A 57671-nucleotide genomic window follows, 5' to 3' on the forward strand; every position below is an offset into this window, starting at 1 on the left:
CAGCGCACTGGCTGCCGCTCGACGATCCGCTTCAACTCGCGTACGTTCAGACATGGCTCGGCTTCGCCGCGCAATTGAGCGGCGTGATTTTTCCGATGCGTACGCACGTGCTGCACGGTGCGCCGCTTAACGACGATGCGGCGCGCCACAAAGCGAGAAAGCTGTTGCGCATCCTCGACGAGCGCTGCTGGTTCAATGAGGCAGGCGGTACGCCTTTTGTCTGCGCGACTGAAGCCCCTACGGTGGCGGATGTCGCCTGCTTCGTGCCGGTAGCGCTGCTCGACGAAGCCGGGATCGAATCGATCGACTATCCGGCGCTCCGGCGCTGGAGCACGCGCATCAAGCGCCTGGCGGGATTCACGACGATGGCCGGGGTCTACGCCGCGCTGTGAGAACAGTGCGGATGTAGGCCACCCATGCGTTCAATCCAGCACGCAGGAAATTGGCGTCTCTCGCGTCACTTGAAATAGCCGACGGCGAGATCGATGAATTCGCGGATCTTGCGCGGCACGAATTCGCGGCTTGGATAAACCAGCGAGACCGCCACGTCGCCATTGAGCACCGTGTATTCGCCGAGGATTTGCACGAGGGTGCCGGCGCGCAGTTCGTCGCTGACCATTTCGAGGGGAAGCAGCGCGATACCCATTGCGCCGAGCGTGGCCTGCTTCTGCATGATCATGCTGTTGACCGTGAACGACGCATCGAGCGTGATGCTTTCCTCGCTGCCATGGCTGCCGTTGTTGCTGTCGTCACCATCGCGCTTGTTGCTGAATACCCAGGTCTGCGGACTGGCGTCGAGCGATGCGGCGATCACCCGGTGCCGCGCGAGATCGGCCGGGGTCGCCGGATAACCGGCTTCGGCCAGATACGCGGCGGCCGCCACCGGCACCACGTGCGAATTGATGAGGCGGCGCGCCACCAGCGATTCCGAGCGGATCATGTGTTCGGTCACGATGCCCACGTCGAAACCGCCTTCGAGCAAATCGACGCGTTTTTCGGTGAGCGTGACACGCAGATTCACGTGCGGAAATTTTGCCTGGTACTCCGCAAAAAGCGGTGTGAGCCGGAACAGCGAAAAGCTGCCCAACGCCACGATCCGCAGATCGCCCGCCACTTCTTTCGACGTCGTGGTGGCACGCGATTCGACCTCTTCGAGTTCCGCCAGCACGACCCGGCAACCGTCGGCATAATCCGCGCCGGCTTCAGTCAGCACGACTTTGCGCGTGGTGCGCTGAAGCAGGCGGATACCAAGATGTTTTTCGAGGCTCGACACATGGCGCGTGATAACCGAGGTCGAGACACTGAGTTGCTCCGCGGCTTGCGCGAAACTGCCCGCGTCGGCAACCTTGACGAAAGCCTGCATGGCCTGAAACAGATTGATCATGTCGATGCGTAGTACGTGTGGGTTGAGACGCGATCGTCACGGCGCTGCTGCGATCAGCTTCAGCCCCGCAGGCAACGATTCGCCGAATACGCGGCCTTCGTCGGCGTCGTCGAGTTCCACGGTTTCGCTGACCATCGTGATCCATGCGCGCGGCGCATTGGCCGCTTCGAGCCTGCGCAACACCGTTTGGCGCAACGGCTCGGGCAGGTCGCGCGAACGGTCGCCGGTCATGCGGGAGAGCTGCACGGCGGCGAATGCCGCGGGGTCGACCTTCTTCCAGTCGAGCGCCAGAATCGCGTCCAGCCATTGTGCTGCGATGTCCGGTGGCACGACGCTATGCGCGCTGCCATAGAAGGGCCGCCGCGCACCGATGCGGCCGACTGCCCACCAGCTCTGGTGATTTTCCGTGGGCTTTTTTAAGCGCGTGAGCACCGATTCGCCGAGCTCGATCTTGCGTTCGACCGGAATCCGTTCGAGCGACGCGCTCAGCCTAAGCATGTCGGTGAAGCCGGTCTTCGACACGTCGAACGGCAACTTGTGGCGCGATTGCGCGGCTGTTTGCAGATAGGCCATCGCGTCGAGCACGCGCAGTTGCGCACTTTCGTCGAGGCCGCCCGCCGCGCGGCGCCATAGCGTCCACCACTCCGACCAGACCTGGCCTTCGTTGACGTACTGAATGCCGTCGTCGAACAGCGACCAGAGTTGTTCGACACGCCATTCGTCGAGCGGATAGCCGAAACCCGGCCGTACGCAATAGCCGGCCAGGTTCAACCACAAGCGCTCATGGTCTGCCGAGCGCCGTCGGCGGCGCGCGCGCTCCCATAGCGCACCAAACAGTTCGCGCAGCAGCGCGCTGTTCCAGGCTTCGCGCGGGCCTAGCAGTTGTTCGAGCTGCGAGCGCAGACGTTTGACTTCCTTGGGGTCGACCTTTTGCGCGCGGGAGCCGAAGCATCGGTCGATATGGTCGATCGCTTCGTCGAGCGCGGGGTGCCGGGCGTGTGCCGGGTCCGCCGGGAGGTTGACCTGGGCGTCTTCGCGGCGCAACTGGAATTCGAGCAGCCAGCGTTGCGCCGGATTGTCGAGTTCGATGCAGTGCACCTCGAGCGTGCCCACTTCGGTAAGCGAGGTGGCGATCTGTACCGCGGTTTCGCCACGCGCCGGATTCGCGCCGCGCGTTTGCACGATCGTCGCGATAGGGGGCAGTCGGACGAAATCGCCTTGCGCAAGATCGGTCAGTTCGCCGGGCCGATAGATCGTGTCCGCGCTTGACGAGGCCAGGTGAAAGCGCACCGGGTGCCCGAGACGTAGTGCGAATGTGCGGTCCTCGATGCGGATCTCGTGGCCTTCTTCGGTGCCGCGCGGCAGCAGGCAGATGCCGCGTTGCGCCGCTTCGGCGCCGGGCTCTCCGTCAGCGGTTTCGTCGAGCACGAGAAAGTAACTGCGCGCCGAGCCGCCGCCGATTTTCGGCGCTTGACCGCTGCGGGCAAGGGCATAGGCGACCGCGCCGCGTGCCACGGCGACATCGGGATTGTCGTTGTGCAGCACGTTGAGCGATTCGCCGCGCCATGTACCCAGGGTGCTGGCGAGTCGCTGCGTGAGCGCCTCGGCGCGAAACACGCCACCGTTCAGCAGCAGCGTGTCGGGGATCGGCAAGGACTCGTCCTGACCTTCACCGGCATCGACCGGATTAGCGACAGAACCCAGCGCCTTGCGCGACTGCGCTGCGAAACGGCTCAGAAACGCCGCGATATGACGCGTGACGGCTGGGTCGGTGGCGTAGGGTAGGCCGAATTCGACGATCGCGCCGCGCGGTCTGCCGGGCCGTTCGTGCGACGCCACCGCCGGAAAGAATCCGTCGACGATGATCTGCTCGACTTCCTCGCGCGTGACCTGCACCGTGCGCGCGCCGCCGATCAGCTTCGCGCCCGCGCCAAGCAAGGTGATCGAAGCGGACTCCGGCGCATGCGGCCCGAGCAGTTGTTCCTTCGCACCGCGGCAACGTTCGACCAGTTGCGACAGACTCGCCGCCGACAGACGCGTGCGCTCGGTGCCGGCCTCAGACAAACGCGCCTCGACCCGATGCGCGAGCGCGAGGTCCATGTTGTCGCCGCCGAGCATCAGATGGTTGCCCACGCCGATGCGCGTGAGTTCCGGCTCACTGTCGCGCATGCGCACTTCGATCAGCGTGAGGTCGGTGGTGCCGCCGCCGACGTCGCAGATCAACACGAGCTTTGTGTCAGCCAACTCGGCTGCAAGGCTTTCGCGATGATGAAACAGCCAGTCGTAGAACGCGGCCTGCGGTTCTTCCAGCAGCCTTAAGGTAGGTAGACCGGCGAGACGCGCGGCTTCTACCGTCAACGCGCGTGCGCCTTCGTCGAACGACGCGGGGACCGTCAGCACGACGTCCTGGGCTTCGAGCGGTGCGTCTGGAAAGCGCTGATTCCAGGCCGCCCGCACATGCGCCAGATAGCTTGCGCTGGCTTCGACCGGCGAGACCTTGCGGACATCGTCCGCGGCGCCCCACGGCAGAATCGGCGCGACTCGGTCCACCGACGCGTGCGACAGCCAGCTCTTCGCGCTTGCCACCAGCCGCCCCGGCACCTGGCCGCCGAGCGTGCGCGCGAGCCGGCCGATCACGACGGGCTGATCGGTCTGGCCGGGCGTGCCGGCGTCCGGGCCCGCCGCCGCGCGCCATGGCAACTGCAGATCACCCGCGCTCAGTTCGCCGGGCGCCGCGTGATACCGCACCGAAGGCAGCAGCGGCCGCGCGGCCACTTCGCCGAGACTGACCAACTGCTCGATCTCGAAGACGCGAATCTCCTGCGAACCCGCCGCGGGATTGCCCACTTCGGCGTAAGCCAGCACCGTGTTGCTGGTGCCGAGATCGATGCCGACGCTGTAGCGCTTCATCTCAGTCATGCATTGGCGCTGCCGCGCACGTCGAATTCGACCTTCCAACGCTCGTCGCTGCCGCGCGGCACGGCTTCGAGTTCGAGCGTGCCGGCTTCCGTCACGCGCGCATGCAGTTTCACCGGCACGACTTCACCGGCGGTGCGGCCGGCGGACGGCAGCGTCGCCTGGATTTCTTCCAGTTCCTGCAATTCCTCGGGACCCCAGAAGTCGAGCAGCGTGCCCACCTGATCCTGACGACGCACCGACGATCCGAAGAAGCGGAAGTGCACCGGTTCGCCGACCACCAGCCCGAATTCCTGCGCCGGCAATTCGGCCTCGGTGCCTTCCTCCATGCCGAACGGTGCGACGCACAGCGCCTGCACCGGCGGCTCGAGACCGGGGACGGCCGGCATCGCCGATTCGATCGCGATGTAGTACGCGCGCGCGGTGCCGCCGCGAATCCGCACGCCCTGGCCGCGCCGTACGTAGCCGTAATAGGCCGCGCCGCGCGCAACGGCGAGATCGAGATCGGCGCCTTCGAGCAGGCGCGCTGGCGGCGCACCTTCAGCGGCGAGCCAGCCATTGAGCGTGCCGATGATCCGTTCGACCAGCAGCGGCGACTTGAACACGCCGCCGTTAAAGAGCACGGCGGTGGGATGCAGGAAGCTCGCGCCTTCCGCAGTGGCGAGATCGCGCAAACCGTCGAGTTCGGCGAGCGCGCCCACCTGACGGCCAAGGAAGGCCGCCAGATGCCGCGTGATGCCCGCGTCCTGCGCATACGGCAGGCCGAGTTGCGTCAGACCGGCACGCGCGCGGCTCACCGGACGCGCCGCGCTCTCCACTTGCGGGAAGAAGCCTTCGAGAATCGTTTGGGTCAACTCCGCGCGCGTGAGCTCGGTGCGGATCGAACCGCCGATCAGCTTCGAGCCGCGGCTCGGTACGACGAGCGGCACGGTATCGGTCGACGGATCGCTGAGCAGCGTTTCCTTCGCCGAGCGGCACGCATAGGTGAGGGCGCGCAATTGCCATGCGTCGGCGGTGGTGCCTTGCGCCGCGAGCTTGCGGGCCACCACGTGGGCGAGCGCGAGGTCCATGTTGTCGCCGCCCAGCAGAATGTGTTCGCCGACCGCGACGCGATGCAGTTCGAGATTGCCTTCACGCTCGATCACCGCGATCAGCGAGAGGTCGGTCGTGCCGCCGCCCACGTCGACCACGAGAATGATGTCGCCGACCTTGACCTGTTTGCGCCACTGGCCGCCGCTCTTCTGGATCCAGCTATAGAGCGCGGCCTGCGGTTCTTCGAGCAGCGTCATGCGGCCGTAGCCGGCGGCCTCGGCGGCTTCGGCGGTCAATTCGCGCGCGGCCGGATCGAACGACGCGGGAATCGTCACAGTGATGTCCTGCTGGCTGAACGGCGCGTCCGGGTGCGCGTGATCCCATGCTTCGCGCAAGTGGGTCAGATAGCGCACCGAGCTTTCGAGCGGCGACACGCGCGCGACTTCAGGCGGCGCGTCGTTCGGCAGAATCGCCGCGCGACGGTCGACGCCCGGATGGCACAACCAGCTCTTGGCGCTCGACACGAGCCGGATCGGCGTGGCCGCGCCGCGGCTGCGGGCGAATTCGCCAACCGCGAATTCGCGCTGGCCGGTCCACGGCAGATACAGGTCGCCCGAAGCGAGTTCGTCCGGGTGCGGCAGGTAGAGAAACGAGGGCAGCAGATCGAGGTTGTCGATCGCGCCGGGACCGGTGAGCTGGGCGATCGGCAGCACGCCCTGGGCGGTCCTTTCGCCGTCGCTGGCGGTGGTGTCGACGTACGAGAGCGCGCAGTGCGTCGTGCCGAGGTCGATACCGATTGAGAAACGCGCGTCGCTCATAGCTCCACCTCGGCCGGTGCGATTACCTTGGCGTTATGGCTTTCGCTGAGCTTCGGCAGACGCACTTCGTCGACCCGCCAGCCACGGTGGCTGATGCTGCCGTTGAACGGCGCCTTGCCGACGACGTTGCCGGTCAGGCGAACCGACGTGGCGTCGAAACCTTCGGCCAGCGTCACGCGGCTGCCTTCGGCTTCGTCGCGTACCGGACGGATCGTGAAATGCTCGCGCAGCGTGGCGCGGCAGCCGTCGTGCACGAGGCGGGCGGCGGCGCCGATGTCGGCGTCGCTATAGTTCTTGATGTCCTCTTCGACGAAATCGATGAAGCGCGCGTCGCGTTGCAGCAGGCCGAGCAACTGGAGCGCGGCGTCCGGGCTCGCTTCCTTCAGCGTGGGTGCGGGTTGCGGCGCGGGGGCGGGTGCAGGTGCCGCGACGGGAGCAGGCGTGGTTGCAGGTGCGGCGCTCGCGGCGGCCCTGCCGCCACCATTACGCAGGCGCAATACCCCGGCGGCGAATTCGCCGTCGCCGAGGATGCTGAAAAACGTACTCACGGCAAGTGAAATCCTGCCGAGAAAAGAGGGGTTCGAATCGGTCATGAATGCTCCTGAGGGGGCTCTGTTAAAGGACGAGCTGTCCTGGCTGCGCCGCATGCGACGCGCCCGGCGCGCCGGCCTGGCTTGCTGGGCAGTCGTCATGCGTCATGGCGAGGGTCGGCGGCAGGCAAGCCGCCGAGGTCTGATTCATCCGGTTTTGCGGTGTTCTTGCGGTGCGTTTCGTCCGCGCAAACCCGTATTTTGCCTTGTCGCGCGCCCGAAGCGGGCAAAGCCGGCAATTCTAGCGCTCAATGGGTGGAGATTGGCGGATGGCGGAAAGCGCCAGACAGGAATGTCCGGCTACGCTTATCAGGCGGCGTGAGGGCCGAATTCGGCCACCACCTGGTCGATAAACGCACGCAATTTCGGAGTGGCGCGGCTGGCCGGAAACACCAGATGCATGGGTCGCGCGGGCGCTTTGTAGCCGTTCAGCAGGCGCACCAGCCGGCCCGCGGCGAGTTCGTCCCGCACCGCCACTTCGGGCGCGAGGATCACGCCGCCGCCCTGGAGGGCGGCGGCCAGCAGCGCTTTCACGTCGTTGGCCTGAAAGCGGCCGGAGATCGGCACCACGTGTTCGCCGTGCGCATCGGTAAAACGCCATTCGGTCTCGACCGGCAGGCTCGTGTAGACGAAGCTCAGGCATTCGTGTTCCGCCAGCGCTTGCGGGGTGGCCGGCTCGCCGCGCTCGGCCAGATAGCCGGGCGACGCGCAGGCCACTAACCGGTACGGCATCAGGGGTCGCGCGATCAGGGACGAATCCGCCAGCGTGCCGAGACGGATCGCGGCTTCAACGCCTTCGTCGACCAGATCGACGAAACGGTCGGTCAGCGCCAACTCGACCCGTACTTCGGGATGAACTTTCAGATAACGCGTGATCATCGGTGCGAGACAGCAGGTGCCGAAGGTCACCGGTGCGGTGATGCGCAAACGCCCGCGTGGCGAGGCCGACAGTTCCTGCGCGACCGATTCGGCCGCTTCGGCGTCCGCCAGCAGCGCCTTGCAGCGCTCGTAGAAAATCTGGCCGATTTCCGTGAGGCTCTGGCGGCGCGTGGTGCGGTTGAGCAAACGGGCGCCGACGCGTTCTTCGAGCGTGCTGACGTGCTTGCCGGCCATCTGCGAGGAGATGCCGAAGGCGAGCGCGGCCGCGGCGAACGAGCCGCTGTCGGCCGTTTTCACGAATACGGCCATGCTGGTCAAACGATCCATGATTCCCCACTCCTGATTTCGACAGCCGTCGAATTTCGCCTGTTTATCCGGATGAAGTTTTGAATCATAGTGCTTCTCACCGATGGGCGTGCGCTCAAAGGTGCGATCCTCAGATAGACATGGAGTGTGAAACATGAAGATAGGCATACTCGGCGCCGGCTTTATCGGCCGCGCAATGGCGGCGCTCGCCCAAAGCGCCGGTCACGAAGTGATGATCAGCAACTCCCGGGGTCCGCAGACGCTGACCAGCACGGCTGCGGCGCTTGGCTGTGCGCTCGGCACGGCGCAAGAGGCGGCGAAGTTCGGCGACGTGGTGATTGTCGCCGTGCCGTTCGGCAGCATTGGTGCGTTACCGGCTGCGGCGCTCGACGGCAAGATCGTGATCGACACGTGCAATCACTATCCCGACCGCGACGGCGCGATCGAGGCGCTCGCCAGCGGCTCGACGACCACTAGCCAGATGCTGGCCGCCAAACTGCCGGGCGCAAAGGTAGTCAAGGCGTTCAATGCGATTCTGGCGAAGGACCTCGAAACGGATGGCAAGCCCGCCGATGCACCGAATCGCCGGGCACTGCCGTTCGCTGGCGACGACGAGCAGGCCAAACACGTCGTGAGCGGGCTGCTCGATCAGTTCGGCTTCGATCCGGTCGATGCCGGAACGCTCGCCGATAGTTGGCGTTTCGAACGGGCGAAGCCGGTTTACTGCATTCCGCTGGATCGTGCGGGCATGGTTGAAGGATTGGCCGCGGCGAGACGGGATGTGGAGTTGGCGCATGGGTCGTGGCGGCACTGAGGGGGACTGCGGCGCCCCTCAGTCGATCGGCTGACGATCAGCCAGGAAAGTCAGTCGACGCCGACACCGCCGCCCACGTTTCCGTTTCCTGCGCCACGTAGGCATTCTTTTCAGCAATGGCCTTCAGCGTGTCGGTGCCAAGCGGCAGCCTCAATGGCGGGGTTGGTGCATCGACCAGTTCGATCATGGCCGCCGCGAGTTTCTCCGGGTTGCCTGGCTGCTTGTGGTTCAGGCTCGCGGCGCGACGGCGGACATTGCCCGAGGTCTCGTCATAGTCGGCGATGACATTCCCGGCGACCACAAGCGATGACGCGTCGAGGAAGTCGGTACGGAAATAACCAGGCTCCACGACCGTGGCGTGAATGCCGAGCGGCCTCAGTTCGGCGTGCAACGCCTCGGTCAAGCCTTCCACGGCAAACTTGGTCGAACAATACGCGCCGAACCCGGCGACGGACCGATAGCCGCCGATCGACGACATGTTGATGATCTGTCCTGAGCGCTGCGCGCGCATCACCGGCAAAACCGCGCGCGTGATATTCAGCAGGCCGAATACGTTGGTGTCGTACATGCGGCGCACGTCGGCGTCACTTGACTCCTCGATCGCACCCAGCAAACCGAATCCGGCATTGTTGACCAGCACGTCGATACGGCCGAATCGCTCCACCGCGGCTTGAACCGCAGCTAGCGCCTGAGCTTCGTTGGTCACGTCCAGCGCCACCGGCAGGAGCGCCGGCGAGTCACCAAGGCGTTCGGCGATCGCCGCGACATTGCGGCCGGTGGCAACCACTGCGTTGCCGTCGGCGAGAGCGGCCTGAGCGATCAGGGCGCCGAGGCCGCGCGATGCACCGGTAATAAACCAGACGCGCTTGAAGCCGCTGTTTGTTGAGCTGACCATGATGTTGCTCCTACGTTTCGAGTGAAAGTGAACGAATCATAGAAGCGGCGATTGACACAAACTAGCCATGGATTGGTAGACTGATAATCAACTTTTATTTGCTAATCCGAATGGCCATGAACGAAGTGCGCGCGATCACGATATTCGTCCGGGCCGCGGCGCTGGGAAGTCTGCGCAAGGCAGCCGTGGATCAGGGCATCTCGCCGCAGGCCGCGAGCCATGCGGTGATGCAACTGGAAAAGGAGTTGGGGGTCCGGCTGTTCCATCGAACCACCCGCAAGCTGAGCCTCACTGAGGAGGGGCAGGGCCTGCTGGACAGCGTCAAACCTGCGCTAGCCGTACTGTCGTCCGCACTCGACGACGCGCGGCGCTCGAAGGACGACATTGCCGGGCCACTGCGGGTCAGCGCGCCAAGGGCAATGGCGCATACCGTGCTGTGGCCATATTTCATGGAATTTGCCGAATTGCACCCGAATGTGGGGCTAGACGTGCAGTTCGACGACCTCTTCACCGATCTTGTCGGCGATCGCGCCGACGTCGGTTTTCGGGGCGGCTCGCCGCCCTCGGGCGGGACCATCGCGCGGCGGCTCCTGCCGATTCAACTGATTGTCTGTGCATCGCCCGCCTATATCGAGCGACATGGCGCGCCGCGGACCATCGACGAACTCGGGGCACACCGATGCACCGGCTATCGAAGGGCGAATACCGGCAAGCAGGCGCCGTGGGAATTCCTGATCGGCGACGAGATTGTCTATCGCGACATCGCGACGACCCTATGCGTCAACGACACGGACGCGGAGACGCAAGCCGTGCTGGCCGGACTTGCAATCGGTCAACTCGGCAGCTTTTCGGCCGCCGCGCCGATCAGGCGGGGCCAGCTTGTACCGTTGCTCGTCAGGCACGTCACCCAGCGTGAGGCTATCTACATCTACTATCGCCATCGAACCGAGCAGCCGCTGAGAGTCAGGACGTTCATCGACTTCATGGTCGAACGCCTCGCGGGAAACACGAATTTCTACCTCGAGCCAGCCGAGCTTCGCGCCGCGCGGTGAGCGGGTCTTCCGGTCGTCAAAATAGCGCTAGACACGAATGATGGTTTGCTCATGGCAGAAATACAGTCGTGCGTATTTCTTCGGTGCAAGCTCGCGTACCGCGACCTTTTTTTTGACGGTGAGGTGTCGTCGCATCATGTACGGCTTGCCGAGCGGCTGCGTACGAGCGGATGTTCGTTACGTCTTTGGCAACGTGGACGCTCCGCGGCGTTTGCGCGGCTTTGGTTCGACGCCGATACGCGGATCGCGCGCGAGCACCAGTGCCGTCATTTTGTCCACGACGGTTTCAAATGCCGGATCGTCTTGCGGGACATAAAGCCATTTGCCGAGCACCGGGTGTGGCCGTAGAGCAGGTACTTCCTCGATCAGCGCGGCTTGCCGCTCATGCGACGTGCAGACCAGCAAACCATTCCACGGCTTGTCGCGATCGGCGGCGATCAGACACAGCAGGCCGTCGATATAAGCGGCATCGCTGCCGAACATCCGCTTGCTGATGTAGGTTGGATCGCGCTCGAACGCGTCGAAGATCCAGAGGAGCGAGTTGCGGATGGAAGAGGGCATGGGCGCAAGATCCTGGACGATAAAAGCGTAGATGAGCTTACACAAATTCGCCGGGGCTGGCAGCGGGTGCCAAAGCACGGCGCTTTCCATGGTCTTTTCTCTCGCTCAGTTGTTCCTGATATTCCTGTTAGCCTGAAATCAGAACGGGTTCTTCGTGACGCTTCGTCGTGCCGCTCGCTAACCTGATGGCGGTCGAACGGCCGATACCCTGGCTCGCGCCTGTCACGATAGCTACCTTGCTGGACATTTCCCTTCTCCTTTAGCTCGCGGACGCGCCGTTTGAGCGGCGCATCCCATGAACGACCGCGATGCTGTCTTTGCCGGTCAGTGGACCAGAAATCCGGCTATTGCCGCCGCGATCTCCGCCGCGTGAGTCTCCAGCGCGAAGTGTCCGGTATCGAAGAAACGCACCTCGGCGTTCGGTATGTCGCGCTTGAATGCCTCGGCGCCGGGCGGCAGGAAAAACGGATCGTTTTTTCCCCACACGGCAAGGAAACGGGGCTGATGAGTGCGGAAATACTGCTGGAATGCCGGGTACAACGCGACATTGTTCCGGTAGTCTCCGAACAGATCGAGCTGGATCTCGTCGGCGCCCGGGCGGTTCAAATAGAACTCGTCGAGCGAGTAGCCGTCCGGCGACACGGAACTCGTGTCCGGTACGCCATGCGTGTATTGCCACTTGGTCGATTCGTGCGTCAGCATGCTGCGAAGAGCCTCGCGATTGGCGTGCGAAGGATCCTGCCAATATGCGCGGATCGGATTCCAGCCGTCGCTCAAACCTTCTTCGTACGCGTTGCCGTTCTGCGAGATGATCGCGGTAATCCGCTCAGGGTGCCGGAGCGCAAGCCGAAAGCCGGTGGGCGCGCCGTAGTCGAATACGTACATGGCAAAGCGATCGAAACCGATCTGCTCGGTGAAGCCTTCGATCACGTTGGCGATGTTGCCGAATGTGTAGGCAAAAGCGCTGCGTGCCGGCATGTCCGACTGGCCAAACCCTGGCAGATCGGGCGCGATGATATGGAAGCGCTCGGCAAGCAGGGGGATCAGGTCCCGAAACATGTGGCTCGAACTCGGAAAGCCATGCAGAAGTAACAGTTTCGGTGCGTTCGAACGACCCGCTTCGCGATAGAACACCTTGACGCCGTTGACGTCGGCATAACGATTGGCAATGGATGACATGGCTTAACTCCTGATTTGGGAAATGACGGGCGGCGAGAGCCTGTAGGTGCGATCGGTTTTAGGTATTCCTAACGAGCCTATAGGGAGGCCGAGGCGGCCTGGACCGCTTCGACGATGACGTCGGTAACGAGGTCAGGGGCCGTAACAATCGGTGTGTGATCGACCTCGTGTGAATGCACGCGCGCGTTCATGCGCTGTGCCATGAAATGTTGCGTGTCGGGATTGATCATCCGGTCCTGCCCGGCGCTCAGGAACCAGCTCGGCCGGTCCTTCCAGAGTGGACGCCCGAGCGTCTCGCCAATGCATGAAACCGAAATGGGACGTTGAACCGCGCTAAGCACGGCCAACTCCTGCACGCTCGCGTGCTGTGCGAACGCGGCTGCGAACGCTTCTTCCGGCAACCATATCTGGCCGTGCCGATCCGGCGCGAGTTTGGGTGCCAGCGGGTGCGCTTCACCACGATAGAACACGTCGCTCACCGTTTCGCCCTCGGCAGGCGCAAGGGCGGCGATATAGACGAGCGCCTTGACGTTGTCGGCGCGCGTCGCGCCGATCACCGCGCCGGCGTAGGCATGCCCCGCGACAACAACCGGACCGTCGATGCGCTCCAGCGTTCTATCGAGGGCCGCCACGTCCTCGTGCAAAGCACTGAGCGGTAAGGGGGCCGCTACCGCGTGTATGCCGTTTGCCTTCAGGCGTTCAATCACCTTGCTCCAGCTTGAGCCATCAGCCCACGCGCCGTGCACCAGCACCGCGCTCACATTGCCGATCGACATTTCTCGCTCCTTTGATGGATCTGGGTGCTGCCTGGTACGCATGCGCACCCGGTTGGTGTGCGTGCCGTGTAACCTGATAAATAGTTATTTAGAGGTTACAAACGAACGATGTAACTTGTCAAGTGCATTTTTAGTGGTTACGATGCGATCATCGTCACCTCACATCCGTCATGAGAAATGGACTACCGTCAGACTCCCGCGATACTGGTGGCCGACGCGCCGGGCCTCGATTTCCTGAACTCGATTGCTACGCCTGTCGATGAAGCCGTCGACTGGATCAGCGACGGCGAAGGCTTGCTTGCCTGGCTGGACCAGGCGGCGCTAGTGCCCCGCACTGTCCTCGAGGCGATGCGCAGCCAGTCGAGCGCGGCCGAACTCGATGCGCTGGCGGCGCGCGCGCGCGAACTGCGCGAATGGTTCAGGGGTTTTGTCCAGAAGCGGATGGGACGGCCGCTGGCTGCCAAAGATTTGCGTGAGATCGAGCCCTTGAATCAGTTGCTCGCGCAGGATCACCAGCACGGCGAAATCGTGACGAACGCATCGGACGGTGCGACGCGCTTTGAGTTGCGCGCGAGCCGCCGCTGGCAATCGCCCGAGTCGCTACTGATGCCGATCGCCGAGGTGTTGGCGAGGCTGGTATGCGAGGAGGATTTCACCTACGTGAAAGCGTGCGAAGGCCCCAGATGCACGTTGATGTTTGCGGATCACACGCGCGGTCACGCGCGTCGTTGGTGCAGCATGGCGATGTGCGGCAACCGTGCGAAGGTTGCGGCTCACCGCAAGCGGCTCAGGGAACAGGGCAGCGCTCAGGTGTAAGCTTCGGGGTCGGTGCGCGGTGCGCGCCAATTGCGAACCACGCACCCTGAATGGCCGACAAGTGGAACCGCAGATGAATAACAACAATCGCTGGCTGCTTGCTCTTGCTTCATCCGTGCTGGGTCCGCTGTGTCTATTGGCGGCGTGTACGTCAACGGATCTGCAAAATGAGAAGGGTCCGCCGCTGCCATCGGCGACCGACGTGGCCAGCCGCTGCCTCGCACGCGTGACGCAGAGCGGCGCGCCGACACCGGCGCTCGATCAGTTGACCGGATTGCAATGGCGCGGCTATGTGGGTTGCGCATTGGCCAGCAATCTGGTCGTCGATTCACGCAACGTTGCGGACAACCCGGAAGCGATTATTTCTATTCGCGTCAACGCGGACGGTTCGATCGATTCAATTGCGCCGATGCACTCCAGCGGCAATCCGGCGTGGGACGCGGCGGTACAACGCGCGATCGCGGCTGTCGCGCCGTTACCCGCGGCGCCGGCCACGCATACTTTTTCGAGAATCGACCTTCATTTCAGGCCTCAACCGCGCCCGCCCGGCATCGGCGGCAGCACGGGACTCACGGGCGAAAGCCATTGGTCGATACGTCATTGCACCACGGTAGACGGCGTCACCGCGTGCCGATAGCGCCGCTGCGCGTCGCGAAGGGCGGGGTGAAGTCAATCCCTGAATCTGACATCTTCATTTTCTGCGCGACGGCGGCAGAATAATCGGCTCAGCCCGATTAAATTCAAACTATTCCATTCGCATACTATGACGGAAAGCCCCCGCAAGTTTGCACGTTAATGCAAAGACCCCGGTACTATATGGTCCTGCGGAATCGGCCCGGGAGCCAGTGTGAGAGAAACCGGCTTGTAAGCCGGTGCGAGGCACGCCATATATTCCACGTAAAAGACATGAACAATTTTATTCGACCCCCCGTTTTCTATCCGGCATCCGTCGTTTTCGTGGACGACAGCGACAGCTACCTCGACGCGTTGCGCCGATTCTTTCCGGATATTTCCACCAATCTGTTTTTCACGCGGCCTCAAACCGCGCTCGCTTTCATCCGCAAACACGCCCGCGAGAATTCGCTGGCGTTTGCGCCGGCTTCAGCCGGTCTGACCGAGACCGGCCTCGAGCGGTTTGTCGAAAGCTCGGCGGAGCGGGACGTGCTGACCCGGGATGCGCGGTTTTCAGAGGTGGCCGCGGTGGTGGTCGATTACGATATGCCCGGACTGAGCGGAGTCGAATTCCTTTCGTCAATATCCAATTTGCGTTGCGCGAAAGTGCTCCTGACCGGTGTCGCTGACGAAACCGTTGCAGTAAAGGCTTTCAATGCCGGCATTGTGGATCTTTATCTGAGAAAAACAGATGCCGATTCAGCCAACAGGCTGGTCCATTTTCTAAAAGACGCCAGAAGCAGGCATTGTTCGGAGTCGGGTTGGCTGGGCTTGGGCGATAACGGCATGACCTATTGCGATCCGCGAACGAGGCAAGTGATCGACGCGGTGGTCGCCGCCGAAGGTATCGTCGAGTATTACTGGCGTCCGGAACAGAACGCGATCCTGATGTTCGACCGTGCGGGCAACCCGAGCGTTTTCCTCGCATGGGCAGAGAACGACTGGATCGGGCAGGCGGAGATCGTGGCGGACGAAAACGGGCCGGCGGATCTGCTCAAGCAGATGGCGATTCGCGAGTCGATGCCGGTTTTCTGGCCGAATCTGGCGTTTCGTCCCGGTGCGGCATTCAGGACGGTGAAGCCGCAAAACATCCCTGGCTGGGACGACGTTTTCTATTGCTGGACCAGAATAGATTCCACGGACCTGGATCTGGACACGCTGACATTTTCGCAATGGCGTAGTGGCCGCAATCTGCAGGCCCATCTATGAGGAATTAGCCAAACCGCATAGCCGCTTTGAAAATGCCGTAACAGACCAACGTTTCCCGACACATCGAGCCACATGTACGCCATTCCGACCGCCTTTGTGTCAGCGCTGTTCGTGGTGTTCGGCCTTTACGTACTCATCACTCAAGGGGTGACGCGTCTGTCGGCGCCGTTTCTTTTGATGTGCGCGACGACATTCGCATGGCAGGGGACCTGGACCCTGCTGTTCCAGACGCGGGACCCTCACATTGCAAGCGTGCTGGTTCGGGTCGGTTATCTCTTCATTCTCTTCCTGCCTACCACCTTCTATCACTTCGTGACGGAGGTGGCGGCAAGGCGTCGCGAGCGGCCGATATTGCTCGCATCTTACGGTTTGTGCCTCGTCTTCACTGTGCTGCTGCCTGGCGATGAAGTCGTCTCCGGCTACCGGCACTACTTCTTTGGCTACTACCCGAGCGCCGGGCCGCTGCATCCTTTGCACGTACTGCAGACCATATTGCTGGCCGGGCGCAGCGGACAGCTTCTGCTCGCGGCCCGCAAGCAGGCCGGCGCCGAAGCGCGCCGGCGCCTCGATCTCTGTTTGGCGAGCCTCTGTGTCTATTCATTTGCGGCAGTCGACTATGCGGTCAACTACGGCTATCCGTTCTATCCCCCGGGGGTATTGTTTGTTGCCCTCAGTCTGGGGCTTCTCGCGATCACGATCGTCCGCTATCACCTGATTCATCCCTATGCGATCGCCGCGACGATCGCGCACGAAATCGCCACGCCGCTGGCGACGATCGCGATGCATGCCGACGAGATCGCCAGCGTGTGGTCGCACGTTTTCAAAGGCTACCGGCTGGCGGTCACGCACGGGCTCTACGACGATCAGGAGGAGCATTCCGGGCAGACAGAACGCGTCAGCCAGCTCGCCACGGCGATCAGGCGGGAGGTCTCGGGCACCAGCGCGATGGTCGAAATGGCACTCGCTTCGTTCACGCTGGATCGTCTGGACCGCACGCGCTTTACGCCTCATTCGATGAAGCAATGTGTGGCGTCGGCGCTCGAGCGATATCCATTTCGTGGCGACGAACGTGCCCGCGTCAGCGTGGCGCCGATCGACGCAAGCTTATGCTTTTCGGGTTCGGACACGCTGGCGGTTTTTGTCCTGTTCAACCTGCTGAAAAACGCGCTGCACGCGATTCACGTGAGCGGCGAGGGCGAGATCGCGATCAGCGCGGTTCAGGAGCATGGTTTCTGCGTGCTGCGCTTTCGCGACACGGGGCCGGGCATCGCGCCCGACGTGCTGCCCCATATCTTCGACGCCTTCTTCTCCACCAAGCGGCATGGAAGCGGTGCGGGAATGGGGCTCGCATTCTGCCGCCGCGCTGCAGAGCTTCTGGGCGGCAGTATCGAATGCAGTTCGACGCGCGGTGCGCACACCACGTTCACCGTGCGCTTGCCGGTACCGGGCTCGCCGGCGGACCGCGCACTGAACAAACCGCCAGCGCGTTCTTTGCGCCGGCGGCAAAAGGTGAAAGAAAAGGTGAAGTCTAGCGTTGGAGGTTAGTGGTCAAGGTCAGGCGTGGAAGTTGGCGGTGAAAGATAGCGGTGAACTCCCACGACAAACCCGGCGAAAAAAATAAACGGCGAAAGTTAGTTGTTGAGATCAGGCGGCTAACGCCGTCCATGGCAGTTCATACTCCTTGACCCGTTCGACGATGCCCTGCGGGAAGCGCCTGATCTTGCGGTCCCGTCCGGCATACAGGATCTGCTGATAGCCCTGCGAAACCTCACGGCCATCCACGCAAAAGCGGAACAGCAGATAGGCCGAGCACTGCTTGACCTGCACCGTGTTCAGATAGCAATCCACGCGCTGGAAGGGGAACGTTTCATGAACGTATTCCTGGTGCGCGCGTTTGGTCACGAACATGCCGTCCGAGCCCAGCAGATCGTTGTGTATGCATTCATGAAACCACCGCTCGCGGCACACACCTTGCCACTCGAAGTAGCGTGAGAAATACGTATTCATGAACGCGTTCGAGTCTTTCAGGTAAATGTCGAACGTATGGTGGAAGGTCTTGAGCGAGGACGGGCTAATCGGGTCTTGCGAAAGAAGAGCGGATCCGCGTGTCAGGGCGGTAGGGATTGCGTCACGCATCAACATACGATTTTCCTTTTTGCAGGAATGGCTGCTTGCGGCAGCCACGCATGCCTCCCTATATGGCAGGCACATCCCATTCTCTTGGGGATAGGGGTGGCGTGGCTATTGGCTGGCAAACATGTCGCGGAGAAAAAGGCTGTCGTATGCGATTCGTCTATTGACCGGAGCGGCGCGCTGTTGCCGGCGACAGGAAAGCAGGGCTGACCGGGCAGAGCAACCAGCTCGATGCGTGCATCGTGGCTATGCCCGGCGCATTTTCCGTAATGCGTCAGCGGCGCATCAATTGGCGCCGCGTTGTATGGCCTCGCCCAGTTCGACGTTGGAATACGCCTTGCCACCGACGCCCCATGCGCCATGCCGCGGCTGTCCGCAAGGCCGCGCTCGACCTTGGTGCTCAGTCATCGTCGTGATGGGAGGCAGGAGCCGTTTGTCGTCGACACCCGTTCGGCGCGGTCGCTTCAGGGTATCGACGGGGCTTCAATGCAATGTCCGGACGGTGGTGAGAGCGGATCCTTGCCGCTCACACCCGCTCAAACCGGCTCAGGCATGGACATCAGAAGCGGTGACGCACGCCGACGCGGAATGCCAGCTGGTTGTCCGCACCCGGACCGGACGGGCCGAAGAAGCTCGTGCTGGAGCCGATCTGCGCCTGTACATCCTGCGTGCCGTTGCGGCCCGACGCGATCTGGTAGATACCCAGTCCATACACGTCCGTGCGCTTGCTCAGTGCGTAGTCGACGCTCAAGTCGGCCTGATTCCAGTGACCTGCCCGGGCGCCGCTCAGATGCATGTACGTGTAGCCCGCGCCCGCCGTCAGTGCCGGCGTGAATGCGTACTTCGCGCCTGCTTCGTACGCGGCAAAGGTGGTCGAGCCGCCCGTGATCGGCGTGAAATGCGTGTTCGTGTACAACGCCCACATCGTCGCCGCGCCGATCGAGTAACGGCCGCCGACGCCGAACGTGCGAAGATCGCGGATGGTGCCCGTCGTGACGTTGGCCATCGACGTCGAGGATTGCGTCGTAGTTGCCTGGCTCGGGTAACGGATGTCCGTGTACGCCGCGCCCGCGGCGAACGGGCCGTTCGCGTAGTTCGCGCCGAAGCTGTATGCACGCGACGAACCTGCGACCGGTGCCGCGGCCGTGCCGGTTGCCGGTGCGCCTGCGAATGCGCCAGCCTGGTTCGAGAAGCCGTACAACGCGCCGAACGTGAAGCCCGAGAAGTTCGCGCTGCTGAACTTGACCGCGTTGTTGATCCGGCTCGAGGTCAGCTGGTCGACGTCGTTGATGTGGTAAGCGTAGTTACCCGCGACGGTCTGGCCGCCGGTGGAGTAGTTGCCGCCCAGATAATCCGTCGAAAACGAATACTGGCGACCGAACGTCAGCGAGCCGACGCCGTTCTGCGACAGGCCGACAAACGCCTGGCGGCCGAACATCGAATTGCCCTGGCCTGCAGCACCCGTGCCGCTGTTAAAGCCGTTTTCCAACACGAACAGTGCCTTCAGGCCGCCACCGAGGTCTTCGGTGCCGCGCAGGCCCCAACGGCTGCCCGATGCCACGCCGTCGTCGTATTTGACGAGGTTGTCATGGCTCGTGCCGGCGCGGGCGTTGTTCACGTAGCTGATACCGGCATCGATCAGGCCATACAGCGTGACGCTGCTTTGTGCATGAGCGGTAAGCGAGATGCTTCCGAGGACAGCGGTGGCGAGGAGAGTCTTCTTCATTTTTTCCTTCTTCTTTTAAGGTGTCCATGCCGCGTGTTTCCGAGAGCACGGCGTGGACCCAGGTTGGCAAGCGATGCGGACCGAGCGCCCACGACAAAGCCGCGCGAGGCCGCGCAGGAATGAGGTCAATGTCGGGAGGGTGCGATCGAACGGGCGCGCAGCAAAAACCTCGTTACGCGAGGTCGTCACCGGCAGGTGACGGAAGCGCCGGAGCATCGGCGAATCCATCCGGCGTGTGGCGTCTTTGAGTGAAGCGAAACGTCGATCCCGTTGTGTTTGACGGAATATATCGAGCCGTCATCTATCCGTAAACAGTTTAGAAGCAGTTTAAAAGAAAGTTGTCGCCTTTATGACACATACAGGGGACCCGGTACCGGCGGGCAACCCGCGACGTCAGTTGCCGGAGCAGGGCGCACGCTGCTTTTCACCTGGCTCCCGTCAGCATCAGAATGTAGGCGATCGTCGATACCACGATGACGCACACGCCGATCAGAACCTTCGTCTGATTGAACTCGACGAGACCGAATACGCAAATGGCGATGCCGAAAACCGCCATCAATGTGCCGATGGCCGCAAGCGCGACGCACACCTTGCTTGCCGTCGTTTCCTCCGGCTCTTCATGCGCTTCCAGGTGTTCAGATTTCATGTGGAATCCTTGCGCGAGACGAACGCGCGGCCTCCAGCCAACGATCACCGGCGGGAGAGATTCTTCAGGCAATCTGGCGCCCCATGTGCCGGTAGATTCATTGTAGAAAGTCTGGTTTACACATCAATGCGCGGCGCGGACACGAGTCTGGCGTTCGAGGCCCGCTCAGAGCGCGGCGCCTGGCAACGCGCATGGCGCCGACGTCGCCGCCGACGGCACCGGCACCGGCACCGGCACCGTCGCCGGGCGGCGTCTTTGCCCACTCCTGCGGCAATCCGGCGAGGTCGCCGATCACACGTTCCCGACCGAATTTCTGGATCCGGGCGTGCGAGCGTATGCCTTTACTTTCGGCTAACCTGAAAAGGGTGGCGTGAATCGCCATGTCGCACCCACAGGTCGGTAAATGGATAGTCAGCAGGAGCTTGCCAAGGTCCGCCGCGCGTATGCCCGGCGGTTGATGGCATTGGCGGGTATTGCCAACCCGGGCATCGAGGAGGCGTTCGCGGCTGTCGAACGCGAACGCTATCTGGGCCCCGGACCGTGGCCCATCCTGTGTCCCGCCGGCTACGTTGCCACGCCCGACGACGATCCCGCCCGTGTCTATGCCGATGTCCTGATCGGCATCATCCCGGAGCGCGGCCTTAATAACGGCATGCCGTCCTACCATGTGCCGCTTCTCGCCAGCGCCGGGATTCGAGCCGGCGACCATGTTGTCCATATCGGCGCGGGTGTCGGTTACTACACGGCCATCATGGCCTGCCTTGCCGGTCCCGCAGGCCGGGTCACCGGCATCGAATTCGATGCCGGTCTGGCCGCGCGCGCGGCTACGAATCTGTCGAATGTCGGCAACGTTCAGGTGCTTCAGGGCGACGGCTTCTCGATGCCCTTTGATCCGGCCGACGTCATCTATGTCAACGCCGGCGTGACCCATCCCGCCGACATCTGGCTCGACCGTTTAAACGACGGCGGCAGGCTGATTCTTCCCCTCACGACGGAGAATATCTGGCCGCCTTCCCGGGGCGCCGCCGTGTCCCCCGCCATGTCCCACTACGGCGTGGTATTCCGAATCGAACGCGCCGGCGACGAATATCTCGCCGCGTGGGTCTCCGCCGTCGCCCTTTACCCGTGCGAAGGAGGGCGCGATGACGCGTCGGAAGCCCGACTCGACGCCGCCTTTCAGAAGGGTGGCTGGCGTCGCGTGACACGCCTGTACCGCACCGGCGACCTGCCGGACGAGCGATGCTGGCTGCGCGGGGCACGCTGGGCACTCGCTTACGGCTGATCGCGCTATAGTCGAGACCTATCAACGGCATTGCGAGAATCGCATTCAATTGACGCCCAGTCGCACGTATATTTTAAGTTGCAGTCGTTTGCCGACGCGAGGCAAGCTCGCCCCATGCATGCGATGACATCGTTATCGGATGAAGCGTATGCGCGTCGGGTAGTCAACAGTGGTACACAAAAAGCGCCCACTATGTGACTTCCGGCCAGCCTGCCGACGCGGTTCGGCGGCGCACCCCAGGAGCCGGATGCGGTAGCAGACCAAGTGGGTATGTCCTCTCAAGGAGATAGCGCATGTCAAACGAAGCAAAGTGCCCGTTCAACCATACCGCCGGTGGCGGCACGACGAATCGTGACTGGTGGCCAAAGCAACTGCGGCTCGATTTGCTCAGCCAGCACTCCAGCAAGTCCAACCCGCTGGACAACAGCTTCAACTACGCCGAAGCTTTCAGGAGCCTCGATCTCGCCGCGGTGAAGAAGGACCTCGCCGCGCTGATGACGAATTCGCAGGATTGGTGGCCGGCCGACTTCGGTCACTACGGCCCGCTCTTTATCCGCATGGCATGGCACAGCGCCGGTACGTACCGCACGGGCGACGGCCGCGGCGGCGCCGGGCGCGGCCAGCAGCGGTTCGCGCCGCTCAATAGCTGGCCGGACAACGTCAGTCTCGACAAGGCCCGCCGGCTGCTATGGCCGATCAAACAGAAGTACGGGCAGAAAATTTCCTGGGCCGACCTGCTGATCCTGACCGGCAACGTGGCGCTGGAAACCATGGGCTTCAAGACTTTCGGCTTCGGCGGCGGCCGTGAGGACACGTGGGAGCCGGATCTCGACGTCTATTGGGGCAACGAAAAAACCTGGCTCGGCGGCGACGTCCGCTATGGCAAGGGTGCAGCCGGTAAGCAGGACGACGAAGGCGTGATCGTCGCCGACGAAGAATTGCACGGCAGCGAAACCAGCCGCGACGAGCATGGGCGTGTGCTGGAAAACCCGCTGGCCGCGGTTCAGATGGGTTTGATCTATGTGAACCCGGAAGGCCCCGACGGCAATCCCGATCCGCTTGCAGCGGCCCATGACATTCGCGAAACGTTCGGGCGCATGGCGATGAACGACGAGGAAACGGTCGCGCTGATCGCCGGCGGCCACACTTTCGGCAAAACGCACGGTGCGGGTCCCGCCAGCAACGTGGGGCCGGAGCCGGAGGCTGCGGGCCTGGAAAATCAGGGATTGGGCTGGAAGAACAGCTTCGGCACCGGTCGCGGAGCCGACGCGATCACGAGCGGCCTGGAAGTCACCTGGACCAGCACGCCGACGCAGTGGAGCAATGGATTCCTCCAGAACCTGTTCGGCCATGAATGGGAGTTGACGAAGAGCCCCGCGGGCGCCAATCAGTGGGTCGCCAAGGACGGCGGCGAAACGATTCCGCATGCGTTCGACCCCGCAAAGAAGCAGCGGCCTACGATGCTCACCACGGATCTCTCGCTGCGCTTCGACCCTGCTTACGAGAAGATCTCGCGGCGCTTCCTCGAGAATCCCGATCAGCTTGCCGATGCGTTCGCCCGTGCGTGGTTCAAGCTGACCCACCGTGACATGGGGCCGCGCGCCCGTTACCTGGGCCCGGAAGTGCCGGCTGAAGAACTGCTCTGGCAAGACCCGATTCCGGCGGTCGATCACCCGTTGGTCGATGAAGCGGATATCGCCTCGCTCAAGCAGAAGATCTTGTCCTCCGGACTATCCGTCTCGCAACTGGTCACGACCGCCTGGGCGTCGGCCTCCACCTTCCGCGGTTCCGACAAGCGCGGTGGCGCCAATGGCGCGCGCATTCGCCTCGCGCCGCAGAAAGACTGGCCGGTCAATCAGCCCGAGCAACTGGGCAGCGTGCTGAAGACCCTGGAAGGCATCCAGGCCGAATTCAACGGCGCGCAGTCCGGTGGCAAGAAAGTTTCGCTGGCTGACCTGATCGTGCTGGCAGGCAACGCCGGCATCGAGAAGGCGGCGGAGAAAGCAGGCCATAAGGTGAGCGTGCCTTTTGCGCCCGGTCGCATGGATGCGTCGCAAGAGCAGACCGATGTGGAATCGGTCGGGTTCCTCGAACCGGTCGCCGATGGTTTCCGCAACTATCTCAAAGGCAAGCTCGGTGTATCCGCTGAGGATTTGCTGATCGACAAGGCGCAATTGCTGACTTTGACCGCACCCGAGATGACGGCGCTGATCGGCGGCCTGCGCGTTCTGAATGTGAATGCCGGGCAGAACCAGCATGGCGTGTTCACGAAGCAGCCGGAAACACTGACCAACGACTTCTTCCGCAACCTGCTCGACATGGGTACGGAATGGACGCCGGTTTCAGCGGCCAACGAGACGTTCGAAGGGCGTGATCGCAAGACCGGCGAAGTGAAATGGACCGGCAGCCGTGTCGATCTGGTGTTCGGCTCGCATGCCCAGTTGCGGGCGCTGGGCGAAGTCTATGCAAGTGACGATGGGCAGGAGAAATTTATCCGCGACTTTGTTGCGGCCTGGGTCAAGGTGATGAACCTCGACCGGTTCGATCTCGCCTGAATCTTTTGAGCAGGTGCGGGTCCCGCCGGGCTTGTTGGCCTGGCGGGACCCGGGTTTCCCTGTTGCCGTTTGGTGCCGCAGTTTCCGCCTCGCAGTCATAGCCCGGGATCCCGGCTGCGTCGGAACTCGCGCGCAATTCCCACGCTGATACGTAACCGGGAACACAACGGCCCCCAAGCTGGGTAACGAAGTCGGCTAATGCGCTGATGCTCAGGCTCGACGATCAGCCGGTGCAGATCATTCTGGCCGTGACTGAAGAGAAGGCCGGGCAGCTTCTGGATATCGTGCGAGCCGCGGGGCTACCGTTATTTCACCTTGAAGCTGTAGTGCCCCTGGGTACGATGCCCATCTTCCGCGACCGCCACCCATGCGACCGAATAATCGCCCGGCGTCAGTGCGTTCAGCGCTACCGACATGTGCTTCCTGTTGGACGAATCGACCACGGATTTGCCGCTCGTCACCGGTTTGCCCTTTGCATCGGTCACGGTAATCGAGCTGAATGCCGGTTCCAGACCGTCGTCGAAGTCGATCGTCACGTCCTTCTGGGCAGTGGTCACCGTGGAACCGGCGGATGGCGCCTGATGGGTCGGATACGCGTGAGCATGCGCCAGTTGCGCGACAGTCAACGCGAACGCGGCAACCAGGCCACGTGCTGTGAATGAGTTCAGAAGAGAGGTTTTCATTTAATTGAAGAGCGGCTTGCCAAGAGAGTTGGGGAAGATGTCGTCGAAATACAGATGGGCATCGAATAGCACGCCCACGTGATTGCCGCTCTGGCGATTGACCGGAATTTGCGCTTCGACGCCGAACTGTCCGTAACGGTTGAGCCAGAGCACGCCTGGGTTGACGGTGCCGGTGGTTTGACCGGCGCATGCGCCGGCCGTGCAGGTGCTCATCGGCGCTTCCACGACCAGCACCAGGTTGCTGAACGGTTGCGGGATGCCCAGGTTCTTCACCTGAGATTGCAGGTAAGGAATGCTGTACTGCAACGTCAAACCCCAGCCGAGCGAGTTCGGACCATTGTCGGATGAGGTAGTCGTCAGGTTCGGCCCGATCTCCCCCGTCACGGCAAAGGGACGCAGGTAGCCAAGTGAGGCAGGCAGGTCGCCAAAGCCCTTGCCGAAATAAAAACTTGGCGTGAGCGTGGAATAAGCGTTGGCGATCGATTTTGCGCCGGTGCCGCCGATTTCCGCGAGCAGTCCTATCGACGCCATGAACTCGTGACGCGCATTGGCGTAGATCATGTACTTCGCGCCCACGCTGAGGTTGTCCCAGCCCTTGGCCGAGCCCCCGTTCGGCGCGTTCTGCGTGACGTAGTTGCTGCCAATGCTGAACGCGAGATTCTTTGTGATCAGCTTGTCCCACTCGTAGGAGACGGTGTTGACGTTCATGTTGTCACCGTTGTCGTCCTGCGTCTTGATATGGCCGAACTGGGTGTCGAATTCATCGCCGACGCCTGGGTCGTCGACCGTCAAGGTGGCGGGGAATACCCGATCGCCGACGACCGAATGGGCCGAAGCAGCCGGCGAACCGGCAAGGCAGGCGGCGGCGCCGGCGGCCGCCATCAGAGCGGCGCGCGCAGGCGCCGCGTGCCGCTTGAAGAGCTTACGCATGATTGAGTCCTTCTCCAATTGTCTTGATACCGCGCAGCGCGTGCGTGCGGCGACACGCCACGACTGCTCGCACAGCGCGGATTCTGTTCAGGTACAGGTCGACTCAGGAAAAGACAGGCGGCGCGCGCGGCTGGGCCGCGGTGTAGAAGAGGGGGACGTGGAGCGCATTGCGCGTGGCGACAACCGGCGCACGCACGACCAATTGCGTGGCGGCAAACACCGCCGGCGTGCCCGGCAATACCGGTGCATGAGCAAGCATGCCGCAGTAGGCGCACGCTTGCCAGTGGAATGCTGAGGAGTGCGACGACTTGCCGGCATGCGCGAGCGGCGTGGTGTCCGGCTCCGCGGTGCAGTAGCTCGAGAGTGCTTCGCCCAGCCGGTTATGTGCCGCGAGTGCCTGCGAAACCGTTGGCGCAAGCGTGCTCATCAGGATCGCAAGCAATCCGAGCAGGTTGCCAATCTTCAGGAGGCGCGAGCGAAACATGCTGAGAACGGAGCACGCATACAGGTAAGAGCGAGGCGCTGATTATGCCACGCGGCTACTCAGCCAAAGATACAAGGTTTCACATGTCCAAGGTAGCGCTATTACCAATTTCAGCGCAGGGTTACAACCGGCTTACGAGCGTGCGAAGTCACGCTTTCGATGCCGTCAGTCCGCTCGAACCCCGGGCGGACTGACGCGTGCCGTTAGCGGCTCACTTCCAGTTCGTCGAAACGCTTTGCCCGATAGATCAGGACCGACGCAATCCAGCTAAGAACGAAGATGCCGATGATGATGTAGCCGAGCGTTCCGAAATTTTCATTGAGCGTGCCGATGGCATCCCACACCGGACCTTGCAGCTTCAACTGGTCGGCGATCAGCCCCAGCGCTTCGATACCGCCAATCACGACGGCCACGATGACCGACACCAGCGTGATGGTCATGTTGTAGTAGATTTTGCGGATCGGTTTCAGGTAGGCCCAGCCGTAGGCGCCTAACATCAGGTGTCCGTCAAGCGTATCGATCAGCGACATGCCGGCGCTGAAGAGGACGGGAAACACCATGATCGCCCATGGAGAGAGACCCCTGGAGGCCTGCGTTGCGGCGATCCCTAGCAAGCCGATTTCGGTTGCCGTATCGAATCCCAGGCCAAACAGGAAGCCTAGCGGGTACATGTGCCAGCTACGCGTAATCAGGCGGAACAGCGGGCGAAAGAGCCGGGACAGAAAGCCGCGATCCGCCAGCAGCATGTCGAAATCGTCTTCGACATATTTGCCGCCGTTTCTGACGTGACGCCACGCGCTATAGATCGACTTGAGAATGATCAGATTCATGAGCGCGATCGCGAACAGAAACAGCGCCGACACCAGGGTTCCGATGACCCCGCCAATTTCCTTGTAATGATCGAAACGCGTTTGCATGGCGGATGCCGTAATCGCAACGGCGACGGACGCGAGCACGACAACCGTTGAATGGCCAAGCGAAAAGAAGAAGCCCACCGCCACAGGCCGCTTCTTTTCCTGCATCAATTTGCGCGTGACATTGTCGATTGCGGCGATGTGATCGGCGTCGACGGCATGACGCAATCCGAAACCATAGGCCAGCAGCGCGGTTCCGAGCAGCAGCGGATGGTTGCGGAATGCCACGACGGCCCAGGTCCACGCCAGCACGTTGAGCGCGATTAACAGGCTGTAGATGCCGAAGAGCTTGCTTCGCACCTCCGTACTCGAGTCACTGAAAACTTTGGCAAACTGAGAAATCATCGGTTAGGTCCTTGGGATTGGCGCGTCCCATTTGAGGGAGAAGCAGGTCGACAAGAGGTCTGACTCCCGGTTCAGCAATCGTGAGACTGCCCAAGCGGATACAGCGGCGCGACCGTGCCGGATTCTCACCGGCTTCACTTTCCGTCCTGACAAGGTGATGCCTGACGCTTATACAATGCGGGCGCGTTGAGCGGCAAGTATGGTTTGCGTCGTAATCGATATTCGTGCATCCGGCATCCGCTTTTGTATGAGAGTTTGAGAAACATGCACAAGAGTCATGCCACCTCTGATGCGGTCAGGCGAAGAACGCTGTTGCCATGGGGATTTCAACCGACACGGCAAACGAGGCCATGTGCTGCCGGCATGCACCTGTCTGGCGCAACATGCGTAACGGCTGGGCATGGGCGCCATGGCGGTGCATGCGGATGCAGGATCGTTCACGCCCGGGCGCTTAGCCGGCATCCGCAAGACGGTTCGCCGCGAGGCAAAGGCACAAAGGCACAAGGGCGGGCAGTACCTCGGTCTTCATTGCCCGGTAGCCGTTCTGACGAACTCGGCCAGGTCGCGATTGAAACGATCGGGTTCCTCAATAAACGGCGCGTGGCCTGATTCAGCGTACACCTTGCTGACGATGCGGGGATTGAGCGCGGTGGCGCGGGCAAGCGTCGCTTGGGTATCGACCAGCGAATCCTTGCCGCCGTATAGGAAGAGCAATGGCACATGCGCGTTGCCGAGACCTTCGGCGGCGAATACCGTCATCGTAGGGACTTCTCGTTGCATGTCCCAGGACGCCATCGCGGCGGTGGCGAGCAGCCGGGTGAACGTGTCGGCATCAGGCCGCTGGTTGAAGCAAAGTCCGACAAAGCTGCGCTCGCCGTCGAGATGCGTCTTCAGATCACGGGCGTTCATGTCCCGGTAGACCTCGGGGTGCGCCACGAGCTGGCTGGGCGTCAGTTCGACCACACCATCCACGTACACGGCGCCGGCGATGGCGCGATCGCCATAGGCTGCGAGGTAGTTGGATATCACCACGCCACCAAGCGACCATCCGACCACGACGGGTTTCTTCGCATGCGAGCCATTGATCACCGCCGCGAGGTCGTCGCCCCAGCGGCGGCCGTCGTGATACGGCGCAGCACCGGTTGGCTTGTCCGACAGACCGTGGCCGCGCAGATCGTACGTAATGATCCGGTACCCGCGCAATGCGGGGCTTTGCACCTGCGCGTCCCAGTTCAGGCGACTGCCGAGCAGACCGTGGATCAGAATGACCGGCGGGCCGTTGGGGTTGCCGGTTTCCTGAACCGCCAGCCTGACCCCGTCCTTCGATGCAACCATATAGTTCGTCGAAGCGGCGGCCGCCGCGGGTACGAACGAGAGGAGGGTGCTCGCCGCAACTGCGGCAATCAACACGTTACTGAGAATTCGGGCGCACATGGCATAGTCCTCACGATGAACAGTTCAGCCAGTCTCAACCCTCACACTGATGTGAGAGTCAAGCGGCTTGTGCTAAGCTGTTTTTCATGAACAGGATGCCCGCACGCGAATTGCCGACCATCGTGCTGACCATCGGCGAGCTCTCGCAGCGCACCGGCGCGAGCGTGCGGTCGATACGGCACTACGACGAACACGGTCTGCTCGCATCGGTGCGAGCGAGCAACGGCTACCGCATGTTTCCCGACAAGGCGGTCGCGCAGGTCCGGCAGATCCAGCGCATGATCGCGACCGGTTTCACCATCGAGGATATTCGCGGATTCCCGGACTGCATGCTGTTGATTGAAGGCGCCCGGTCGTGCGACCAGATCACCGACGTTCAGCGGCAACGCCTCGCCGCTATCGATCGTCAGATCGCGGATCTTGAACGGCGTCGCACCAGGCTCATCAAGACCTTGTCGGAAGGCGCGGTTCCGCCGGTCGATTGAAGCGCGCAGGCATGGAAAACCCAGTGTGTCTGCCGGATTTCTCGATCGCGGAGATCAATTCACGCGCGGCCACCGAAGTCGTATTCGCGTACGCGTAGAACTTCACATTGGGCAGCGTGGGCATTCCATCGGCTTTGTCGAGTACGCGCGCCGACACGAGCATGGTCCGCTGCCGGATCACAGCAGGGATTTGCCTTGGGCGAGAATCTTGTCGCAGACCTGCTTCGTGACCTGTTGCTGCAGACCACCGCCGCTCAGGTCAAGTTGCTGGCCATTGCCGCTGCTCAGGATGCCCTTGGCGCCGTTGGTATAGCCGCTGTCGGACGAGGCTGAACTGGAGCCGCCGGGAAGCTTGCTCATCAGCGAGTCCTTGACCGAAGACGCGCTGTTGCCGTTGAGATAGTTGTTCTTGATGCAGAACTCGAGCACGCCCGCCACGTTGCTTGTGCTGCCCGAGGTCAATGACTGACCCGACAGGGCACTGCCCACGCTGCCAAGGCTCCCCAGGCCACCGGACGACCCGCCGCCTCCGCTCTGGTTGAGCAGGTTTCCGAGCTGCGCCTGGGCAGCGCAGACAGGTAGCAACGCGGCGATCAGGATCCCGGTAGCGGTGGCGCGATAGGTACGTGCTTTCATACTCGAACTCCTTCGGATGGCTGGAAATCCTCTTTACTATAGTTCTTTTCCCATCCGTGGCAGACTCGGCGCCCCAATCGCGCTATCCAACATGCATCCATCACCTGACAGCGGGGCCTCGAACACGGCGCATAGCGGGCCGGTCACGCAGCCCGATCAATCGGCAAGCGTGCGCCGAAGCATTCGCGGGGTGAAGGGCGGACGGGGCCGCCCTGCGCAGCACGGCGAAATCACTGCGCCCTCGCGTCGACACTCCCGGCCGCCGCATTGCCGGTCTGCGCAGGCGCAGTCTGCTTCTCCGGATGCCGCGGATCATGCAACTGATCCGCCGACCAGCCGCCGCCCAGATCGCCGAATAGCGAGGCCGTGTCCAGCAGGCGCGTTTCCTGAACATTCAGCGCGGTCTGCTGAGTGCTCAACTGGGTGGCCTGCGCGGTGGCCACCGTCGTGTAGTCCACTGTCCCGGCCTGATACTCGTTGAACGCGATCTCGGCGCCACGGGTTGCGTCATTCACGGCCGTCTCCAGCACCACCGATTGCTCGGCCAGGATTCGCAACCCGCTCAGATCGTCTTCAACGTTCTGGAATGCCGTCAACACCGTGCCCCGGTAGGTGGCGACGGCTGAATCGTAGGCCGCCTTGGCCGCGTCGACGTCGGCGCTGCGCAAGCCGCCGTCGAAAAGTGTTTCGGTCGCGCTGCCGCCCAGTGACCAGACGTAGTTGCCCACCTTGAACAGACCGGACAAGGGCGACTGCGTAAAGCCGGCCAGCCCGGACAGGGAAATCTCCGGGTAATACGCCGATACGGCCACGCCGATCGCCGCATTTTGCGCCGCCATCCTGCGCTCGGCCGCGGCGATATCGGGCCGCCGTTCGAGCAGCGTCGACGGCACACCCACCGGCACGCCCGGCAGCGTCGGCATGGTGGTGCTGTGCGTGATCGACAGTTCTTCCGGATTCTTGCCCACCAGCACGGCAATCGCATGCGCGTACTGAGCGCGCGCCACGCCGAGCGCGATCAGACTGGACTGCGCGGTCTCGAGTTGGGTGCGGGCGGTGATCAGGTCGGACGGCGCGATGGTGCCCGCCTTATCCTGGTCGGATACGACGTCCAGATAGTGCTGGTAGGCCGCGACCGTCTTCTGCAGAAGGTCGATATTGGCGTCGCTGGTACGCAGTTCGATGATTGCGGTGGCCAGCGCCACTTGCTCGGAGAGCGTCGCATTGGCGAGCGTCGCTTCGCTCGCTTGCGCCGTCGCGGCGTTTTCTTCGATCGTGCGCCGCACCTGGCCCCACAGATCGGGTGCCCAGCTGACGTTGCCTTCCAGCGAGCCCGAGTTCGTCACGCGCGCCACATTGCCGACCGCGCTACGCGCCTTGGTGCCCGAACCGGTTACGCCGATGGTCGGAAACAGGCTGGCGCGCGCTAACCGCACTTCTGCAAGCGCTTCCTGATAGTTCGCATAGTCCGCGCGCACGGTCTGGTTCGATACCGACACCAGTGGTTCGAGCTGGTCCATCAGCGGATCGTTGAAGGCCGTCCACCAGTCGCCTTTCGGCTTTTCGGCCGAAGGCTCGGCTTGGGTCCAGCCCGGCAACTCCGAGTAGGTGGCGGCCACGTTGACCGGCGGGCGGTGGTAGTCCGGGCCGACCGTGCAGGCACTGGCCAGCAAAGCCAGCGTCGCGACGGCCAGAGGCCGCAGTGGGCCAATGACGCCAACGAGGCCAACATGACCAGAGCGGCCAGAGCGGTTACGGGAAATCTTCATCGTCATGCCTTCGTATCCGGTTGTCCGGGTTGCTGCGTGTCGCGATTCCATGGCAGGTTCGCGGACCATCTGACCAGCCTGAAGCGCAGGCGGTCGAGGTAGAGGTAGATCACCGGCGTCGTGTACAGGGTAAAGACCTGGCTCAGGATCAGGCCACCCATCACGGTGATACCGAGCGGCTGGCGCAGCGACGCGCCCTGACCGATGCCGATAGCGAGCGGCACCGCGCCGAGCACGGCCGCGAACGTGGTCATCATGATCGGCCGCAGACGGACCACGGCGGCCGAGTGGATCGCTTCCTTCGCCGGCATGCCTTCGCTGCGTTGCAACTGGATCGCGACGTCGACCATCATGATGCCGTTCTTCTTGACGATACCGATCAGCAGGATGATGCCGATCATCGCGATCACCGAGAACGGTGTGCCGAAAATCAGCAGGGCCAGCGTCGCGCCGATGCCCGCGGACGGCAGCGTCGACAGAATGGTCAGCGGGTGGATGGAGCTTTCGTACAACACGCCGAGCACGATATACACCACGCCGAGTGCGGCCAGAATCAGCAGCGGCACCGTGCCCATCGACTGGGAGTAGGCCGCCGCCGCGCCGGCAAACGAGCCGTGAATGCTCGCGGGCATGCCGATCTCGCGGATCGTGTTGTTGATCGCCACCGCCGCGTTGCTCAGCGAACCGCCCGCCGGCAGGTTGAACGAAATCGTCGCGGCCACGAGGCCGCTCTGGTGGTTCACCTGAGTCGATGTATGGCTGTTCGAGAACGAAGCCAGCGCCGACAGCGGCACCATGGTTTCAGCGGAGGTACTGTCCGCGCTGCCGGTCGAACTGCCGCCCTTGCTGTTGGCGATGCTGTTGGTGGTTGCGTTGGCCTGCGCGTTCGAGTTGAGTGCGTTCGTGGTCGTGCTGGCCTCGGTCGCCAGCTTCACGCCCGACACCGTGGCCCCCGGCATCTGTGTGCCCGCGGTGCCGCTGGGGTTGCCCGCCGCCGTGCTCAGGTAAATCTGGTTGAGCGTTTGCGGGTACTGCCAGTAGTCCGGCGCCACTTCCATCACCACGAAATACTGGTTCAGCGGGTTGTAGATGGTCGACACCGTGCGCTGGCCAAACGCGTCATACAAGACGTTGTCGATCTGGTTCGGCGCGAAGCCAAAGCGCGCCGCCGTCGAGCGATTGATGGTGACGTAGGTCTGCAGGCCGTTTTGCTGCAAGTCCGAGTTCACGTCGAGCAACTGCCCGTGCTCCTTGCCGAGCGCGGCGACGAGTAGCGGCGTCCATTTGAACAGCGCGGCGGAATCGTCGCTGGTGAGGGTGTATTGATACTCGGCGGCGGATTGCCGACCGCCGATGCGTAGATCCTGCTGCGCCTGCATGAAGAGCCGGGCGCCCGAGACTGCATTCAGTTTGGGCCGTAGACGGTTCACAACTTCGGTGGCCGTGGCATGGCGCTCCGCCAGCGGCTTGAGTTCGACGAACACGTTCGCGGTATTGAGCGCGCGGCCGCCCGTAAAGCCGGCCACCGAGGCCACCGCCGGATCCTTCTGCACGATCTCCTGCAATTGCGTGAGCTTCTTTTGCATCGCCGGAAAGGAGATGCTCTGGTCGGCGATGATCTGTCCGATCAGGATGCCGGTGTCCTGCTCGGGAAAGAAGGTGGCCGGCACCAGCTTGAACAGGAACACGTTCGCCACCAGCAGGCCGACCAGCAGCAGGATGACCAGCAGTGCATGGTCCAGGACTGCAGTAAGCGAGCGCGCGTAGGCCTCCTTGAAACGATCGAACTGCTTTTCGACCCATATTGCCCAACGCGCTTTCGAATGTCCGGCGTTCTCGCGGCTCAGCACATAGGCGCACATGGCCGGCGTGACCGTCAGCGAAATCACCAGCGAAATCAGGATCGCGATGGACAGCGTGACCGCGAACTCGTGGAACAGCAGGCCGACCACGCCCGGCATCAGCATGATGGGGAGGAACACCGCGATCAGCGAGAGGCTCATCGAGATTACGGTGAAGCCCACTTCGCCGCTGCCTTTCAAGGCGGCCTCTTTCGGGCTGAGCCCTAACTCCATGTGACGCACGATGTTTTCCAGCACCACCACCGCGTCGTCGACCACGAAGCCGGTGCCGATGGTCAGCGCCATGAGCGAGAGGTTGTCGATGCTGTAGCCGAGCAGGTACATCGGCCCGAAGGTGCCCACGATCGAGAGCGGCAGCGCGACGGCCGGCACCAGCGTGGCGCGCGGCGATTGCAGGAAAATGAAAACGACGCCCACCACCAGCAGCACGGCGATGAACAGCGTGCGCTCCGTGTCGCCCACCGACGCCCTGACAGATTCCGAGCGGTCGATCGCGACGCCCACGTGCACGCTGCTTGGCAGTGTCGCCTCGATCGACGGCAGGACCTTGCGGATCTGCGCGACGGTGCTCACGACATTGCTGCCAGGCATCGGATACACGATCACGAGAATGGCGGACTTGCCGTTGAAGAGGCCGGCATTGCGGATGTTTTCGTTCGAATCCCTGACCTCGGCCACGTCGCGCAATTGCACCGGCGCGCCGTTGCGGTAGGCGACCACCAGGTCGCGGTAGGGCGCAGCATGGGTGATCTGGTCGTTCGAGGTGACCACGTAGCGCTGGTCGCCCTCGTCAAGATGGCCCTTTGCGCTGTCGGCGTTGGCCGCGCTGATTGCCGCGCGTACGTCTTCGAGACCGATACCGTAGCTGCTCAGTTTGCCCGGCTGCAATTCCACCCGCACCGAGGGCAGCGCGCCGCCGCCGAGCGTGATCTGACCCACCCCCTGGACCTGCGAGAGCTGCTGCTGGATGACCGAATCGGCGGAATCGTAGAGCTGTGCCTTGGTGAGCGTGTCGGACGTCAGCGAGAGCACCATGATCGGCGCATCCGCCGGGTTGTACTGGCGATAGCTCGGATTGCTGCGCAGCGTGGTCGGCAAGTCGGCGCGCGCGGCCTGGATAGCCGCTTCGACGTCGCGCGCGGCGCCGTTGATGTCGCGTTTCAAACCGAACTCGACCACGATCAGCGACGAGCCGACGGAGCTGATCGAGGTCAGTTCTTCGACGTCGGCAATGGTGGCGAGCCGCCGCTCGAGCGGCTCGGCCACCGTGGTTCCCATGATGTCCGGGCTCGCACCTGCCATGTTCGCCTGCACCACGATGACCGGAAAGGCAATGTTCGGCAACGGCGCAACCGGCAGCCGGAAGTAGGCGAGCGCACCGGAGATCAGAATGGCGATCGCCAGGAGCGTGGTCGCGACGGGGCGCCGGATGAATAACGCCGAGATGTTCAAGGCGCTTCCTCCGCGCCGCCGCGAGGCGAATCCTCCGGCTTATCCGAATTGTCCGGTTTGTTGCGGTTGCGCCAGCGTCTCGTGCGTTCGGCCATTCTGTCGAAGAACAGATAGATCACCGGCGTGGTGAAAAGCGTCAGCATCTGGCTCAGCGTCAGACCGCCGATGATGGCGAGCCCCAGCGGCCGCCGCAATTCCGAACCCGTGCCGGAGCCGAGCAGCATCGGCAGTGCGCCGAGCATGGCGGCCAGCGTCGTCATCAGGATCGGCCGGAAACGCAGCAGCGACGCCTCGAAGATCGCTTCGCGCGGAGGCTTGCCGTGATTGCGTTCGGCGTCCAGCGCGAAGTCCACCATCATGATGGCGTTCTTCTTGACGATACCGATCAGCAGCACGATGCCGATGATGCCGATCACATCCAGGTCGCTCCCGGCGATCATCAACGCGAGCAGTGCGCCGATACCCGCCGAGGGCAGGGTGGACAGAATCGTCACCGGATGGATGAAGCTCTCGTACAGCACGCCGAGCACGATATACACCGCCACCAGTGCCGCGATCAGCAGATAGACCTCGCTCGACAGCGAGTCTTCGAAGGCCTGCGCCGCGCCCTGCAGCGACGAGGTGATCGACGGCGGCAGATGCACCGATTGTTCGGCTTGATGGATCGCCTTGACCGCCGTGCTCAGCGACGCATCCTTCGCGAGATTGAACGAGATCGTGACCGACGGGAACTGCGCCAGATGGCTGATTACAAGCGGCGACTTCGTGATCTGGATCTTTGCGATACCCGACAGCGGCACCTGGCCCGTGCTGCTGGTCTGACTCGGCAGATACAGGTTGCCGATCGACTGCACGTTCGGCAGCGACTCCGGTTTGGCGACGAGAATCACGCGGTACTGGCTCGACTGCTCGAAGATGGTCGAGACGATCCGCTGGCCGAGCGCGTCGTAGAGCGCGTTGTCGATCGTCGCGGGCGTAATGCCGAAGCGTGCCGCCAGTTGCCGGTTGACTTCGACGTTCACGCTCAGGCCGTCGCTATTCATGTCGCTTTGCACGTCGGCGAGCGACGGGATCTGCTTGAGCTTCGCGACCAGTTCCGGCACGTACTTCTGGAACGCCTGCTGGCTCGGTCCGCGCAGCACGAAGCTGTACTGGTTCGGCGAGACTGTGGTGTCGAGCGTCAGGTCCTGTTCGGGCTGCATGTAGAGCCTGACGCCCGGCACTTGCGCGACTTCCTGTTGCAGGCGCCGGGCAATCTCCTGCGCGGTGTCGGAGCGCTTGTCGTGATCGCGAAGATTGATCAGGAAGCGGCCGTTGTTCAGCGTCGAGTTCGTGCCGTCGATACCCACGTAGGAGGTCAGCGAGACGACATCCGGGTCTTTCAGGATCGCATCGGCGAGCGCGCCCTGGCGGTTCACCATCGCCGCGTACGACACCGAGTTGTCGGCCACGCTGATCCCCTCGATCACGCCGACGTCCTGCACCGGAAAGAGCCCCTTCGGAATCACCACGTACAGAATGCCGGTCAGCACCACGGTGCCGATGGCCACGACGAGCGTCAGCACCTGGTGATCCAGCACCCAGCGCAGGCCGCGTTCATAGGCGCCGAGTGTCTTGTCGAACAGGCCTTCGCTGATCCGCTCGAAGCGGCTCGGATGGCGGTCGGCCTGCGCGCGCAACATGCGCGCACAGAGCATCGGCACCACGGTCAGCGAAACGATCGCGGAGATCACGATGGTGACGGCGAGCGTCACCGCGAATTCGCTGAACAGGCGGCCGATCACACCGCCCATGAAGAGCAGCGGAATCAGCACGGCGATCAGCGAGATGGTCAGCGACAGAATCGTGAAACCGATCTGACCCGCGCCTTCCAGCGCGGCTTCGAGCGGTGTCTTGCCTTCCTCCAGATAGCGCACGACGTTCTCGATCATCACGATCGAGTCGTCGACCACGAAGCCGGTGGCGATAATGAGCGCCATCAGCGAGAGGTTGTCGATCGAGTAGTTCAACTGATACATCACCGCCAGGGTGCCGATCAGCGACACCGGCACCGAGACGCTCGGGATGAGCGTGGCGGGCACATTGCGCAGGAACACGAAGATCACCGCGACCACCAGCACGATGGCGAGAATCAGTTCGAGCGCCGCGTCGGCAACCGACGAGCGGATCACACCCGTGCTGTCCGACACCACGGTCACCTTCATGCCGGCCGGCAGCGTGGATTCGAGCTGCGGCAGCTGCTTCATGATCTGGTTGACGGTGGCGATCACGTTCGCACCCGGTTGCCGCTGGACGTTGAGCACGATGGCCGGCGAGCCGTTGTACCAGGCGCCGCGTTCGACGTCCTGGGCCGCCTGACTGACCCGCGCGACGTCGCGCATGAACACCGGGGCGCCGTTCTGGTAGGCGATCACCGTGTTCAGATAGTCCTTCGGATCGCTGATCTGATCGTTGCCGTTGATCGTGTAATCGAGGTCGGGACCGTCGAAATTGCCCTTCGGCTGGCTGACGTTGACATAGCTGAGCAGCGTGCGCAGATCGTCGATATTCAGGCCGTAGGCGGCCAGCTTGTGCGGGTCCGCTTCGACGCGGATGGCCGGCACATTGCCACCGCTCGTGGTCACCACGCCCACGCCCGACACTTCGGAAATCTTGGTGCCGAGACGGTTGTTGGCGACATCCTCGAGTTGGGTCAACGACATCGATTTCGACGTGACCGCCAGCGTCAGGATCGGCTGGTCGGCCGGATTGACCTTGGCATACGTCGGCGGCGCGGGCAGGCCGGAGGGCAGGTAGCTGTTCGCAGCATTGATAGCCTGCTGGACGTTCTGCTGCGCGATGTCGAGGTCGAGCGAGAGATCGAACTGCAGCGTGATGACCGACGCGCCCTCCGAGCTATACGAGGTCATCTGTTGCAAGCCGGGGATTTCGCCCAGTTGCACTTCGAGCGGCGCCGTGACTGTGGTGGCCATCACGTCCGGACTCGCGCCCGGATAGAACGTCTGCACCTGGATGGTCGGATAGTCGACGTTGGGCAGCGATGAAACCGGCAGCACGCGCATGGCGACGAGGCCCACCAGCACGAGGGCGATCATCAGCAGCAGCGTGGCGACCGGTCGAAGAATGAACAGGCGGGAAATATTCATCGGCGCGCGAACCTGCTACGACGAAGCCGCATTGGCCGACGCCGCGGCCGAGGCGGCAGCGGGTTCGGAGGTAGCAGGTTCCGCGGCGGCGGCGCCGGACGCTGGCTTGGCCGCCGCGGGCTTCGGCTTGGCCGCCTGGATTTTGGCGCCGTCGTTCAGGCGGTCGGTGCCGTCCGTGACCACCTGGTTCCCCTGGGCGAGGCCCGAGAGAATGACCGTGTTCTTGCCGTCGCTCGGGCCGAGCTTCACTTTATGCACGGAGACGGTGTTGTTCGCGTTGACCAGATAGACGAAGTCGCCCGGCGCACCGGTTTGCACGGCTGGGGTCGGCACCAGCACGGCATTCTGCAGCGTGTCGACCAGCAGCTTGACGTTGACGAACTCGTTGGGGAATAGCGCTTCGTCGTCGTTGGGGAACGTGGCGCGTAAGGTGACGGTGCCGGTCGAGGTGGCCATCTGGTTGCTGACCGCGTAAAGCGCGCCTGTGGCGATCTCGCGCGCGTTGTCGCTGCTATAGGCGGTGACCGGCAATTTTGCGCCGCCATTCAGGCGCTGCACGATCGAGGCGAGCGAGTCCTGCGGCACCGTGAACTGCACGGTAGTTGGCTTGACGGTGGTGATGACGACGATCCCCGTCGACGACGACGCGGTTACGTAGTTGCCCGGGTCGACGAGACGCAGGCCGACCTTGCCGGCGACCGGCGCGGTGATGCGGCAATAGGTCAGGTCGAGGTCGAACTGGGCGATGTTGGCGAGATCGGACTGGACCGCGGCCTCGTCCTGCTGCACGAGGAACTTCTGATCCTCGAAGGTCTGCTGCGCGATCGACTTGCGCTCGTTCAACTGCGTGTAGCGGGCAAGATCGGCGCGCGCCTGGGCGAGCGACGCGCGGTCTTTGGCGAGTGCCGCCTGAGCCTGCTGCTTGCTGATCTGATACTGGCGCGGGTCGATCTGGGCGAGGAACTGGCCTTTCTGGACTTCCTGGCCCTCGTGATAACCGACCTCCGTGAGGTAGCCGCTCAGTTGTGGCAGCACGGTCACGGTGGCGGTGGGTGTAACCGTGCCGAGTTCGCTCAACGTGACCGGCATCGAACCGAGTGTCGCGCTCGCCACGGTGACGACGATCGGCGCGACTTCGCGCGAGGGCTTCTTGCGCGTCAACAGGTGAACAACGACAACCGCGATCAGCACCAGCACGATAAGCGCAAACAGAATGAGCCCGCGTCGGGAGCGCCTGGGTTGCGTGGACACGGCTTCGCTCATAGGTATCTCCGAAAACGAAAACAGATACTGCCGTTGATGGTCGGATGGGGAGTCATTCTCTGCCAGGATTTTGGGAACATGCCATGGTTCTTGCGTGTTGTCACAACTCAATGTTTTTTCTGCATGACGTTATCCAATTGAAAGCAAGACGGGGCGCGCAAAATGCATAACGTCGTAACCGGCATAGGGCGCCGTAACGGAGTCATGGCGCGTCGAACCGGTCGGTCAGAACCAATATGCTGTGAAACCGGCTGTAATGATTTGTCGAAGCGTCTTCTCGGGATCGAGTGAACGGCGCGCCGCCGACTGCCGCGAGCGCCCTGCTGACAGACCGTGTATTGCTCATGTTTGCGTTGGTGGAAGCGGATGGACAATGGGTATGCGCCAATGTACCGGGTACGTCCAAAGTTTGAGTTACCAACGTGAAACATGTTTCGGGGCGAAAGACCCTGTGGGTATCTGTCGGCCCGCAATCGGCGTCAACGAACGGCTGAGCGGAGGGTTGGTTTTTGGCGGGAGTGAAGGCGAGTGGTCATGCTGGTGAAGGCTTTATGTAATTGTTCGAAATGCCGGGCCGGAACCCGGACTTCGCACCAGCGGTCAAGTTTGGGTTGCTGCATTGCGCTTTGCAGCTGACGCCTCTACGTCCGGCAGGCGTCCGATGACTACCGGGATAGGCTGGCGAGCCATGCTCGCCAGCCGCCAAACTCCGTGATATCGGCCCCGGATTCCAGCCCATACGACTCGCACACGAACCCCGTCACCCACTGGCCATCTGACAGTTCAATCTTCCCCAGCGCAAGCGGAGAGGGAATGGTCGCGATGAACGAACCTAATTCCAGGCTGGGCATTTCCCAGACCTCAATTGCGATCGCCGTGCCGCCGTCTGACACTCGCCGCATTCCAGGGCGTCTTGTGCTATCCGGTGCGGCAGCCAGCGCAGACAACCGATAATGCGGCGCAGTGTGCGTAGCCTCTACGAGGCGCGCGCCACGGCTTACCAGGTCACGATTGAGCGGCAAACCCTGCATATGCGCGCCGCACACCGCCACCTTCACGCGATCGTTGTTCGCCCGAGGCCTATCGTTCGCATCGGATTTGCTGCCGCCGACACATTCAATTCCGCTCATTCGCTGCAATGTGTCCGCCACGCTCAGCAGATATTGATCCGTGAACGCGCGGCCGAACACCGTGACACCCCATGGCAGACCATTCGCCATGAACCCGGTCGGCGTCGCGACGGCGGCATAGTCGAGCAGATTCATGAAGTTCGTGTAGTAGCCGAGTAACGAATTTGGCCGGATGGGATCGCGCTCAAGCTCCGCCAGCGTAACGGGCCGCGGATACGTCGGTGTGAGAACGAAGTCGAGCGGTTCAAGCGCCGCATCGCAGATCGCCTTCAATGCCTGCAGGCGATATTGCGCACGAAAAAGTTCGACGGCGGTGGCCCCCGGCGCCTTCGCCAGCACATCGCGAATAACCGGCAATACGGCCTCCGGGTTCGCTTCCAGCAACTCGTCCACGACGCTGTAGCGCTCCGCGACCCAAGGGCCTTCGTAAAGCAGGTTTGCCGCTTCGACGAATGGCGCGAAGTCGATTTGGACGGCTTCACCGCCCGCCGCTTCGAGCATCGCGCGAGCCTTTGCAAACAATGCCGGGCTTTCCGCGCAGCCCGCGAATTCGAGTTGCGACGGCACGCCGAACCGGAACGTAGCGAGCCTGCCGAACGCGCGTGCGTCGTTCCATTGCGGGTTTTTGCGGCTGTATGCATCGCGGGGATCGATCTGGGCGGTCAGTGCGAGCAGTTCGCTGGCTTCCTGCGCGGTTGCGGTGAAGTAGGTCACGCAATCGAGCGTGCGGCAGGCCGGCACGACACCGGCGGTCGACAGCAGGCCTTTGCTCGCCTTGAGTCCAACGAGGTTGTTCAGGCCTGCCGGCACACGACCCGAACCTGCGGTATCTGTGCCGAGCGCGAAGCTCGCGACGCCCAGTGCGACGGCTAGCGACGACCCCGCGCTCGACCCGCCCGACGGATAGTCAGGATGCACGCTGTTACGGCACTTGCCGTACGGTGAACGCGTACCGTTCAGGCCAGTGGCGAACTGATCGAGATTGGTCTTGCCGAGCGGCACGGCGCCTAGCGCGATCAACTGGGCGACGAGTGTCGCCGACTCGGCCGGTGTATAGGCGAACGCGGGGCACGCGGCCGTTGTCGGAATGCCGGCCAGATCGATGTTGTCCTTGATCGCGAACGGAACGCCATAAAGCGGCAATGCTTCGATATCCTGCGTTTCCAGCCAATCCAGATACGGCGCGACTTCGGCTTCGCTCAGAAGGCGGATGAACAGATGAAACTCGGGATTCAGTGCGGCGGCTTTCGTCAGCAACTCGCCGATCAGCTTGCGCGGCGTATGCGTTCCGGTGCGGTAAGCGGCGCGCAGCGTGGACAGGCGCAGATCGAATGAAGACATGAGTGTTTTCTCCGAATAGTCAAAGACGTTTGATGACGGCAACGCGCTGCCCGGCGCGCACCGGCGAACCGGGCGCCACGTGAATCTCATTGACTATTCCCGCATACGGCGCGCACACGGAGATCTCCATTTTCATCGACTCGATGATAAGCAGCACGTCGCCTGCCTCGACCCTATCGCCGGGCGACACCCGCACTTGCCAGAGGCTGCCGGCAATTTCGCTGTCCACCGCAATTTCACCGTCTTGCAACGGTGCCAGTTCCGCGCTCTCGACGACCGGGGCGTCGAAACTCTCGTCCGTGGTTCCCCCTTCGCGCCAGCGCTCGCGTTCGGCTTGAAACGCGGCTTGCTGGCGCGCGCGGAATTGCTGGATGCCGGCGGATTCACGCGTGAGAAACGTTTGATAGTCGGCCAGCGACAACTCGGTCTCGTCGATCTTCAACGGATAGCGTCCGAGCGGGAAGTCCGCACGGATGCGCAGCAACTCATCGGCAGGGACTTCGTAGAAACGGATCTGGTCGAAGAAACGCAGCAGGTAAGGGCGTCCCGCGAAATCCGCGACTTCGCGATAGCGATTCCACATCTGCAATGTGCGGCCGACGAACTGATAACCGCCTGGCCCCTCCATCCCGTACACGCATAGATACGCGCCGCCGATGCCGACCGAGTTCTCCGCCGTCCACGTACGCGCCGGGTTGTATTTGGTCGTCACCAGCCGGTGGCGAGGATCGAGCGGCGTCGCGACGGGCGCGCCGAGATACACGTCGCCGAGCCCCATCACGAGATAGCTCGCATCGAAGACGATCTGTTTGACCGCATCGATCGAATCGAGGTCGTTGATGCGGCGGATAAACTCGAGATTGCTGGGACACCAGGGCGCGTCTTTGCGCACCGTGGTCATGTATTTGTCGATCGCGAGACGGCACGCGGGATCGTCCCACGACAGCGGCAAATGCACGATCCGCGACGGTACACGCAAATTCTTCTGCAACAGCACGTCCTGCCATGCGCGCTCGACGATCGCGAGCAACTGCGCAAGCGGCAGGCTTTCAGGCTGATAGTGAATCTGCAGCGAGCGGATGCCAGGTGTCAGGTCGATCACGCCGGTGAGTGCCATCGCTTCGAGCGACTGCATCAGCGCGTGTCCCCGGAAACGCAATGCGAGATCGAGCTCCGTCGGACCGATTTCGAGCAGCAGATGCGTGTCACCGGAAACCCGCGCGACGAGCCGTTCGCGATCCGCACCGGTTTCGAGGACGATAGGCGAGGTGAGCGCCGCGGCCTTCGTGAATGCCGCTTGCGACTCGAATTCGAGCGTTTCCAGTTCACGCAGACGTTGGCGTGCAACCTCACGCGCGGCGTCGATCTGCACCGGCACGAAGCGCACCTTGTCACCGGCCTTCAACTGGCCGATTTGCCAGAGATCCGCCTCGATGATCGTCACCGGACAGACGAAACCGCCAAGGCTCGGACCATCGGGGCCGAGAATCACCGGCATGTCGCCGGTGAAATCGACCGCACCGACCGCATAGGGGTTGTCGTGAATGTTCGATGGATGCAGTCCCGCCTCGCCGCCGTCCTCGCGCGACCACTCGGGCTTCGGTCCGATCAGACGCACGCCGGTGCGGCTGGAGTTGAAATGGATCTCCCATTCGGTGTCAAAAAACTGCTGGACATAACGCGGGCTGAAGTACTCCGGCGCGCCATGCGGTCCATATATCACCCGCAGCGTGCGCACGGTTTCCAGTGCTGGAAGGTTAGCGAGTACTGCGCCCACATGCACGTCCTGCAACGGCTGAAGATGCAGCACATCGCCCGCTCGCAGCGCTCGTCCGCCATGCCCGCCGAACTGGCCGAGCGTGAAGGTGCTGCGGCTGCCGAGATACAGCGCGACGTCGAAGCCGCCGCGCACGCACAGATAGGCCCGCGCGCCCGCACCACGAATGGTGCCGAGTGCGAGCGTCGAGCCGGCGGCAACCAGCAGGGTCGTGTTCAACGGCTGTTCGATATCGTCGAGCAGCACGGGCAGATTCGCGCCGGTCACGGCGACGACCGCGTCCGTGTTAAACCGCAAGGTCGGCCCACTCATCGTAATCTCGAGCGCGGCAGCGTCGGCGCCGTTGCCAAGCAGGCGGTTGCCGAGCCGCAGCGCACGGTCGTCCATCGGACCGGATGGCGGAATGCCGACCGCCCAATAGCCAAGGCGGCCGGGATAATCCTGCACGGTTGTCTGCGTGCCGGCGCTGATCACTTCGAGCGTGCTCGCCCGGTACTTCAGACCTTCGAGGCAGCGCGTCCACGGCTCGCCCGACGCAAAAGGGTGATCGTCGAGAATCTGCCGCAGATAGTCGCGGTTCGTCTCCACGCCATAGAGGCGCGTATTCTGCAACGCGTCAGCGAGCGCGTGGCGCGCCGCGTCGCGCGTTGGCGACCAGGCAATCACCTTGGCAAGCATCGGGTCGAAGTAGGGCGGTACTTCGCAGCCGGCCTCGATCCACGTATCGATGCGCAGCGAACGTCCGTCGGCGCGCGGAAACGCGACATCGGTCAGCAGGCCCGGGCTCGGCTTGAAATCGCGGCCCGGGTCCTCGGCATAGAGCCGTGCCTGAATCGCGTGCCCCTGCGGCTTCAAACCCGCGGCGAGTTCCTGCAACGGCGCGAGGGTGCCCGCCGCCAGTTCGATCATCCAGCGCACCAGATCCACACCCCAGACCTGCTCGGTCACGCCGTGTTCGACTTGCAGACGGGTGTTCACCTCAAGGAAATAGAACTGCTGCGCCGCGCTGTCGTAGACGAATTCGACCGTGCCGGCGGAGCGGTAACTGACCGCTTTCGCGAGCTTGACAGCAGCTTCGCACAAGGCGGCCGACATGCCGTCCGGCAGATTGGGCGCGGGCGTTTCTTCGAGTACCTTCTGGTTGCGCCGCTGCACCGAACAGTCGCGCACGCCGAGCGCGATCGCGTCGCCGCGGCCGTCGCCGAATACCTGCACTTCCAGATGCCGCGCCCGCTCGATGTACTTTTCGAGGAACACGCCCGCATCGCTGAAGTTGTTCTGGCCAAGACGCTTGACCACCTCGAAATGAGCACTTAGTTCTTCGACGTTCCAGCATACCCGCATGCCGATGCCGCCGCCGCCCGCCGTGCTTTTCAGCATCACGGGGTAGCCGATCGACTCAGCGGCTGCCAGCGCGGCGGCGAGGTCGTCCAGCAAGCCCGTGCCATTGAGCATCGGCACACCCTGGTCCGCTGCGATCCCGCGGGCCGTGTGCTTCAGGCCAAACGCCCGCAACTGCGCTGGCGTCGGTCCGATGAACTCGATGCCCGCTGCCTCGCACGCTTCGCCAAAGGCCGCATTCTCGGACAGGAATCCATAGCCCGGATGAATTGCCTGGACGTTTTCGCGGCGGGCGATCTCGAGGATCTTGCCGGTGTCGAGGTAGGTGGCGGAAGCCGGACCGTCACCGAGACCGTGCGCGATGGGCGCCTCGCTCACATGGAGGCTCGCGCGATCCGCTTCCGCGTAGACGGCGACGCCGGTTACATCGAGTTCACGCAGCGTTCTGAGGATGCGGCACGCAATGGCACCACGATTGGCGATCAGGATTTTCTCGAACATGAGAGGGGACTGGATTCATGGGCGGGTCGTCCCGCCACGTGGGGATTGCATGCCGCGGTCGTCCGCGGCAGAGGTCCGTGTCAGCGATGTGCGTGAGTCAGTTGCTCGCGCGTGCGGGTGCAATGTCGTCCGGAGCGAACCAGCAGGACGAAGTAAAGCCAGTTGCGGATACGCTTCAGTTCCATATCAGCAACTCCGCGGGCGTCGGGTTATAGGCGTTGCACGGATTGTTCAACTGCGGGCAGTTGGAGATCAGTACGATCACGTCCATTTCCGCGTGCAATTCGACATACTTGCCCGGTGCCGAGATGCCGTCTTCGAATGTAAGACCGCCCTCTGATGTCACGGGCACGTTCATGAAGAAGTTGATGTTCGCGCCGATATCCCGCTTCGACAAACGTCCGTCGTGCGCACAGGCACGCAGGTAATTGTCGCGGCAGCTATGCATGTAGCGCTTTTCCAGTGCGTAGCGAACCGTGTTGCTTTCCTGCGCGCAGGCGCCGCCGAGGGTATCGTGACGGCCGCAGGTGTCGGCCACGATCGTCAGCATCGGATTGCCAAGGTTCGAATACAGCACGGTGCCGGTCGTCAGATACAGGTTTTTTTGGCGGCGCAGCGTGCGTTGCGGGTCGAAACGCTCGCGCGGATCTGCAAGGCTGTAGAACAGCGTATCGACGGCCTGATTGCCTTCCAGGTCGAGAATGCGCAGCGTCTGCCCGGTTTTCAGTTCGTGAAGCCACGGTTCGCCGGCCGCGAGTGTCTCGCGAAAGACCGCATGTTCGGGGCGTTTGTCGCTGACGGTAAGCGTTGTGGTCATGGTGTCAGGCTCCGCTCAAAGAAAGAAACGATCGGTGTTGAGAAAGCCGCGCACGTTTTCCTCGCATGAGGTTCGGCAAAGTTCGGCGACGTCGCGCTCCGCGTGGCTCAACGCAAGCTTGACCGGCCTGGGCGCGTATTCCGGGTTCGGATCGAGCGGATGCTGGATCGAGGTCAGCACGACCAGCGTGTTCATCGGGGCATACAGCTCGACATAGTCGCCGGCCTTGGAGTTGCCTGGAACGAAATTCAACGTGCCAGCGTCGGTGACGTCGACTCGGCTGAAGAGATTGAGTGTCATCAGCAGGTCCGGGATACCCAGCCCCCACTTGCCCATTTCGACCAGCAGGTTGTCCGTGCCGTTGCGATAGAACGCGTTGCGCAGTTCCTGATAACGACCCGCGCCGTAGCGTTCGTATACTTCCTCTGCATTCGATACTCCGCCGATACTGTCATGCCAGCCGCAGGTATCCGTAACGATTGCGGCGAGCACACGGCCCATATCGGAGTACAGACAATGACCGGCCGTCAGTTTCGCCGTGTGCTGACATTTGAGCGTATCGGGCAGATTGAGCCGTTCGCTTTTCTCGGATGCGTTGATCAGCAGGACGCTGGCGTTCGCGCCGCCGCGCAGGTCGGTGATGCGCAACGACTGGCCGCGCTTGACAATCAGCGAGGTATGGCCGCCGCCGGGGACGGTTTCTTCGAGTAGCAAATCCATGTGCTTAAGATTCCCTTTGGGCTCAGACCGTTTCGACACGCGATGCGCCTTCCACGACGGCTTGGGCCATGTGAATGGACGACCTGGAGTCGCGGCTGTGGTCGAGCGGAATGTTGTAGGTGATGCGCGCACCGTAGGCGCCCGGCGCTTGAGGGTCGACGCGGACCTTGTCGAACACCAGTACGCGGCTGCCGAGCGTGAAGCCTTCCTTCAGGTCGTGGGTGACCATGAAAATCGTCAGCTTCGATTCGCGCCATAAGCTGAGCAGCAAGTCGTGCATGTCCTTGCGGATGCCGGGATCGAGCGCGCCGAATGGTTCATCGAGCAGTAATACGCGTGGCTTCATCATCAGCGCCTGGGCAATCGCGAGACGTTGTTGCATGCCGCCCGATAGTTGCTGCGGAAATTTATCCAACGCCGCACCAAGGCCTACGCGTTTGAGCATCGCGACGGCTTCATCGCGCGCGGCGCGTCGCTGCGCACCGAATAGACGGCCCGTGAATTTCGCGCGACGCAATTCGAGTCCGAGCATCACATTGCGAACCACACTCAGATGATCGAATACCGAATAGCGCTGAAACACCACGCCGCGATGTTCATCGGGTTCAGCCGGCAAGGGCTCGCCATCGAGCAGAATTTCGCCGCGCGTCGCGCGCTCCTGACCGAGCAATAGCCTCAGGAATGTGGACTTGCCGCAGCCCGATGCGCCGACCATCGAACAGAACTCGCCTTCTTCGACACGCAGGTTCAACCGTTCGAGCACGACCTGATCGCCGTATTCCTTCCAGACGTTACGAACTTCGATCATCGTGCGCCTCCGCCGTACCAGGGGAACGACCATTGCGTGAGGCGGCGCAGCAGCTCGTCGATGAGCCACGCGAGCAGCGTGATCCACGCGACGTAAGGCAGAATCACGTCCATTGCCAGGTAGCGACGCATGAGAAAGATGCGGTAGCCGAGACCATCTGTCGAAGCGATCGCTTCCGCTGCGATAAGAAACAGCCATGCTGAGCCCAGCGCGAGACGCATTGCCACCAGTAAGCGCGGCAGCAGTTGCGGCAGCACGAGGCGCAGAACCAGGGTCCAGCTGGTTGCACCGAGCGTCTGTGCCTTGACCCACAACTCGGCTGGAATCTCGCGCGCCCGCGCATGCAGATCGCGGATGATCATCGGCGTGATGCCGACCACGATCAGGACGACCTTCGACAATTCGTCGAGCCCAAACACGATGAACAGGATCGGCAGCACGGCGAGCGGCGGAATCATCGAGATCACCGTGATGAACGGTGAGAACGTCGCGCCTACCAGCGGAAACGAGCCGGTCGCGATGGCCGCCACCAAGGCAATTAAGGCGCTCACAACGAGGCCGATACCGAGCCGTCTCAAGCTCGATACCGTATCGGCCCACAGCAGATACTCGCCCGTGCGCTTGTCCTCATTGAAGGCGACCTCCTTGATGGCGTCGCTCATTTGCGTGGCGCTCGGCAGCAGCTTGTCATCGGGATTGAGCTTGAGCCGCATCGACGACCCGGTGAAGTAAACCGCCATCAGCACGATGAACGGCAGCAACAGCAGCATAAGGCCGCCGCTTCGGCTGGGGTGTCGATTGATGAGTCTCATGGGTGCCTGCCGGATGAAGTACGTGTTGTTCGACTCAGAGCTTGCCGGCCGCGGCCATTTCCACGTAGGTCGGATCGAAGCGCAACTTGACGTTGCCCTTGTTGCCGATCACGACACCCTTGTCGAACGCCATGCCGACCACGTCCGCGCTTTTCGCGTCCTGTCCGAGCAGACCGTGATCGAACGAGAACTTCGCGACGCGCGTCATGATCTTCGGCAGGTTGGGGCTGGTGACGAAATCGACCGCGGCCTGCGGCGTATAGAACAGCGCGGTGGTCGACAGTTGCCCCTTGAAGCCCGCGAGATCGGTGCCCGATGCCTTCGCCATCGCGGTGAGCGCGGCGGTACTGTCGGCGTTATTGGCCCGCATCAACGCGACCATCTCGAACCATGCGCCCGTCAACGCCTTGCCGAGCGCCGGGTTGTCGTTCAGGGTCTTCGTATTGACGACCATCATGTCCATGATTTCACCGGGAATCTTGCTCGAGTCGAAGACTTCGGTGACGTTCGGCTGCGCCTTCAGTTCGGCAAGCATCGGGTTCCACGTCACTGCGTTGTGGACGGCGGGCGTGGCGAACGCACCGGAGATGTCGGCGTCGGAGGTGTTGACTACCTTGAGGTCGCGCTCGCTCATATGCGCACTTTCGAGGGCGCGTGCAAGCAGGTAGTGCGATACCGAGAACTGGACCAGATTGATCTGCTGACCCTTCAGGTCGGAGATCTGTTTGCCTTTGCCCTTGACGAGCACGCCATCGTTGCCGTTCGAATAGTCGCTGACGATCAGCGCAGTCGAATCCACGCCGCCTGAGGCTGGGATGGTCAACGCGTCCATGTTGGTCATCGCGCAGCCGTCGAACTTGCCGGCGGTGTACTGATTGATGGATTCGACGTAGTCGTTCAGTTGCACGACATCGACATTGATGCCGTATTTCCTGGCCCATTTGGAGACGATGCCTTGGGTTTTCGCCTGACCCCACGGCATCCAGCCCGCGTAGATGGTCCAGCAGACCTTGAAGTCGGTGCGTCCGGCGGCAAACGAAGGAGTGGAGGTGAAGGCGGCGAGAGAGACCGCGGCGATGCTGAGAAAGCGAACGAGCTTACGCATGAGGTTGACCTCGGAAGGGACGGTTAGCGACGGCAGGGAGCAGCGCAAACATCGCGTTCTCTCCCGGGCTTTTATCCCGCCGTGTAACCTCACCGAGGTCGACAGCTCTCGGACCAGCACCTGCTTGAAGCAGGCCGGAACCCTAGCCGTCCATTTCCAGATTGTGTGTTAAACCGGATTGCGCCGGCTCCTTGCACTCCCTTATTAGCGAGAAGCGTGCCAAACAGGAATTGCCGCATTCCGGCGCGGCGCGGCAGTTTTTTGCACCGCGCCGGTGACGGCGTGCATCCGCGCGTAGCGGACTCGCACCTGGTTCGTGCATTGATTGCCCGGGCTTGGTGATCGTGTGGCGGACTTGCCAGACGTTCCTGATCGATCCGCCGGAAAGGCTGGACGGGATTGCTACCGTGCGGCTTCGATTACGCTCCAGACACGCTCATCGCACTGGCCCACGAATCGTCTGGCAATAATCGCCCGGCATTTGTCGCAGCGATAATGTTCGAGCGCGAGCGCACCGTTGCATTCCGCCACACCAATCAAAGTGATGCCTTCGTGTCCCTCGACACCCACGGGGCGGCCGTCAATGTTGGCGCATCCGTCGCAGATTTCCATGGCGCCTCCGGATTTACATCATCTTCATTGGCAAGCGTTCGCACGCATTGCTCAAAAGAGGCCCGCCCGAGGCGGGCCGAAACTGATGCACCCGCAGAGGAGACAACGCGGGCAAAGTCAGTATCCGGCTACGCATAGCACATCGGCAAGCGCGAAAAAAATAATCAAAGAGGGTACGTGAAGCCCACCGCGTCACGGGCTCGCAATCCCGGCACGCTGAGCAACGGCAGCATCCGGAAGGGGTTGATGGATTCGGCAACGCCTTTGCCGCGTTGTAGACGGTCACCGCCCAATCCAGGAACCTTGGTCTTTGCAAAATTACGATTTCTACACGGTGTAATTTGCAACGTTTGCATCGCGCAAACCGTTCCTTTGCCTCCGAACTTGACGGGCAGATGCTCCGCGAACACCTATGATCGGGAGAGCTTGCGAATGCCTTTCATATCTGGGCGACTCTCGCGAGACGCGTAGTCGATCGCAAGGTGTGACCCGAATGTCGGCGTAGCGGCGTTTCGACGAACCGCGAATTACATGTGGAGTTTTCGCGTAGGGACGAGGTTCACTGCGCGCGCATCGGGTAAGGGGGGCGCTCAAACCGGGATATTCGGATCAGGCACGTCCAGCGTCATGCGGCGACGGTGAATAGCCGCGGACTGCGTCCGCTAGCCCGTTTCTCAAGATACTTTGGTATGCGAAAGGAACGCCTCATTCCTGCGAGCGATATGTTCGAGTCGAGGACGAGGCGGCAGAGGGAGTGCAGCGCTCATAGCGCCTTCGCCGCGAGGCGCAGCAATCAGGTCACCCAACGGAGGCGTATCCGCCGCGTCTCTGCGGCCGCACATGCGCCCCCGTCGCAGGGCTTATCCCACAGGCGGTTCTCCTTCCTCAGCCTTCCTCGAGGGCTTGTCTCCGGAAGGCTGTTTGTGCCCGTCGTCGCGGCGCTCGGGCATGCGGCTGCGTGCATCGTCGCTATGCTGCGCCGGTTGCGGATGCTCGACATCCGGCTGCTTGTCACTTTTCTGGCTCACGGCGTACCTCCTTGAACAGTTTTCATCACCGTAGCGAGCAATTGCCGTACCGCGATCTGCGGCGTCGGCGCAAATTCGCACCTGACTCCGTCGGCGTCTCGAACACCACCGATCGCTAAACCATCAGTTTCGAGGAGACGGGTTGCCATCGGGAGAACGCGGGACCAGGCACATTGAGAGGGGATTGAGGCCCCGACAATCGCTTCACGAGCAGCGAGTCAACGGCGTGCTCCAAGGCGGCCAGATCGAGAGGTTTGGAAAGAAAAGCATCCCATAGTGCCGACTTCTCCCGTGGCGGAACACGGCCGGATGTCATAACTACCGGAATCTGAGCAAGAGCGGGATAGCTTTTCAGATGTTCGCACAAGCCAATGCCATCCATGCCTGGCATATTCCAGTCAGTCACGATCAGATCGGGAAGGCGTTGCGCGGCCGTGTGAAGGGCGGCCTCACCGCCTTGAGCGAGAAGCACGCGGTGACCATGCCCTACGAGAATAATCTGGAGTAGGGAAAGCGAATGCACGTCGTCGTCAACAAGAAGGATCGTAGACATATCGCGAATCAGGAGATATTCCCCTTTTTCGCAACCGGCATGCCTATCCGCTTCGTTTGGGTCGCGGCACTGGGGACAAGGAAACGCTCACGACGCCCCTCCGGACGCCGGAAGACGTCAGGCGTTCGGAGGGCAAATCGCTCGTTAATGCCAGAACAGCGCGATAAGAATGATGATTGGAATAGGTACACCGAGCATGTAAAGAAGAATTGAGCGCATAACCGCCTCCTTGGGTAGTCAAAATTGAGTTTGCAATCAGCGTTGGCGCACGCGGCCGCCATGAGTCGCCATCAGACTGGCGGAGAACGCGCCTAGCAGAAGCGAGACGAAGAGCCAGAGGGATGCGCCGATGGAGACTTTGCGGGCCTTGTCGGCGGCATTTTTCGTTGCAGCATCAAGCGCAGTCAATTTTTGCAAAAGGCGCGTGTATGTTGTTACCACGCGTGCTTGTGCTGCTGCTGGCGTGAGGCCAGTCCGTTGGGAGACAAGCTGGCTTAGATACGCGGTGTCTTCTGGCGACAATTGATCGCCTGTCGCGGCGCTGTTCAGGAAGATACGCGCGGTTTCCGCGCGCGGTATGTCGCTGCGCATGTCGCTGCGTATATCGCTGCCACCGGAGGCGGAACCGGGGGGCACCCCAGGCGACCCGGCGGGCATACGGTATAGAGAATCTACAAAGTAGCCCAGCGGCCACGTGTTCGTCGCGGCCTCCGCATTCCCGCGCTGCATCGTCTGCGTCGTGACGGGACTGCCTGCCGCAGTAGTCTGGGCGGCGACACGTGCAACGCCTGAGAGAGTCGATGTCAGTACGGCCGCTGTGAGGAGCGTCGCCACGGCCCAGCTCAGGAAACCATGGGCGGTGTCGCGAAAGTGGACTTCGTCGTTGTCGATCAAGAGCCAGCGGCTGCGTAGCCGTCCCGCCAGATAGCCCCCTAGTCCAGACGTGAGAATTGAGGTCACACATATCCACACAACAGCGGCGAATCCGAATGCTTTCGCATTCGACGGTCCCGATGACCACGGAGAAATTGCCGTCAGACCGAGGCCGGTACCCAACGTCAACAGGATGAGTGAGAATGCGGCCGCAGCGACGCCGCCGGCGAACACGGCCCCCCATGAAACCGCAGTGTCGTACTGCCGGACTAATAACGCGGAATCCTTTGTGACTAGCGCCGAATCCGCTAGATCTCTTGTATCGTTCATTGAGAACCTCCGTGACCTTATCGATATCGTCGTTGGCGATATGCCGACCAGCAGGCCACTCCTGCAAGTCGGGCGAGAAAGCCTTTCGGTCAGCGCAATTTTTGTGCCGGTGGATCCGCCGCATCATTCGCCGGACGACCGTGGTGATATCGGGCCGCAAGCTGTGGCGCCTGGCGAGCATGCGGTGCGCGGCCGGTGCGCGTCGAAATCGCTTTCAGGCGGCTGGGCAAACCGCTCTTTGCAGGCCGCCATGAAGGAGGGTGCAGCCGCCTTGAGAAACGTGCCCAGCAGGCTCTGGCGCGGCTGTCGGTCAGTAGGTCCGTTCGGCGATCACTCGGGCCACCGTTTGCAGAGACCGCGTGAGCGTGACGAGGTCGACGGAACCGATTGCCAACCGGATTGCATGAGGTACATGAGCCGACGTGGAGAACGGCAGGGCTGTCGATACGGACACTCGCTCACGCAACAGCGCCATCGCAACTTCGTCCGCGCGAACATCCTGCGCCAGTGGAAGCCACACGAAATAGGAGTTGGGATGGCTGACCCGCTCCACCCGTCCGAGAATATCGGCGACAAGGCACTGGCGCGTCGCCGCGTCCCGTCGCTTCTCCACTTCGAGTCGAGCCACCGTGCCGTCCTCCATCCAGCCGCAGCCAATGGCCGTCATGATCGCCGGGGTGTTCCACGTTGTCGCCCGGATAGCCCGTTCGATCTTTGGGACCGATTCGGCCGGTGCACAGACGAAACCGACGCGCAGGCCGGTTGCGACACTCTTCGACAGGCTCGACACGTAGACCGTGGTCTCAGGCGCAAGCGATGCCAACGGCGGCGGTGCATCTTCAGCCAGGAATGCGTAGGCCCCATCCTCAATGATTAGCAGTCCATGGCGCTGGGCGACAGCGACGAGCTCCCTGCGTCGCGTCGCGCTCATCACCCAGCCAAGTGGGTTGTGCAGCGTCGGCATGACGTAGATGGCGCGGACCCGTCGTTGCTTGCACAGAGCCGCAAGTGCATCCAGATCGGGGCCGCGCCCAGCGGCTGGGATCGATGCGAGTTCCAGTCGATTAGTCTCTGCAGCGAGCTTGAATCCGGGGTAAGTCAGCGCATCCACCGCCACAACGTCGCCCGGCTCGAGGAGAGCCAGGGCGGCCGTCGTCAACCCGTGCTGTGCGCCGCTCACGAGCAATGTCGTTTCGACCGTAGCCGGCAGCCCCCGGGTTGCCAGATGGCGCGCCGCCGTCGCGCGCTCGTGCTCGCGCCCACCGTGGGGCTGGTATCGAAGTAGAGACTCGAGGTCGCCCGTTACGGCGAGTTGGCGCAGCGCCCCTCTAAGCAGATCGGTCTGGCCGGGCGACGACGGATAGTTGAAGTTCAGGTCTACGGTGTCCGCGTTCCACGCACTCAGGTCGATGCCTTGGGCTCGAGGGAGCGCCTCCTTGACGAATGTGCCACGGCCGGTTTCGCCGCTCACCAGACCCATCTCCTGCAACTCCGCATACACCCGCGTGGCCGTGACCAGCGCGAGGCCTTCTCGAGCAGCAAGGTCGCGATGCGTTGGCAGACGCGTTCCGGGGCGCAGACGGCCCGCACGGATCTCCGCCGCAAGGCGGTCGACGAGTTGCTTGTAGCGCGGCTGAACCATGTCCAAGTGTATCCATGACAATTATTTGATTGTATCTAATCGCGGCTCTAACATGGCTCACCACAACTTCTCCACGCGGACGAGGACGTCATGCACATCGCTATTCTGACCTTTGAGGGCTTTAATGAACTCGACTCGCTGATCGCGCTAAATATCCTCAACCGGGTCAAGAAGCCCGGCTGGCAGGTTGCGATCGCCAGCCCGACCGCGACAGTGCGGTCGATGAACGGCGTGGTGCTGGAGGCGCAAGCGACGCTAAAGGACGCCTGCGAGGCCGACGCGGTCCTGGTCGGCAGCGGAATACAGACACGCGCGGTTGCCGCGGATGCCGCGCTGATGTCGCAGTTGCGGTTCGACCCGGCGCGTCAACTTCTGGGCGCGCAATGCTCGGGCACGCTGATACTCGCGAAGTTGGGCCTGCTGAATGGCGTTCCGGCCTGCACCGACCTGACCACCAAACCGTGGGTCGAAGAGGCGGGCGTGGCGGTGCTCGACCAGCCGTTTGCGGCGAAGCGCAACGTCGCGACCGCCGGCGGCTGTTTGGCGGCGCAGTATCTGGCGGCGTGGTTCATTGCGCGTCTGGAAGGGATAGAGGCTGCACGCAACGCCATTCAGCACGTTGCCCCAGTGGGAGAGAAGGAGGCCTACATAACACGCGCCATAGCGAACATTTCGCCATTCCTCTAAGGCGTGCGGGAACCTGCGATGCCAACGGCTGGCATCGCTTTACACATTCAGGAGGATGTCCTCATGTACCGTCTGCTGAACAAATATCTCATGTTCGCGCTTCTGCTTGGCGGTGCGTTCTCTGTGCACGCGGCACACGCTGCGCAGCCGCAGGACCTGAAGGGGACCAACGTCGTCCTGGTGCACGGTGCTTTGGCCGATGAATCGAGCTGGGATAGGGTGACCACGATCGCATGATCGATCCGCGTGCAGAGGACGCAATGGCAAAGAAGATCGGCGCGACGACGATTCATGTCGACTCGAGTCACGTCGCAATGCTCAGTCATCCGAAGGCTGTTGCGGACGCGATCATCGCGGCGGCAAGCAAAGCGGTTGTGACCGAATAAGGTACACGAGACGGACGAAGTCAATCCGCCGTCCGGCTGTCGCGCCGGGGCCGATCCGCGTTACTCGCGGGGCCGAGCCTCTCTCTCAGTCGTGGAACGGCAAAATCGATAAAAGCCCTAAGCTTGAGCGGAATCTGCCGTTGCGCCATGTACATGAGGTTGATAGGAGTCGGCAACGGTTCGAAGGCTTCCAGAAGCATCACGAGACTGCCTGATTTCACGGCGCCATCGGTCTGATACGACATGACCCGTGCAATGCCGGCCGCTTCCTCTGCGGCAACAACGGCAGCCTCCACCGAGCTGACCACAAGGCGCGACGGCACTTCGATCTTTAGTGTCCGACCTTTTGACTGAAATTCCCAGTTGCTGCCCATCGCATATTCCTCGTATGTCACGCAGTCGTGCGATACAAGGTCTTCGGGTTTCTGCGGTATCCCATGCGCGTTCAGATAGGCGGGGCTTGCGCACAGCACTTGCCGATGCAGCCCGACACGCGTTGTGATCAGACTGCTGCTCGGTTGCTCCCCAAGCCGCAGTACCAGATCGACGCGCTCATCCAGCAAATTGACGAGCCGGTCTGTCAATTGCACGCGCATACGAATTTGCGGAAACGCAGCTAGAAATTCGACGATCACCGGCAGCACGTGGATCCGCCCTAGTACCGGCGGCACGCTGATTACCAGTTCTCCCTGCGGTGCATGGTACTCGCCAGAAGTTGTACGTTCGATCTCCGCGAGTTCTTCCAGAACACGCCTGCAGGACGCCACATAACCACGTCCGGCTTCCGTCAACGTCAGCTTGCGCGTGCCGCGCACGACCAATCGCACATTCAGATGGGCCTCCAGCTCGGACACGCGTCGGCTTACTGTTGCCAGAGGAATGCGAAGCTTTCGACTTGCGGCGGACAGGCTTCCCGTGTCTATCGCCGCTAGCAGGATGCCCATCGCCTCTAAACGATCCATGGCCTTCCACCTGTGAAAGGGAAGTTCTCAATTCTACCGGCTACTCAGGTGACCCAGGAAGGACTAGATTCATAGTTATCCGGGCGCCTCATGTACTCAATGCGCCGATGTGAGGCGCTCGGCCACATTTTTTCCAGACCCGATACCAGCCTTGCCCATCAGGAGCCCTCGATGACGTTCGAGACGCTTGAAGTGAACCGCGACGGAGCGGTTCTGTTCGTGAAGATGTTTGCGCCGCCCATGAATCTGCTCGGTCCCGAGCTTGTGCGCGACCTGGTTACGCTGATTCAGGACGCGGAGGCCGACAACGGTACGAACGTACTCGTTTTCAGCAGTGCCGACCCCGACTTTTTCATCTCGCATGTGGATGTGACGAAGGTCAAGGAGTATCGCGACGAAGCCGCAAAGCTGACCGGCGAGCCATCGATTGCGCTGCTGTTCCGGCATTTGAGTGCCAGCCGACTTGTCTCGATCGCACAGATCGAAGGGCGTGTGCGTGGCGCGGGCAGCGAATTTGTGCTGGCGTGCGATATGCGCTTTGCCGCGCGGGAATCGGCGCTGTTTAGTCAGATGGAAGCGGCGTTCGGACTAGTCCCTGGCGG

At 62.4% G+C, this 57671-nt stretch carries 48 protein-coding genes, 2 pseudogenes and 2 riboswitches (2 of these 52 running past the window's edge); of the genes and pseudogenes, 15 read left to right on the forward strand and 35 right to left on the reverse strand.

Translation table 11 applies throughout. From position 1 onward, the window contains the following. Nucleotides 1-392: the 3' portion of a glutathione S-transferase family protein gene (locus HWX91_RS20805; protein ID WP_028198685.1), read on the forward strand. 256 nt of this gene lie to the left of the window's left edge; only the last 392 of its 648 coding nucleotides appear in the window; the start codon falls outside the window, past its left edge; the stop codon is at nt 390-392. Nucleotides 393-457: 65 nt separating this feature from the next. On the opposite strand, the gene HWX91_RS20810 is transcribed toward HWX91_RS20805, so the two are convergent. The 5 genes from HWX91_RS20810 to HWX91_RS20830 all read right to left on the reverse strand — a co-directional run bounded on the left by HWX91_RS20810 (nt 458) and on the right by HWX91_RS20830 (nt 7946). Further along, nucleotides 458-1384 (reverse strand): LysR family transcriptional regulator, encoded by a 927-nt coding sequence (locus HWX91_RS20810; protein ID WP_028198686.1) that lies wholly within the window; start codon nt 1382-1384, stop codon nt 458-460. A 36-nt stretch (nt 1385-1420) separates the two neighbouring features. Continuing rightward, nucleotides 1421-4303, reverse strand: coding sequence for an Hsp70 family protein (locus tag HWX91_RS20815; protein ID WP_028198687.1), 2883 nt, complete (start codon nt 4301-4303; stop codon nt 1421-1423). After that, a complete protein-coding gene (locus HWX91_RS20820; protein WP_028198688.1) occupies nt 4300-6150 on the reverse strand; it encodes an Hsp70 family protein in 1851 nt (616 codons plus the stop codon). Before HWX91_RS20820 ends, HWX91_RS20815 begins: the two co-directional genes overlap by 4 nt. After that, nucleotides 6147-6743, reverse strand: coding sequence for a DUF2760 domain-containing protein (locus tag HWX91_RS20825; protein WP_028198689.1), 597 nt, complete (start codon nt 6741-6743; stop codon nt 6147-6149). Before HWX91_RS20825 ends, HWX91_RS20820 begins: the two co-directional genes overlap by 4 nt. 306 nt (nt 6744-7049) lie before the next feature. Beyond that, complete coding sequence (locus HWX91_RS20830) at nt 7050-7946, reverse strand: LysR family transcriptional regulator (protein ID WP_028198690.1); 897 nt, start codon at nt 7944-7946, stop codon at nt 7050-7052. Nucleotides 7947-8079: 133 nt separating this feature from the next. Between HWX91_RS20830 and HWX91_RS20835 the strand changes: the two genes are divergently transcribed. After that, complete coding sequence (locus tag HWX91_RS20835; RefSeq protein WP_028198691.1) at nt 8080-8739, forward strand: NADPH-dependent F420 reductase; 660 nt, start codon at nt 8080-8082, stop codon at nt 8737-8739. A 37-nt stretch (nt 8740-8776) separates the two neighbouring features. Here the strand turns inward: HWX91_RS20835 and HWX91_RS20840 are convergent, their stop codons facing one another. After that, a complete protein-coding gene (locus HWX91_RS20840) occupies nt 8777-9634 on the reverse strand; it encodes an oxidoreductase (protein ID WP_028198692.1) in 858 nt (285 codons plus the stop codon). A gap of 116 nt (nt 9635-9750) precedes the next feature. On the opposite strand from HWX91_RS20840, the gene HWX91_RS20845 reads away from it, so the two are divergent. Further along, the gene (locus HWX91_RS20845) at nt 9751-10686 is read left to right on the forward strand and encodes a LysR family transcriptional regulator (RefSeq protein WP_028198693.1); all 936 of its coding nucleotides are present in this window, start codon (nt 9751-9753) and stop codon (nt 10684-10686) included. Between the two features lie 177 nt (nt 10687-10863). Here the strand turns inward: HWX91_RS20845 and HWX91_RS20850 are convergent, their stop codons facing one another. From HWX91_RS20850 to HWX91_RS20860, 3 genes are all read right to left on the reverse strand, one after another. Continuing rightward, the gene (locus HWX91_RS20850; RefSeq protein ID WP_028198694.1) at nt 10864-11247 is read right to left on the reverse strand and encodes a hypothetical protein; all 384 of its coding nucleotides are present in this window, start codon (nt 11245-11247) and stop codon (nt 10864-10866) included. A 324-nt stretch (nt 11248-11571) separates the two neighbouring features. Further along, complete coding sequence (locus tag HWX91_RS20855) at nt 11572-12426, reverse strand: alpha/beta fold hydrolase (RefSeq protein WP_028198695.1); 855 nt, start codon at nt 12424-12426, stop codon at nt 11572-11574. A gap of 77 nt (nt 12427-12503) precedes the next feature. Further along, a complete protein-coding gene (locus HWX91_RS20860) occupies nt 12504-13202 on the reverse strand; it encodes an alpha/beta fold hydrolase (RefSeq protein WP_028198696.1) in 699 nt (232 codons plus the stop codon). Nucleotides 13203-13379: 177 nt separating this feature from the next. On the opposite strand from HWX91_RS20860, the gene HWX91_RS20865 reads away from it, so the two are divergent. The 4 genes from HWX91_RS20865 (at nt 13380) to HWX91_RS20880 (ending at nt 17444) form a co-directional block, all read left to right on the forward strand. After that, nucleotides 13380-14018, forward strand: a complete 639-nt coding sequence (locus HWX91_RS20865; RefSeq protein WP_028198697.1) for a CGNR zinc finger domain-containing protein — start codon at nt 13380-13382, stop codon at nt 14016-14018. A gap of 73 nt (nt 14019-14091) precedes the next feature. After that, a complete protein-coding gene (locus tag HWX91_RS20870) occupies nt 14092-14655 on the forward strand; it encodes a TonB family protein (protein ID WP_028198698.1) in 564 nt (187 codons plus the stop codon). A 269-nt stretch (nt 14656-14924) separates the two neighbouring features. Beyond that, a complete protein-coding gene (locus HWX91_RS20875) occupies nt 14925-15899 on the forward strand; it encodes a response regulator (protein ID WP_028198699.1) in 975 nt (324 codons plus the stop codon). Between the two features lie 72 nt (nt 15900-15971). Next, nucleotides 15972-17444, forward strand: coding sequence for a sensor histidine kinase (locus HWX91_RS20880; protein WP_030103308.1), 1473 nt, complete (start codon nt 15972-15974; stop codon nt 17442-17444). Between the two features lie 99 nt (nt 17445-17543). Here HWX91_RS20880 and HWX91_RS20885 read toward each other — a convergent pair whose 3' ends face one another. The 3 genes from HWX91_RS20885 to HWX91_RS20895 all read right to left on the reverse strand — a co-directional run bounded on the left by HWX91_RS20885 (nt 17544) and on the right by HWX91_RS20895 (nt 20404). Continuing rightward, entirely contained in the window at nt 17544-18041 is a 498-nt protein-coding gene (locus tag HWX91_RS20885; RefSeq protein WP_025496208.1) for an acyl-CoA thioesterase, read from the reverse strand. A gap of 550 nt (nt 18042-18591) precedes the next feature. Next, complete coding sequence (locus HWX91_RS20890; protein ID WP_025496210.1) at nt 18592-19758, reverse strand: porin; 1167 nt, start codon at nt 19756-19758, stop codon at nt 18592-18594. Between the two features lie 424 nt (nt 19759-20182). Further along, nucleotides 20183-20404, reverse strand: a complete 222-nt coding sequence (locus tag HWX91_RS20895; protein WP_030103306.1) for a hypothetical protein — start codon at nt 20402-20404, stop codon at nt 20183-20185. Between the two features lie 172 nt (nt 20405-20576). On the opposite strand from HWX91_RS20895, the pseudogene HWX91_RS20900 reads away from it, so the two are divergent. From HWX91_RS20900 to katG, 3 genes and pseudogenes are all read left to right on the forward strand, one after another. Continuing rightward, a pseudogene (locus HWX91_RS20900) lies at nt 20577-20759 on the forward strand (hypothetical protein); the annotation flags it as partial. Between the two features lie 48 nt (nt 20760-20807). Next, nucleotides 20808-21686: a protein-L-isoaspartate O-methyltransferase family protein gene (locus HWX91_RS20905; RefSeq protein WP_042276135.1), complete on the forward strand. Its 879-nt coding sequence runs from the start codon at nt 20808-20810 to the stop codon at nt 21684-21686. Between the two features lie 293 nt (nt 21687-21979). Then, nucleotides 21980-24241, forward strand: a complete 2262-nt coding sequence (katG, locus tag HWX91_RS20910) for a catalase/peroxidase HPI (protein WP_028198702.1) — start codon at nt 21980-21982, stop codon at nt 24239-24241. Between the two features lie 305 nt (nt 24242-24546). Here katG and HWX91_RS20915 read toward each other — a convergent pair whose 3' ends face one another. The 5 genes from HWX91_RS20915 to HWX91_RS20935 form a co-directional block, all read right to left on the reverse strand. Then, a complete protein-coding gene (locus HWX91_RS20915) occupies nt 24547-24924 on the reverse strand; it encodes a copper resistance CopC family protein (protein ID WP_025496215.1) in 378 nt (125 codons plus the stop codon). After that, a complete protein-coding gene (locus tag HWX91_RS20920; RefSeq protein WP_025496216.1) occupies nt 24925-25854 on the reverse strand; it encodes a hypothetical protein in 930 nt (309 codons plus the stop codon). Nucleotides 25855-25957: 103 nt separating this feature from the next. Further along, nucleotides 25958-26338 carry a DUF2946 domain-containing protein gene (locus tag HWX91_RS20925; protein ID WP_025496217.1) on the reverse strand — a complete coding sequence of 127 codons (381 nt, stop codon included), beginning with the start codon at nt 26336-26338 and terminating at the stop codon, nt 25958-25960. 203 nt (nt 26339-26541) lie between these two features. Continuing rightward, entirely contained in the window at nt 26542-27597 is a 1056-nt protein-coding gene (locus tag HWX91_RS20930; protein WP_028198703.1) for a HoxN/HupN/NixA family nickel/cobalt transporter, read from the reverse strand. Nucleotides 27598-27632: 35 nt separating this feature from the next. After that, a riboswitch (cobalamin riboswitch) is annotated at nt 27633-27778 on the reverse strand. 344 nt (nt 27779-28122) lie between these two features. After that, on the reverse strand, nt 28123-29031 hold the full coding sequence (locus tag HWX91_RS20935) for an alpha/beta fold hydrolase (RefSeq protein WP_028198704.1): 909 nt from the start codon (nt 29029-29031) through the stop codon (nt 28123-28125). A gap of 86 nt (nt 29032-29117) precedes the next feature. Between HWX91_RS20935 and HWX91_RS20940 the strand changes: the two genes are divergently transcribed. Further along, nucleotides 29118-29516, forward strand: a complete 399-nt coding sequence (locus HWX91_RS20940) for a MerR family transcriptional regulator (RefSeq protein WP_028198705.1) — start codon at nt 29118-29120, stop codon at nt 29514-29516. 177 nt (nt 29517-29693) lie between these two features. Here the strand turns inward: HWX91_RS20940 and HWX91_RS20945 are convergent, their stop codons facing one another. The 17 genes from HWX91_RS20945 to HWX91_RS21025 all read right to left on the reverse strand — a co-directional run bounded on the left by HWX91_RS20945 (nt 29694) and on the right by HWX91_RS21025 (nt 55034). Further along, nucleotides 29694-30152, reverse strand: coding sequence for a YjjA family protein (locus HWX91_RS20945; protein WP_025496583.1), 459 nt, complete (start codon nt 30150-30152; stop codon nt 29694-29696). Between the two features lie 230 nt (nt 30153-30382). After that, on the reverse strand, nt 30383-31927 hold the full coding sequence (locus HWX91_RS20950; protein ID WP_042276139.1) for an efflux transporter outer membrane subunit: 1545 nt from the start codon (nt 31925-31927) through the stop codon (nt 30383-30385). Continuing rightward, entirely contained in the window at nt 31924-35235 is a 3312-nt protein-coding gene (locus tag HWX91_RS20955; protein ID WP_028198706.1) for an efflux RND transporter permease subunit, read from the reverse strand. The genes HWX91_RS20950 and HWX91_RS20955 overlap by 4 nt, the downstream gene beginning before the upstream one ends. Then, nucleotides 35232-38381, reverse strand: coding sequence for an efflux RND transporter permease subunit (locus tag HWX91_RS20960; RefSeq protein ID WP_028198707.1), 3150 nt, complete (start codon nt 38379-38381; stop codon nt 35232-35234). Before HWX91_RS20960 ends, HWX91_RS20955 begins: the two co-directional genes overlap by 4 nt. Before the next feature lie 15 nt (nt 38382-38396). Then, nucleotides 38397-39644 (reverse strand): efflux RND transporter periplasmic adaptor subunit, encoded by a 1248-nt coding sequence (locus HWX91_RS20965; protein WP_028198708.1) that lies wholly within the window; start codon nt 39642-39644, stop codon nt 38397-38399. A gap of 665 nt (nt 39645-40309) precedes the next feature. Then, complete coding sequence (gene atzF, locus HWX91_RS20970; protein ID WP_028198709.1) at nt 40310-42115, reverse strand: allophanate hydrolase; 1806 nt, start codon at nt 42113-42115, stop codon at nt 40310-40312. A gap of 19 nt (nt 42116-42134) precedes the next feature. After that, nucleotides 42135-45734 carry an urea carboxylase gene (uca, locus tag HWX91_RS20975; RefSeq protein ID WP_028198710.1) on the reverse strand — a complete coding sequence of 1200 codons (3600 nt, stop codon included), beginning with the start codon at nt 45732-45734 and terminating at the stop codon, nt 42135-42137. A 175-nt stretch (nt 45735-45909) separates the two neighbouring features. Then, nucleotides 45910-46551, reverse strand: coding sequence for an urea amidolyase associated protein UAAP2 (locus HWX91_RS20980; RefSeq protein WP_028198711.1), 642 nt, complete (start codon nt 46549-46551; stop codon nt 45910-45912). 15 nt (nt 46552-46566) lie between these two features. After that, on the reverse strand, nt 46567-47271 hold the full coding sequence (locus tag HWX91_RS20985; RefSeq protein ID WP_028198712.1) for an urea amidolyase associated protein UAAP1: 705 nt from the start codon (nt 47269-47271) through the stop codon (nt 46567-46569). A gap of 22 nt (nt 47272-47293) precedes the next feature. Then, complete coding sequence (locus HWX91_RS20990; protein ID WP_028198713.1) at nt 47294-48079, reverse strand: ABC transporter ATP-binding protein; 786 nt, start codon at nt 48077-48079, stop codon at nt 47294-47296. Next, a complete protein-coding gene (locus HWX91_RS20995) occupies nt 48076-48891 on the reverse strand; it encodes an ABC transporter permease (RefSeq protein WP_028198714.1) in 816 nt (271 codons plus the stop codon). Before HWX91_RS20995 ends, HWX91_RS20990 begins: the two co-directional genes overlap by 4 nt. A gap of 34 nt (nt 48892-48925) precedes the next feature. Next, complete coding sequence (locus HWX91_RS21000) at nt 48926-49996, reverse strand: putative urea ABC transporter substrate-binding protein (RefSeq protein WP_028198715.1); 1071 nt, start codon at nt 49994-49996, stop codon at nt 48926-48928. A gap of 58 nt (nt 49997-50054) precedes the next feature. After that, nucleotides 50055-50153, reverse strand: a riboswitch (guanidine-I (ykkC/yxkD leader). A 245-nt stretch (nt 50154-50398) separates the two neighbouring features. Continuing rightward, complete coding sequence (locus HWX91_RS21005) at nt 50399-50608, reverse strand: hypothetical protein (RefSeq protein ID WP_028198716.1); 210 nt, start codon at nt 50606-50608, stop codon at nt 50399-50401. Nucleotides 50609-51468: 860 nt separating this feature from the next. After that, complete coding sequence (locus tag HWX91_RS21010; protein WP_169741872.1) at nt 51469-51636, reverse strand: hypothetical protein; 168 nt, start codon at nt 51634-51636, stop codon at nt 51469-51471. 115 nt (nt 51637-51751) lie between these two features. Then, nucleotides 51752-52189 (reverse strand): response regulator, encoded by a 438-nt coding sequence (locus HWX91_RS21015; RefSeq protein WP_081833191.1) that lies wholly within the window; start codon nt 52187-52189, stop codon nt 51752-51754. A gap of 255 nt (nt 52190-52444) precedes the next feature. Further along, nucleotides 52445-53083, reverse strand: coding sequence for a hypothetical protein (locus HWX91_RS21020; RefSeq protein WP_174459559.1), 639 nt, complete (start codon nt 53081-53083; stop codon nt 52445-52447). Between the two features lie 619 nt (nt 53084-53702). Then, on the reverse strand, nt 53703-55034 hold the full coding sequence (locus HWX91_RS21025; RefSeq protein ID WP_028198719.1) for an aminotransferase-like domain-containing protein: 1332 nt from the start codon (nt 55032-55034) through the stop codon (nt 53703-53705). 90 nt (nt 55035-55124) lie between these two features. Here HWX91_RS21025 and HWX91_RS21030 point away from each other — a divergent pair, with 90 nt between their 5' ends. The 3 genes and pseudogenes from HWX91_RS21030 to HWX91_RS40845 form a co-directional block, all read left to right on the forward strand. Then, complete coding sequence (locus tag HWX91_RS21030; protein ID WP_028198720.1) at nt 55125-55721, forward strand: DJ-1/PfpI family protein; 597 nt, start codon at nt 55125-55127, stop codon at nt 55719-55721. A gap of 63 nt (nt 55722-55784) precedes the next feature. Further along, nucleotides 55785-55958 (forward strand): hypothetical protein, encoded by a 174-nt coding sequence (locus HWX91_RS40840; protein ID WP_244144111.1) that lies wholly within the window; start codon nt 55785-55787, stop codon nt 55956-55958. Continuing rightward, nucleotides 55949-56107: pseudogene (locus HWX91_RS40845) on the forward strand (alpha/beta hydrolase); the annotation flags it as partial. The gene HWX91_RS40840 and the pseudogene HWX91_RS40845, both read left to right, overlap by 10 nt. A 20-nt stretch (nt 56108-56127) precedes the next feature. Here HWX91_RS40845 and HWX91_RS21040 read toward each other — a convergent pair. Further along, nucleotides 56128-57069: a LysR family transcriptional regulator gene (locus HWX91_RS21040; RefSeq protein ID WP_028198721.1), complete on the reverse strand. Its 942-nt coding sequence runs from the start codon at nt 57067-57069 to the stop codon at nt 56128-56130. Between the two features lie 171 nt (nt 57070-57240). Between HWX91_RS21040 and HWX91_RS21045 the strand changes: the two genes are divergently transcribed. Further along, nucleotides 57241-57671: the 5' portion of an enoyl-CoA hydratase/isomerase family protein gene (locus HWX91_RS21045; RefSeq protein WP_042276147.1), read on the forward strand. 388 nt of this gene lie beyond the right edge of the window; the window shows 431 of its 819 coding nt (coding positions 1-431); it begins with the start codon at nt 57241-57243; the stop codon falls past the right edge of the window.

This window comes from Paraburkholderia fungorum, from assembly GCF_902833645.1.
Taxonomy (GTDB): Bacteria; Pseudomonadota; Gammaproteobacteria; order Burkholderiales; family Burkholderiaceae; genus Paraburkholderia; species Paraburkholderia fungorum.

Excerpts from the sequence above, each read along its gene's own strand:
- HWX91_RS20810 (WP_028198686.1), bottom strand. The coding sequence starts at position 1,384 with ATGATCAATCTGTTTCAGGCCATGCAGGCTTTCGTCAAGGTTGCCGAC.
- HWX91_RS20815 (WP_028198687.1), bottom strand. The coding sequence starts at position 4,303 with ATGACTGAGATGAAGCGCTACAGCGTCGGCATCGATCTCGGCACCAGC.
- HWX91_RS20820 (WP_028198688.1), bottom strand. The coding sequence starts at position 6,150 with ATGAGCGACGCGCGTTTCTCAATCGGTATCGACCTCGGCACGACGCAC.
- HWX91_RS20825 (WP_028198689.1), bottom strand. The coding sequence starts at position 6,743 with ATGACCGATTCGAACCCCTCTTTTCTCGGCAGGATTTCACTTGCCGTG.
- HWX91_RS20830 (WP_028198690.1), bottom strand. The coding sequence starts at position 7,946 with ATGGATCGTTTGACCAGCATGGCCGTATTCGTGAAAACGGCCGACAGC.
- HWX91_RS20835 (WP_028198691.1), top strand. The coding sequence starts at position 8,080 with ATGAAGATAGGCATACTCGGCGCCGGCTTTATCGGCCGCGCAATGGCG.
- HWX91_RS20840 (WP_028198692.1), bottom strand. The coding sequence starts at position 9,634 with ATGGTCAGCTCAACAAACAGCGGCTTCAAGCGCGTCTGGTTTATTACC.
- HWX91_RS20845 (WP_028198693.1), top strand. The coding sequence starts at position 9,751 with ATGAACGAAGTGCGCGCGATCACGATATTCGTCCGGGCCGCGGCGCTG.
- HWX91_RS20850 (WP_028198694.1), bottom strand. The coding sequence starts at position 11,247 with ATGCCCTCTTCCATCCGCAACTCGCTCCTCTGGATCTTCGACGCGTTC.
- HWX91_RS20855 (WP_028198695.1), bottom strand. The coding sequence starts at position 12,426 with ATGTCATCCATTGCCAATCGTTATGCCGACGTCAACGGCGTCAAGGTG.
- HWX91_RS20860 (WP_028198696.1), bottom strand. The coding sequence starts at position 13,202 with ATGTCGATCGGCAATGTGAGCGCGGTGCTGGTGCACGGCGCGTGGGCT.
- HWX91_RS20865 (WP_028198697.1), top strand. The coding sequence starts at position 13,380 with ATGGACTACCGTCAGACTCCCGCGATACTGGTGGCCGACGCGCCGGGC.
- HWX91_RS20870 (WP_028198698.1), top strand. The coding sequence starts at position 14,092 with ATGAATAACAACAATCGCTGGCTGCTTGCTCTTGCTTCATCCGTGCTG.
- HWX91_RS20875 (WP_028198699.1), top strand. The coding sequence starts at position 14,925 with ATGAACAATTTTATTCGACCCCCCGTTTTCTATCCGGCATCCGTCGTT.
- HWX91_RS20880 (WP_030103308.1), top strand. The coding sequence starts at position 15,972 with ATGTACGCCATTCCGACCGCCTTTGTGTCAGCGCTGTTCGTGGTGTTC.
- HWX91_RS20885 (WP_025496208.1), bottom strand. The coding sequence starts at position 18,041 with ATGTTGATGCGTGACGCAATCCCTACCGCCCTGACACGCGGATCCGCT.
- HWX91_RS20890 (WP_025496210.1), bottom strand. The coding sequence starts at position 19,758 with ATGAAGAAGACTCTCCTCGCCACCGCTGTCCTCGGAAGCATCTCGCTT.
- HWX91_RS20895 (WP_030103306.1), bottom strand. The coding sequence starts at position 20,404 with ATGAAATCTGAACACCTGGAAGCGCATGAAGAGCCGGAGGAAACGACG.
- HWX91_RS20905 (WP_042276135.1), top strand. The coding sequence starts at position 20,808 with ATGGATAGTCAGCAGGAGCTTGCCAAGGTCCGCCGCGCGTATGCCCGG.
- katG (WP_028198702.1), top strand. The coding sequence starts at position 21,980 with ATGTCAAACGAAGCAAAGTGCCCGTTCAACCATACCGCCGGTGGCGGC.
- HWX91_RS20915 (WP_025496215.1), bottom strand. The coding sequence starts at position 24,924 with ATGAAAACCTCTCTTCTGAACTCATTCACAGCACGTGGCCTGGTTGCC.
- HWX91_RS20920 (WP_025496216.1), bottom strand. The coding sequence starts at position 25,854 with ATGCGTAAGCTCTTCAAGCGGCACGCGGCGCCTGCGCGCGCCGCTCTG.
- HWX91_RS20925 (WP_025496217.1), bottom strand. The coding sequence starts at position 26,338 with ATGTTTCGCTCGCGCCTCCTGAAGATTGGCAACCTGCTCGGATTGCTT.
- HWX91_RS20930 (WP_028198703.1), bottom strand. The coding sequence starts at position 27,597 with ATGATTTCTCAGTTTGCCAAAGTTTTCAGTGACTCGAGTACGGAGGTG.
- HWX91_RS20935 (WP_028198704.1), bottom strand. The coding sequence starts at position 29,031 with ATGTGCGCCCGAATTCTCAGTAACGTGTTGATTGCCGCAGTTGCGGCG.
- HWX91_RS20940 (WP_028198705.1), top strand. The coding sequence starts at position 29,118 with ATGAACAGGATGCCCGCACGCGAATTGCCGACCATCGTGCTGACCATC.
- HWX91_RS20945 (WP_025496583.1), bottom strand. The coding sequence starts at position 30,152 with ATGAAAGCACGTACCTATCGCGCCACCGCTACCGGGATCCTGATCGCC.
- HWX91_RS20950 (WP_042276139.1), bottom strand. The coding sequence starts at position 31,927 with ATGACGATGAAGATTTCCCGTAACCGCTCTGGCCGCTCTGGTCATGTT.
- HWX91_RS20960 (WP_028198707.1), bottom strand. The coding sequence starts at position 38,381 with ATGAATATTTCCCGCCTGTTCATTCTTCGACCGGTCGCCACGCTGCTG.
- HWX91_RS20965 (WP_028198708.1), bottom strand. The coding sequence starts at position 39,644 with ATGAGCGAAGCCGTGTCCACGCAACCCAGGCGCTCCCGACGCGGGCTC.
- atzF (WP_028198709.1), bottom strand. The coding sequence starts at position 42,115 with ATGTCTTCATTCGATCTGCGCCTGTCCACGCTGCGCGCCGCTTACCGC.
- uca (WP_028198710.1), bottom strand. The coding sequence starts at position 45,734 with ATGTTCGAGAAAATCCTGATCGCCAATCGTGGTGCCATTGCGTGCCGC.
- HWX91_RS20980 (WP_028198711.1), bottom strand. The coding sequence starts at position 46,551 with ATGACCACAACGCTTACCGTCAGCGACAAACGCCCCGAACATGCGGTC.
- HWX91_RS20985 (WP_028198712.1), bottom strand. The coding sequence starts at position 47,271 with ATGGATTTGCTACTCGAAGAAACCGTCCCCGGCGGCGGCCATACCTCG.
- HWX91_RS20990 (WP_028198713.1), bottom strand. The coding sequence starts at position 48,079 with ATGATCGAAGTTCGTAACGTCTGGAAGGAATACGGCGATCAGGTCGTG.
- HWX91_RS20995 (WP_028198714.1), bottom strand. The coding sequence starts at position 48,891 with ATGAGACTCATCAATCGACACCCCAGCCGAAGCGGCGGCCTTATGCTG.
- HWX91_RS21000 (WP_028198715.1), bottom strand. The coding sequence starts at position 49,996 with ATGCGTAAGCTCGTTCGCTTTCTCAGCATCGCCGCGGTCTCTCTCGCC.
- HWX91_RS21005 (WP_028198716.1), bottom strand. The coding sequence starts at position 50,608 with ATGGAAATCTGCGACGGATGCGCCAACATTGACGGCCGCCCCGTGGGT.
- HWX91_RS21015 (WP_081833191.1), bottom strand. The coding sequence starts at position 52,189 with ATGTCTACGATCCTTCTTGTTGACGACGACGTGCATTCGCTTTCCCTA.
- HWX91_RS21025 (WP_028198719.1), bottom strand. The coding sequence starts at position 55,034 with ATGGTTCAGCCGCGCTACAAGCAACTCGTCGACCGCCTTGCGGCGGAG.
- HWX91_RS21030 (WP_028198720.1), top strand. The coding sequence starts at position 55,125 with ATGCACATCGCTATTCTGACCTTTGAGGGCTTTAATGAACTCGACTCG.
- HWX91_RS40840 (WP_244144111.1), top strand. The coding sequence starts at position 55,785 with ATGTACCGTCTGCTGAACAAATATCTCATGTTCGCGCTTCTGCTTGGC.
- HWX91_RS21040 (WP_028198721.1), bottom strand. The coding sequence starts at position 57,069 with ATGGATCGTTTAGAGGCGATGGGCATCCTGCTAGCGGCGATAGACACG.